The organism is Parabacteroides sp. AM08-6 (genome assembly GCF_003473295.1).
Lineage (GTDB): Bacteria > Bacteroidota > Bacteroidia > Bacteroidales > Tannerellaceae > Parabacteroides.
Map to the genome: position 1 here is coordinate 1 of NZ_QRMP01000004.1, position 57671 is coordinate 57671.

At 41.6% G+C, this 57671-nt stretch carries 40 protein-coding genes (1 of these 40 running past the window's edge); 31 read left to right on the plus strand and 9 right to left on the minus strand.

Features of this window, described 5'->3' with window-relative positions:
• Positions 1-251: 251 nt before the first annotated feature.
• Positions 252-1388 (minus strand): helix-turn-helix domain-containing protein, encoded by a 1137-nt coding sequence (locus tag DW103_RS04750; protein ID WP_122274527.1) that lies wholly within the window; start codon positions 1386-1388, stop codon positions 252-254.
• A gap of 321 nt (positions 1389-1709) precedes the next feature.
• Here DW103_RS04750 and DW103_RS04755 point away from each other — a divergent pair, with 321 nt between their 5' ends.
• The 3 genes from DW103_RS04755 (at position 1710) to DW103_RS18380 (ending at position 3681) form a co-directional block, all read left to right on the plus strand.
• Positions 1710-2525 (plus strand): fimbrillin family protein, encoded by an 816-nt coding sequence (locus tag DW103_RS04755; protein WP_233545608.1) that lies wholly within the window; start codon positions 1710-1712, stop codon positions 2523-2525.
• A gap of 137 nt (positions 2526-2662) precedes the next feature.
• The gene (locus DW103_RS18375) at positions 2663-3070 is read left to right on the plus strand and encodes a GH116 family glycosyl-hydrolase (protein ID WP_233545609.1); all 408 of its coding nucleotides are present in this window, start codon (positions 2663-2665) and stop codon (positions 3068-3070) included.
• 47 nt (positions 3071-3117) lie between these two features.
• Positions 3118-3681: a GH116 family glycosyl hydrolase gene (locus DW103_RS18380; RefSeq protein ID WP_233545610.1), complete on the plus strand. Its 564-nt coding sequence runs from the start codon at positions 3118-3120 to the stop codon at positions 3679-3681.
• A 105-nt stretch (positions 3682-3786) separates the two neighbouring features.
• Here the strand turns inward: DW103_RS18380 and gadC are convergent, their stop codons facing one another.
• Positions 3787-5352, minus strand: a complete 1566-nt coding sequence (gadC, locus tag DW103_RS04765; protein WP_122274529.1) for a putative glutamine/gamma-aminobutyrate antiporter GadC — start codon at positions 5350-5352, stop codon at positions 3787-3789.
• A 200-nt stretch (positions 5353-5552) separates the two neighbouring features.
• On the opposite strand from gadC, the gene DW103_RS04770 reads away from it, so the two are divergent.
• On the plus strand, positions 5553-6296 hold the full coding sequence (locus DW103_RS04770) for a potassium channel family protein (RefSeq protein ID WP_122274530.1): 744 nt from the start codon (positions 5553-5555) through the stop codon (positions 6294-6296).
• Positions 6297-6365: 69 nt separating this feature from the next.
• Here the strand turns inward: DW103_RS04770 and glsA are convergent, their stop codons facing one another.
• Positions 6366-7331: a glutaminase A gene (glsA, locus tag DW103_RS04775; RefSeq protein ID WP_122274531.1), complete on the minus strand. Its 966-nt coding sequence runs from the start codon at positions 7329-7331 to the stop codon at positions 6366-6368.
• 97 nt (positions 7332-7428) lie between these two features.
• Positions 7429-8865, minus strand: a complete 1437-nt coding sequence (locus DW103_RS04780; RefSeq protein WP_122274662.1) for a glutamate decarboxylase — start codon at positions 8863-8865, stop codon at positions 7429-7431.
• 289 nt (positions 8866-9154) lie between these two features.
• On the opposite strand from DW103_RS04780, the gene DW103_RS04785 reads away from it, so the two are divergent.
• From DW103_RS04785 to DW103_RS04820, 8 genes are all read left to right on the plus strand, one after another.
• The gene (locus tag DW103_RS04785) at positions 9155-10393 is read left to right on the plus strand and encodes an MFS transporter (protein ID WP_122274532.1); all 1239 of its coding nucleotides are present in this window, start codon (positions 9155-9157) and stop codon (positions 10391-10393) included.
• 18 nt (positions 10394-10411) lie between these two features.
• Positions 10412-11314, plus strand: a complete 903-nt coding sequence (locus DW103_RS04790; RefSeq protein WP_122274533.1) for a DMT family transporter — start codon at positions 10412-10414, stop codon at positions 11312-11314.
• A 119-nt stretch (positions 11315-11433) separates the two neighbouring features.
• Positions 11434-11883, plus strand: a complete 450-nt coding sequence (locus tag DW103_RS04795) for a DUF4252 domain-containing protein (protein WP_122274534.1) — start codon at positions 11434-11436, stop codon at positions 11881-11883.
• Complete coding sequence (locus tag DW103_RS04800; protein WP_122274535.1) at positions 11873-12391, plus strand: RNA polymerase sigma factor; 519 nt, start codon at positions 11873-11875, stop codon at positions 12389-12391. The genes DW103_RS04795 and DW103_RS04800 overlap by 11 nt, the downstream gene beginning before the upstream one ends.
• The gene (locus tag DW103_RS04805; protein ID WP_122274536.1) at positions 12381-12782 is read left to right on the plus strand and encodes a hypothetical protein; all 402 of its coding nucleotides are present in this window, start codon (positions 12381-12383) and stop codon (positions 12780-12782) included. Before DW103_RS04800 ends, DW103_RS04805 begins: the two co-directional genes overlap by 11 nt.
• Before the next feature lie 4 nt (positions 12783-12786).
• Positions 12787-13257, plus strand: a complete 471-nt coding sequence (locus DW103_RS04810; protein ID WP_122274663.1) for a DUF4252 domain-containing protein — start codon at positions 12787-12789, stop codon at positions 13255-13257.
• Positions 13258-13352: 95 nt separating this feature from the next.
• On the plus strand, positions 13353-16466 hold the full coding sequence (locus DW103_RS04815; protein WP_122274537.1) for a glycosyl hydrolase: 3114 nt from the start codon (positions 13353-13355) through the stop codon (positions 16464-16466).
• Positions 16467-16578: 112 nt separating this feature from the next.
• Positions 16579-19371, plus strand: a complete 2793-nt coding sequence (locus DW103_RS04820; RefSeq protein ID WP_122274538.1) for a family 78 glycoside hydrolase catalytic domain — start codon at positions 16579-16581, stop codon at positions 19369-19371.
• 117 nt (positions 19372-19488) lie between these two features.
• On the opposite strand, the gene mutS is transcribed toward DW103_RS04820, so the two are convergent.
• Positions 19489-22125: a DNA mismatch repair protein MutS gene (mutS, locus tag DW103_RS04825; protein ID WP_122274539.1), complete on the minus strand. Its 2637-nt coding sequence runs from the start codon at positions 22123-22125 to the stop codon at positions 19489-19491.
• Between the two features lie 60 nt (positions 22126-22185).
• A complete protein-coding gene (locus DW103_RS04830; protein WP_122274540.1) occupies positions 22186-23697 on the minus strand; it encodes a right-handed parallel beta-helix repeat-containing protein in 1512 nt (503 codons plus the stop codon).
• Positions 23698-23783: 86 nt separating this feature from the next.
• On the opposite strand from DW103_RS04830, the gene DW103_RS04835 reads away from it, so the two are divergent.
• From DW103_RS04835 to DW103_RS04855, 5 genes are all read left to right on the plus strand, one after another.
• Positions 23784-25226, plus strand: coding sequence for an arylsulfatase (locus tag DW103_RS04835; protein ID WP_122274541.1), 1443 nt, complete (start codon positions 23784-23786; stop codon positions 25224-25226).
• Between the two features lie 181 nt (positions 25227-25407).
• Entirely contained in the window at positions 25408-28245 is a 2838-nt protein-coding gene (leuS, locus tag DW103_RS04840; protein WP_122274542.1) for a leucine--tRNA ligase, read from the plus strand.
• Between the two features lie 7 nt (positions 28246-28252).
• The gene (locus DW103_RS04845) at positions 28253-29131 is read left to right on the plus strand and encodes a YitT family protein (protein ID WP_122274543.1); all 879 of its coding nucleotides are present in this window, start codon (positions 28253-28255) and stop codon (positions 29129-29131) included.
• 83 nt (positions 29132-29214) lie between these two features.
• Positions 29215-29796, plus strand: coding sequence for a non-canonical purine NTP diphosphatase (locus DW103_RS04850; protein WP_122274544.1), 582 nt, complete (start codon positions 29215-29217; stop codon positions 29794-29796).
• A gap of 3 nt (positions 29797-29799) precedes the next feature.
• The gene (locus DW103_RS04855) at positions 29800-32157 is read left to right on the plus strand and encodes a hypothetical protein (protein WP_122274545.1); all 2358 of its coding nucleotides are present in this window, start codon (positions 29800-29802) and stop codon (positions 32155-32157) included.
• 85 nt (positions 32158-32242) lie between these two features.
• Here DW103_RS04855 and nadA read toward each other — a convergent pair whose 3' ends face one another.
• Complete coding sequence (gene nadA, locus DW103_RS04860) at positions 32243-33229, minus strand: quinolinate synthase NadA (protein ID WP_122274546.1); 987 nt, start codon at positions 33227-33229, stop codon at positions 32243-32245.
• Between the two features lie 736 nt (positions 33230-33965).
• On the opposite strand from nadA, the gene DW103_RS04865 reads away from it, so the two are divergent.
• Positions 33966-34496, plus strand: a complete 531-nt coding sequence (locus DW103_RS04865; protein WP_122274547.1) for an RNA methyltransferase — start codon at positions 33966-33968, stop codon at positions 34494-34496.
• Here the strand turns inward: DW103_RS04865 and DW103_RS04870 are convergent.
• Positions 34488-35093 carry a DUF4294 domain-containing protein gene (locus tag DW103_RS04870; protein ID WP_122274548.1) on the minus strand — a complete coding sequence of 202 codons (606 nt, stop codon included), beginning with the start codon at positions 35091-35093 and terminating at the stop codon, positions 34488-34490. The two genes, DW103_RS04865 and DW103_RS04870, sit on opposite strands and share 9 nt — an antisense overlap.
• Before the next feature lie 184 nt (positions 35094-35277).
• Here DW103_RS04870 and DW103_RS04875 point away from each other — a divergent pair, with 184 nt between their 5' ends.
• The 4 genes from DW103_RS04875 to DW103_RS04890 all read left to right on the plus strand — a co-directional run bounded on the left by DW103_RS04875 (position 35278) and on the right by DW103_RS04890 (position 41177).
• Positions 35278-36096: a hypothetical protein gene (locus DW103_RS04875; protein WP_122274549.1), complete on the plus strand. Its 819-nt coding sequence runs from the start codon at positions 35278-35280 to the stop codon at positions 36094-36096.
• A gap of 12 nt (positions 36097-36108) precedes the next feature.
• Positions 36109-38169, plus strand: coding sequence for a helix-hairpin-helix domain-containing protein (locus tag DW103_RS04880; protein WP_122274550.1), 2061 nt, complete (start codon positions 36109-36111; stop codon positions 38167-38169).
• 73 nt (positions 38170-38242) lie between these two features.
• Positions 38243-39022, plus strand: a complete 780-nt coding sequence (locus DW103_RS04885) for a radical SAM protein (RefSeq protein WP_122274551.1) — start codon at positions 38243-38245, stop codon at positions 39020-39022.
• A 100-nt stretch (positions 39023-39122) separates the two neighbouring features.
• On the plus strand, positions 39123-41177 hold the full coding sequence (locus tag DW103_RS04890) for a family 20 glycosylhydrolase (RefSeq protein WP_122274552.1): 2055 nt from the start codon (positions 39123-39125) through the stop codon (positions 41175-41177).
• 272 nt (positions 41178-41449) lie between these two features.
• Here the strand turns inward: DW103_RS04890 and DW103_RS04895 are convergent, their stop codons facing one another.
• Positions 41450-43126, minus strand: coding sequence for a SulP family inorganic anion transporter (locus DW103_RS04895; protein WP_122274553.1), 1677 nt, complete (start codon positions 43124-43126; stop codon positions 41450-41452).
• Between the two features lie 435 nt (positions 43127-43561).
• On the opposite strand from DW103_RS04895, the gene DW103_RS04900 reads away from it, so the two are divergent.
• From DW103_RS04900 to DW103_RS18385, 9 genes are all read left to right on the plus strand, one after another.
• Positions 43562-44704, plus strand: a complete 1143-nt coding sequence (locus tag DW103_RS04900; protein WP_147381178.1) for a 6-bladed beta-propeller — start codon at positions 43562-43564, stop codon at positions 44702-44704.
• 67 nt (positions 44705-44771) lie between these two features.
• A complete protein-coding gene (locus tag DW103_RS04905; RefSeq protein ID WP_122274555.1) occupies positions 44772-45914 on the plus strand; it encodes a 6-bladed beta-propeller in 1143 nt (380 codons plus the stop codon).
• 159 nt (positions 45915-46073) lie between these two features.
• On the plus strand, positions 46074-46652 hold the full coding sequence (gene rbr / locus DW103_RS04910; RefSeq protein WP_122274556.1) for a rubrerythrin: 579 nt from the start codon (positions 46074-46076) through the stop codon (positions 46650-46652).
• A gap of 120 nt (positions 46653-46772) precedes the next feature.
• Complete coding sequence (locus DW103_RS04915) at positions 46773-47666, plus strand: ABC transporter ATP-binding protein (RefSeq protein ID WP_122274557.1); 894 nt, start codon at positions 46773-46775, stop codon at positions 47664-47666.
• A 15-nt stretch (positions 47667-47681) separates the two neighbouring features.
• Entirely contained in the window at positions 47682-50990 is a 3309-nt protein-coding gene (locus DW103_RS04920) for a xanthan lyase (RefSeq protein ID WP_122274558.1), read from the plus strand.
• 19 nt (positions 50991-51009) lie between these two features.
• Positions 51010-52509, plus strand: a complete 1500-nt coding sequence (locus tag DW103_RS04925; protein WP_122274559.1) for a TolC family protein — start codon at positions 51010-51012, stop codon at positions 52507-52509.
• A gap of 6 nt (positions 52510-52515) precedes the next feature.
• On the plus strand, positions 52516-53577 hold the full coding sequence (locus DW103_RS04930) for an efflux RND transporter periplasmic adaptor subunit (RefSeq protein ID WP_122274560.1): 1062 nt from the start codon (positions 52516-52518) through the stop codon (positions 53575-53577).
• Positions 53578-53583: 6 nt separating this feature from the next.
• A complete protein-coding gene (locus tag DW103_RS04935; RefSeq protein ID WP_122274561.1) occupies positions 53584-56691 on the plus strand; it encodes an efflux RND transporter permease subunit in 3108 nt (1035 codons plus the stop codon).
• Positions 56688-57671, plus strand: the 5' portion of a protein-coding gene (locus DW103_RS18385) for an efflux RND transporter permease subunit (RefSeq protein WP_233545611.1). The gene runs 4428 nt beyond the window's last position; 984 of the gene's 5412 nt are visible here — the first part of the coding sequence; the start codon lies at positions 56688-56690; its stop codon lies off the right edge, out of view. Before DW103_RS04935 ends, DW103_RS18385 begins: the two co-directional genes overlap by 4 nt.

Sequence of the window (57671 nt, forward strand, 5' to 3'; positions counted from 1 at the left end):
AAGGGGCTTTTGATTTTTATTCCTAATGCGTTTGCCCTGTTTCTCCCTACAATTTTTACTTTCAATATATGTTGAATATAAAAAGCACATATATGTATCTTTCATTCAACATATATTGAATGAAAGATATACATTACTTGAATAAACTTTTGCTTAGGACGAATCCGAAAAAAGGTAGAGACAACAAAATAAAACCATCCATGCAAATTGACAAAATCTCCGTGTCGTTTTAACATCATTTACATTCGCCGTCAATTTCGTTTGTACTCCGAAGGAATAGTACCAGTATATTTCTGAAAGGCACGACGAAAAGTACTGATAGAATGAAAGCCGGAACGTTCGGCGACCTCCTGTATGCTAGCTTGCGGTTCCGCATCCATCAGCCGTTTGCTTTCCTCTATGCGGAACTGATTGACGTAATCAGAAAACGACATCCCCAGTTCACGGTTGAAAAGCTGGGAAAGATAAGAACGGCTCATCGGGAAGATACGCTGCAAATCGGTCAAACGCAAATCGTCACGCAAATAGGGTTTTTCCTTCTCAAACCATTGATTAACCTCTTCCGCATAGCGTTTGCTAAGAAGGCCTCGCTGTTCTTCATCACCGTCATAATCATCACTTTCATCGTCTCCCTGATACGGGAGATTCCAACTGTTTTTAAAAGAATGCTCCAATATGATAGGCTTAAGAAATAAAGCTTTATAAAAGAAATAAAACCAAGTGAGCAGAAGTACCGCCTTGTTGACAACATAAAGTATGAGAATATCCGTAAGCAACAAAATCAAATAAAATCCATACAGGACCATCAAAACAATCATCGTCTTTTTCAGCCAGTCTAAATCATAATCATCAGGGTTCGAGACATTTTCAGAAAGAAAAGCTTTATAATCCCCACTGTAGCGAAGAATTAGATAAACAGGCAACAGCATATAAAACAACGTAAGCAAGAAAAATAATCCACGCATAAATACATCAAAATTGAAGTATTCCAAAAGCTCTTTTAGCGAATAATAAACATGTATCTCCCCTCCAGACAAACGATAGGCCAAATACATCAGGGATGTCAGAAAAATGGGTGAAATAAAAACAGCAAAACGCTTTAATGTCAAATAGCCGGGCCGCAAAACTTCGATGACATAACAAGCCAATATAGCTGTAACAAAACAACCGATAATTAATACATCCGGATGAAAAGCTTCTTTCCCTTCATGCAAATAAAAATTGACGGAAACACGAACGATTGCCATGACGGCCCACAAATACATTGCAAAGCCTAAAATTTTCTTTGCCCGCCTCTCTCTAGAACGAAGCAGCAAGATTGTTCCGCCAAAAATACAGAACCCTATTATTTGCAAACTCAATAAAAATTGTATTATATCCCACTTCATATATCTATCTCCTTTTTACTAAACAATATAAACCCATAAATAGTTGATTTGCACTTTCAGCAGACAATTTGACGCCTCTAAATAATTTGCACCCTATACTTTTATATGATTTCATCGCGGTTTTAGACCAGATGCCCCTTTCCTTCCGCCAAACCTCCTGATATTTGCAACAGTAAACTTTCTACAAAAATAATATAAAATATGGACAATTTATTCTTATATATAATACTTGTAACAAGCATTCTGAGTTGCACAAATGAAAATGATATAGGAATACTGGAAAATTTCAGCTTAGAAGAAAAACCTTTAATAATAGAAACGATGGTTTTAACTACAAAATCCCCTAATTTCATACAAGAATTTAAAGACGGTTCGGTCATCGGCCTGCATATTATTTCTGAAAATACGGAAAGCTTATACGATAGCATTACAGCGTATAGAAATGTAAGAGCTGAAGCTTTTCTTAATGACGACAAACTAAAATGGGAACAAAGCCCGAAAGTCATGTTAAATTCAGAACCGGCAACGGTTTATGCTTATTATCCATATCAACAACAATGCAATTTTAATCCGGAAAATATTCCTGTTAAAATCTCGGCAGACGCATCCCTCACAACCGATTATATGTATGGGATGCAAACTTGCGGACAAAAAGCAATAAATAAAATTTCACCGATAGCCTTACTTAGCATGAACCATGCTTTGGCACTCCTGAATTTTAAGCTCCGCGTAGCACCGGACATTTCTACCTGTTACCTGCTTAACGCCATTCAAATAGGCAACAAAGCAGGAGGAACCGCTTTATGCTTCAGAGAAACAATGAATATCAAAACCGGAGAAATCAGCGGATGCGCCGGAACAAATGCTTCTACCCGGTTGGAACTGAACTCTCCCCGAATGTTGCAGGCAATTCCCGGTGAAGCCCAGCAATTAATGGTCATTCCGACAAATCGGATATTTAAAGACGGAGATGTAGAAATTCTATTTGTCATCAACGAAAAAACATTCAAATTCAAAATTCCTGCCGGAACAAAGTGGGAAAAAGGATATAAATATATTTACAACTTAACTTTCGACGGACAAAACATTTCGTTGGACCATGTAAGCTTCGATGAATGGATTCCGGTCGAAAGTTAGTTAGGATATTAAAAACAGCTCCGCCACTATCTCCCTTCAACTTATCGCCACAACACCTCTATTCAATTATTACCCCTAGGCGGAGCTGTTTTTTATTTTTTCCGTACATTTGTACAAATCCTTAAATACCTCCGGATATGAATAAAACATTACTATTTCTGGCAACAATAATATTGCCGGTCCTTGCTTCGGCAAGAGAATGGAAACCACAAGAATGGCCTGTCTTAAAACAGTACGATAGCGAACATCTTTATCAAATGGCATTGCCCATCGGCGGCATCGGTACAGGAACCGTTTCACTTGGCGGGCGGGGAGAACTGCGAGATTGGGAAATCATAAACATCCCGGCAAAAAAATACAGTACAGTCACAACCGGAAACAATGCGCCGTTTTTTGCTATTTATACAAAACCTCAAGACGGGAAAGCCTTGACTACTCTTTTGTCCGGTCCGCTTTATTCCCAGGAATATTTACATTACGAAGGACGCCCGGTCAATCATCACGGATTTCCACGCTTTTCAGAAGCTTCATTCGATGCGGCTTAGGTTATTTGGGAAACAAGGAGCATATCCGAACTACGCTGAAAAGTATCATGAAATATAATTATGTCAAAGATTTCAGTCGTCATTTCAACAATATGCGTTCGTACGTTATGGGAAATGAGTCCGGTCTACTAATGGCTTCTTGGCCAAACGGTCGTTTGGAAGTTCCTTTCCCCTATTTTGCAGAAGTAATGACGGGATTTGAATATTGTGCGGCTACCGGCATGATATACGAAGGAATGGAGAAAGAGGCTTTAACTTGCATACAAGCTGTCCGTGACCGCCACGACGGTGCAAAACGCAATCCTTTCAGTGAACCGGAATGCGGACATCATTATGCCCGTTCGATGGCAAGTTGGAGTGCTATTCTCGCTCTAAGCGGTTTTCAGTATTCGGGAGTAGAACAATCCATGTATATAACAGAACAACCGGGACGTTATTTCTGGAGTAACGGGTATGCGTGGGGAATTTGTACGGTTTCTCCTTCCGATGTTGTCATTGAAGTTCTGAAAGGTTCCTTAAATCTGAAAAAATTAAAAGCCGGCAATAAAAAAGAGATTTCTTTGAAGAATATAACTATCGGGGAAGGGAATAGGCAAACTATTCAGTTATAAAACAAAAGAGAGCGTTACAAAAGTACTTTATTCCTGTACTTGGCAGAGGAATTAGGTACTTTTGCAACATGCTCTTTAATCAAAAGTATATGTCAGAGTACGAATTTACACTTTACCGGAAGTCGGGGAAGAAGTACTTGTCGTACTACTTGTAGTCCCGCTTGTTGCAGATGCGGAAGAACCGGCAGTTGTTCCGGTGGTATCTGCCTGGACAGTTTGGGCTTCTTCCCAGTGGAACGGTTCGAACTGCGTATTCGGATCTACCCATGTCGGTTTCTTGGATGCGTAAATGATAAACGGGGCAGCAACTACAATAATAGCACCGATAATCAATACGGCAAACCATACGGTATTATTTCCTGTCGAAATCTGGCTGGGCGGAATAAAGCTCAGAACAAATGCCAACAATGAACCACAGAAACCCAAACCGCCGATAAACCACATCAGGCCGTTTCCACTCTTACCGATACGGAACGGACGACCGGCTTTTTTCATGCGATAACGCAAAGCGATAGCACCGGAAAACATCAGCATGTACATAATCAGATAAAGAATAACTGTCAGCTGCGACAAAATTTGATAGAAACTCTGAACGGAAGGCATTACCACGAACAATAAGCTCAGCAAAGTAACGGCCAGACCCTGTATCAAAAGAATGTTCTTCTGAACACCCAGCTTATTTGTTTTCTGGAAGAACGGAGGTAAATAACCGGCTTTACCTACGGCAAAAATACCTTTGGACGGACCGGCAACCCAAGTCAATACACCGGCCAATACACCGAATGCCAAAGCCACCGCAATAATCGGCGACAACCAGGAAGCATGAATAAACTTAAAATAATTGTCGAAACCGACCAATAGGCTCTGTGTCAAGTTGATGTCTTTTTCCGGAATGATAACACCCAATGCGAATGTACCCAAAACAAAGATAATAACTGTAATAAGCGCACCGATAAATACGGCTTTCGGATAGTTTTTAGTAGGATTTTCCACATCTTTCACGTGAATACCGCCCATTTCCATACCGGCATAAAAAAGGAAGATGCTGGACGCCAGAACCAAATTATCGAACTTTGTAAAATCCGGGAAGAACTTACCATGGAAATCCATATTCGAATGTCCACCCATAGAGAGATAGACAATCCCCAGAATAATCAGCAAAGCTGCTGGAACAATGGTTCCGACAATACCACCGACTTTTGCCACTTTACCGACCCAACTCAAGCCTTTCAAGGAAATAAAAGTGGCCAACCAGTAAATAATCAACACCACAACCAACGTGTACATCTTGTTTGAAGCCAATACCATATCATGTGCATCGTTCATTCCGATAAATGCAATTGATACGGCACCAAAGGTCAATACGGTAGGATACCAGATTGTACTTTCAATCCATTGTACCCAAATGGCCAGAAAGCCCCATTTCTTACCGTAGGCCTCGCCTACCCACCGGAAGACTCCACCCTGTTTGTCCTGGAACATAGCGGCCAATTCCGCCGCAACCAGTGAAGTAGGAATCAGGAATACAACCGCTGCAAACAAGTAATAAAAAGCCGAACTAAGCCCATATACGGCTTCGGCAGGCAGTCCGCGGAGTGAAACGACTGCCGTAACATTCATAATCGCAAGAGTAAAGACTCCAAGTTTTACTGCTTTTCCAATATTTGCCATGAATTTTACTATTAAAAAGTGAATTTTGTTTAGTTTAGTTTCGCTTCGATATGTCAGTATAACAACTGCTTATTGTGTTAGTTTGTCAACAAGATGTCAAACTTGGTTAATTAACAGATAGGTGTTAAAAACAAAATGTGTCACTTTGTTGTTTTTCAGCCTAAATAAAAATATGTCTAAACACCTAAATTTTAGAGATAATGAAAACTGCATTCAGTGATTTCTTCTACGAGAAAAAAGGTATTTACGGAGTCTTACACATCATGATACTATTGCTTTCCCTTTTTCTCATTGTTGATATTTCTATTGACACTTTCAATAACATTCCATTTATTACGCAACCCTCTTACCTGAAAACGCAATTTTGGATTTGTATGTTCTTTATTACTGATTTCGTACTGGAGTTTTTCTTATCAAAACATAAAATACATTATTTACAAACACACTTAATCTTCCTGCTCGTTTCAATACCCTATCTTAATATTATCAATTATTACGGCTTCACTTTTTCACCGGAAGTAACCTATTTCCTCCGCTTTATTCCGTTGGTACGAAGCGGGTACGCACTGGCTATCGTGGTAGGTTGGCTAACATCCAATAAAGCTTCCGGTCTGTTCGTATCCTATCTGACAATGCTATTGGCTACTGTCTATTTTTCCAGCTTGATATTTTTCGTACTCGAACATAAAGTAAACCCGGAAGTACAAGGTTACAACGATGCCCTTTGGTGGGCCTTTATGGATGTGACAACCGTTGGTTCCAACGTATATGCCGTAACACCGACAGGGCGGATATTATCGGTTCTATTGGCAGCTTTGGGTATGATGATGTTCCCTATTTTTACAGTCTATGTCACCAGCTTGGTACAAAATGCCAATAAAAAGAAAGAAGCTTTTTACGAACAGCAACAAAACACCATTACAAGAACACCAGAACAACCTTAAAGCAAACGTGCCTCCCTACACTTTGTTGTACAAAGCCGGGAGACACGCCAACTAAAAGAATAAACCGTTTTATTCGGTGATCGTAAACCGGTCACTTCCAAAAATGGACAGACCCAGTTTATTCATTATATACTTAATTGCCAACTGAGCTTTTACCGAATTACCGGCACTATCGATAGGAGGAGCAAAGGCTGAAATACCGAACAAGCCTGGCATAATCCCCATGACACCACCGCCGACACCGGTCTTTGCAGGGATACCTGATGTGTACAACCAGTCACCTGTATGTTCATAGAAACCGACAGTAGCTACCAAAGAAGTGATTTTCGGAGATAATTCCGCATCAAACACTTGCTTTTTAGTCAACGGATTCATTCCTTTATTAGCAACTGTAGCAGCCGCAACAGACAGTTGTTGGGCAGTAATGCCTAATGAACATTGACGAGTATACAGGTCGAGCGACATATCCGGGTCATCATAAATACGATTATAATTTTTCAATAACCAAGCAATAGAGCGGTTGTTGAAATTTGTAGCCGATTCGGATTTGTACAATTCGTCTATCAGTTGAGGGGCACTGCCACACAACTCAGTAATATTCTGCACGATAGCATCCCATTTCTTATCCGCATCTCCTATTGGTTGTACCATACTACAAGCAGTAATAGCACCGGCATTTACCAACGGAGTAGACGGATGGTCCTTTTCCAACAGGATAGCCATAATCGAGTTGAAAGGCAGACCGGTAGCATCAGCTCCAATCATCTCAAGCAACTTTTGTGCACCATACTGGCGAAGGGCCAAAATAGCAGTATGCACCTTTGAAACGGATTCGATACCGAAACGGTAATCATAATCACCCAGTGTAATAGTCTTACCATCCAATAAGCAAATACTTATACCGAACAGATTTTTATCGATATTAGCCAAATAAGGAATATAATCCGCATTTTTCCCATCTGTATTCGTTTTGAATGTCTCGTAAGCTTCCTGGGCTATTTCTTTTATTTGTGAAACGGAAATCGTTTTATTCATAAATTATATTATTAATGCTTTTTATGACTCTGAATAAAAGAGTCCTCAGCCCACCAGGTGCTGAGGATACTCTTGAGTATATATATAGCCAACAGAATTACTTTTTGCAAGACACACCTGTATGAGTAAACACAGAACCTTTTACTTCCAGATTCTTGTCTTGTGCAATACGTGTAGGAGTAGGATATTCCAATTTTTCCAGTTCTGTTATAGCAGCATTGATATCGTTCAGTAGCATATCGGCCATATCACGGCTAAATCCCTGACGGGCAACAATACGCATAACTACATAACTTTCAAGATTGTTAGGCAAGGTGTAAGCCGGAACCATCCAACCGCTTTGTTTCAATTTATCTTGCAAATCGTACAAAGTCCATTTTGCCTGCTTTGCATAATCCGGTTTCAGATACCAGATAAACAGAGGGTTCACTACTTCATTGCTGTAATTTACAAACGGAGCCATTTTGCCGATTTCATCATGCAAATATTGAGTAATCTCCATACTGTTTTGCTGAATAGCCTTGTATCCTTCAAAGCCAAGACGGATAAACTGGTAATACTGTCCGAGAATTTGTGCGGCAGGACGAGAGAAATTCAAGCCAACCTGCGTAATATTAGCACCCAGATAATTTACACTGAAAGACATAGAGTCGGGCAAATAAGATTTATCTTTCCATACTACCCAGCCTAATCCCGGGTAAACCAAACCGAACTTATGTCCGGAAGTACTGATGGAAAGTACCCATTTCAGACGGAAATCCCACTTCAATTCCGGTTTCAGGAACGGAAGAATAAAACCGCCGGAAGCAGCATCCACGTGAATAGGAATGTCATATCCGGTTTTTGCATTATAAGCATCAAGAGCTTTATCCAATGCTTCAACATCATCATTCAGCCCTGTCCATGTAACCCCTTGGATAGGAACGATACAAATCGTATTTTCATCACACATTTTCAATGCTTCTTCCGGGTCAAGAGTAGTCTTGTCCAAGGTCAGAGAAACCTGACGCATCTCAATCTGCCAAAGCTGGGCAAACTTTTCCCATACAACCTGGAAACCGGTAGAGATAATGAAATTAGGTTTATCTACAGGCTTACCGGCGGCCAATCTCTTTTTACGCCAACGCAGCCATGCTGCAACACCACCCAGCATACATGCTTCGGACGAACCGATAGCTAACGCACCGGCTTTCCATTTTGCCTGCTCGGGGGTATTCCACAAATTAGCCACAATGTTAATACATTTAGCATTCATAACGGCAATACGCGGATACTCTGTTTCATCAATGTAGTTGATACTAATTGCCTCATTCATCAGCTTAGTTGCATAATCATCCATGTAAGTGGTCACAAATGTTGCCAGGTTCAGACGGGGCTGAGTCTGTGCATACGTTTCATCTTTTACCATCTGATAAGCAATTTCCGGAGTTGTAGGTCCATCAGGAATTTTGTCTACCGGAGAGGCTTGCAACATCTTTTCCGAGCCAAAAATCGCTGTTTTGGCATCACCTTTTCTAAAATTAGAATCTTCCATGTCTTTTTTGTTTTTAATTATTAATGGCGTTATCGACATATTTCGGTCGATTGTATGGCAAAAACAGCTACTATTCGCAATTGTTCTGCGAATTTGGTTAAACATGCAATATTTGGGGTTTATTAAAATAATGTTATAAAAGAGTGCCAAAAACTACGCGTATTTTAACCTAAAAGCCAAATGTTAATACATTTTAGAAGTATATAAGACGAAAAAGTGAACATTTGTTATTCAGTATTGTTTCAGTACAATAAATCGCTCATTAGCGCATTCACAAAACTAAACGATTATGCGAATACAGACCGGACAGGGGACAATTCCCCTTATTACATTAATAGGTATATGGTCAATATCAGCTCTGAATGCATTGCCTGGTCTGGCCGTCTCTCCCATTCTGGGAAAATTATCCCTGATTTTCCCAACTTCGACGGAACTGGACATACAGATGCTTTCCTCTCTTCCTTCACTGCTGATTATCCCTTTTATCATCTTATCCGGTAAACTGACGGAGAAGATTAATAATATATATCTGTTACAAATCGGACTGGTCATATTCTCACTCAGTGGTATTTTATATTTACTTTCCACAAAGATGTGGCAACTGATTGTCGTCAGCGCCTTATTGGGTATTGGTTCCGGACTGATTGTTCCCTTATCGACAGGGCTTATCTCACGATTTTTCACCGGTTCATACCGTACCAAACAATTCGGCTTCAGTTCTGCAATTACAAATGTTACGTTAGTACTGGCAACCATATTGACCGGTTATCTGGCTGAAATAAACTGGCATCTCCCCTTTCTTGTTTATTTATTCCCATTAATATCAATCGTTCTTTCCTTCTATTTGAAAAAGAATATTTCTCCTTACCCGGCCGGAGCCGAACTTAAAAACAATAAAGCCGGAAATGCTCAGACTGCCCACAGTAGCTCTTTTGGAAAATTCGGTATCCAAATCAAACATTTAATGCAGATAATGGCTTTTTACGGACTTGCTACTTATCTGGTTATTATTGTCAGTTTCAACCTGCCTTTCCTTATGAAGGAGTATCATTTTACCAGCGGTAATTCCGGTATCATGATTTCTTTGTTCTTCTTGGCAATTATGGCTCCCGGATTTATTCTAAACCAGATTGTAACTTATTTCGGCAGCAAAACCAAGTTTTACAGCCTCCTTTCCATAGCTGCCGGCATGGCACTGATACTGGTTTCCCGCACCGAATGGTTAATCGGGCTGGGATGTATCTTTGCCGGTTTCGGCTACGGCATCATTCAGCCCATTGCTTACGATAAAACAACCCGGACGGCTATTCCGGAAAAAATAACATTGGCATTGGCTTTTGTCATGTCCATGAATTATCTGGCAATCTTATTATGTCCTTTCATTATCAATGTATTCAAGGACTTGTTTCATATCGAAACACAACAATTCGCTTTCATATTCAATATGATTATTGCTCTGATTGCAGCGGCTTGGGCCTATCTGAAACAAGAATCTTTCCTGTTTAACGACAGCTTTAAATCCACATAATATAAAAAACAATGAAGTATGAAGAATAAAATTACAGAAGCCAACATCTGCATGATTATCTCCAAAACCCTGAGCGGTCTGAACATGAATGCACTCAAGTATCTGTTGCCCGTATGGATAACTCCACTTTCAGGTGCCACATTACGATGTGTTTTCGCCGCAATCGCATTCTGGATTATCGGGATATTCACCAAACCGGAAACATCCACCGCAAAAGAAAAAGTATATCTTTTCCTATTGGGGGCACTCGGCATCTATGGTTTTATGTTCTTTTACTTGATTGGATTAAGTAAGACGACGCCTGTATCCAGTTCCATCTTCAGCAGTCTCGAACCCATTTGGGTATTCATTCTGGCCGTAGTATTCTTCAAAGAAAAAATTACCGGCATGAAAATTACCGGTATCCTGATAGGTTTGGGAGGCGCTTTGCTTTGTATTCTTACACAAAAAAGCGATGACTTGGCGGCAGATGCCTTTACAGGAAACGTGCTTTGTTTGATGAGTTCGTTTGCCTATGCCATTTATCTGGTTATCAGCAACCGCATATTAAGTAAAGTCGGAATAATGACTATGTTGAAATATACATTCACCGGGGCCGCCTTTTCGGCCCTCATCGTGTCGGCCTTTACAGGATTTGATGCTCGTGTATTTACGCTACCGTTACATTGGACACCTTTCCTTATCCTGATGTTCGTTTTGATTTTCCCTACGGTCATCAGTTATCTGCTGGTACCTATCGGATTGAAATATTTAAGCACTACGCTGGTTGCCATCTATGGATACCTTATTTTGATTGTCGCCACCATCGTATCCTTATCCATCGGTCAGGATCGCTTTAGCTGGACACAACTATTCGCTATCCTATTGATATGTTCCAGTGTCTACTTTGTTGAAATAGCTGAAAGTAAAGAGAAAATATAAATTTTTTCTTTTTCTTTGTAACAACTTTGTTTTCGTTTCCGTCTACTTTATGAACGCCTTTCAAAAGCGCGCAGAAAGGCAGATATAAACGGAATCAATAACGATTAATACATTTGGGAATGAAAAAATACATTGCAATTTTGGTTTTAATTTTAACCTGTCAGGCTATATACAGCCAGAACATAGACAAACTATTCAACGAGTTTGCCAAAAAAGAAAATGTCACACGCGTCAGCATCGGTCCGATAATCATGAAACTGAGTAGTATATTCACCGAAACAATGGGTGTTAACGGCATTGAAGTTTTAGATTTCGATGATTGCAGCAAGGACGTGAAAGAAAACCTTCGGACAGCCATCCGCAAACTTAAAGACGACCGGTTCGAAACCATGATTACTTCCAATGAAGACAATAATCATGTAAAAGTTATGGTCCGCATCGACAAAAAAATGATTCGGGAATTGGTTATTTTTTGTACCGGTGAAGATAATGCGCTTATCCGTATCAAAGGTAAAATCAAACCTTCGGATTTGGAACAAGTGGTAAAGGAACATAAAAATGGACATTAATAGCTTCAAACGGCTATTTCTTCCGCTCCATCCCAAACTCTTCAGGATTGCCTGGGCTTTGGTTGAAAACAAAGCCGATGCCGAAGATATACTTCAGGATGCTTATTATAAATTATGGAGCCGGAGGGAAGAACTGATAGACGTTCAAAATCCGGAAGCTTTCTGCGTCACATTAGTCAAAAACCTTTGTCTCGACTATCTTCGCTCTGCACATGCCAATAGGCACGAAGAAGAAATAACGGAAGTCGTAACACTCGCCGCAGACAGTTCACCGGAAAAGGAGCTGGAGGCAACCGATAAATTACAGCTGATATGCCGCCTCATCAACCGACTACCGGATAATCAGCGGCAAGTGATGAAGTTACGAGGCATAAATGACTGTTCAATCGAAGAAATAGAAGAGATAACCGGTCTCAGCGCCGTAAACATACGGGTGCTTCTCTCCCGGGCACGAAAAATAATACGGGAACAAGTTAATAAACTTTATATATACGAACATGAACGATAAAGAAATTGATGATTTAATAAACAAAGCCCTCCGAGAAGAGCAGGCTTTGCCAAAAGGACTCTCCGAACGGCTGGAACGGCAAATAGACAGTTGGGCGGCAGAAGAAGAAAAGAAGACTCGTTCATTCAACCTGAAACGCTCCCTGTACTGGGTAAGCGGAATAGCCGCAGCTATCCTTTTATGTGTCGGCATATTCCAATACAGTACTCCCCTACAACCTCATGAACAAATGGCAGACACCTATACAAACCCGAAAGAGGCTGCGGCCACTGCTCAGAAAGCATTGCTTTTGATGTCGCAAAACCTAAATAAAGGTTTCAACCAGATGGACAATGCCCAACAAGAGATAAATAAAGTAAACAACATATTGAACAAACATTTAAATGATTAAAAAGATGAAAGCTAAAAATATATTCCTCCTCCTTTTCCTTTGCTGCACAACTCTTTGTATGGCCCAAGACAAACTGTTCGAAAAATATGCGGACATGGATAATGTCACCTCCGTATTCATCTCCAAAGCCATGTTCCAGATGATGCCGAGCATCGAAAGCGGCGGACTCAACCTGATGAACCTGAAAGGAAAAATAGATAACCTGCAAATCCTCACTTCCGAGAACCAGGAAACAAAGGAAATGATGCGTAAAGACTTTACTTCCCACATCGGAAAATCTCATGAACTCTTAATGCGCGTCAAGGATAAAGATACCAAGGCAACCTTCTATATCGAACAAGAAGGCAATCGCGTCAGCGAAATGATTATGCTTGCCGATGCCGACTCCAGCTATGTCGTTATCCGGATTACCGGCAACTTTACGTTGCAAGATATACGCGATGTGGCAAACAGCATTTCGATACAAAAAGAATAAAATGACTTTTACAGTTCCGAATTCCGGAGATTTATAGCCAGATTATAAAAAAGACTTTTACTTTTGCAGTAAAGGTCTTTTTTATTAATATCACCATGACAACACAACAGATTATCAAAAACATGACGTATGCCGTAGCAGGAATATTCCTGTCCTTTGCAATGACCGGGTGTTATGGCAAAAAAGCGGAGACAACCGACAGCTTTGTTACCTTGGAAGCACAATTTTCCAATCCTCCATCCGAGTTCCGTACTGCCCCTTTCATGGTATGGAACGGGAAAGTTACGGAAACTGAAATAGACCGAATGCTGAAAGAATTCAAAGATGCCGGATGTGGAGGGACTTTTATTCATCCCCGACCCGGTATGATAACGGAATACATGTCCGACGAGTGGTACTCCCTCTACCGCCATGCTGTGAATAAAGGAAAGGAGATGGGAATGAATATATGGATTTACGATGAGAACTCTTATCCCAGCGGATTTGCAGGAGGACACGTTCCGGAAGAAATGCCCGAATCGTATAATCAGGGACAAGGACTGGCTCTCACCAAAACAGAACTCTTACCCGACAAAACGGACGAGTACTTCATCATCCTCAAAAAAGAAGGCGATAAATGGACGGATATTTCCCAAAATCCGGACAAATACAAAAGCAACAAAGGAGAATATTACCTGTATAAAAAGACTTATTTAGGCAAGTCGGACTGGTATGGCGGATACTCGTATGTCGACTTGTTGGTACCCGGTGTTACGGATAAGTTTCTTGAAACAACCATGAAAGGGTATGAAAAGACTATCAAGAACGAATTCGGAACAGCCGTTCTCGGTATTTTTACCGACGAACCCAACATTAGTTCTCCCGGCGGTCTGCGCTGGACTCCGGACTTGTTTGAAGTATTTCAAAAACGATGGGGCTACGACCTCAAACCGCTTATTCCACTCCTAAACGAAGAAACAGGCAACTATAAACAAGTCCGCCATAATTATATGGAAACTTTACTGCAACTGTTTATAGACCGCTGGTCCAAGCCCTATCATAACTATTGCGAAGCAAACAACCTGGAATGGACCGGCCACTACTGGGAACACGGCTGGCCTCAAATGAACGACGGACCGGATAATATGGCAATGTACGCCTGGCATCAAGTTCCGGCTATCGACATGCTGTTCAACCAATTTGACGAAACCAACCCGCAAGCTCAGTTCGGCAACATTCGTTCCGTCAAAGAACTCCGAAGCGCAGCCAACCAAACCGGCTGTAGCCGTACTCTCAGTGAAACTTACGGAGGAGGAGGCTGGGACGAAACATTTAAGGACTTCAAACGACTCGGTGATTGGGAATACGTATTGGGAGTCAACTTCATGAACCAACATCTGGCACACATGACTCTGACCGGAGCTCGCAAATATGATTATCCTCCCGTCTTTACCTACCATTCACCCTGGTGGCCGAACTACCGCGAACTAAACGATTATTTCGGACGTCTTTCTTTAGTATTGAGCAAAGGTATCCAGAAAAATGATATTCTGATACTCGAACCCAACTCGACGCTCTGGAGTTATTATGCCCATACCGGCAGTTCTCCGAAATTAATGGAAATAGGAACCGCTTTCCAGACTTTCATAACAAAACTGGAAAAGAACCAGGTAGAATATGACCTCGGCTCAGAAAACATTATCAAAGACCTCGGAAAAGCAGAAAAAGGCCGTTTCATCGTGGGTAAAACCTCCTACTCCACAGTTGTACTACCCCCGATGATGGAAACACTCAACAAGCCAACTTTCGATTTGCTACGGCAATTTGTACGACAAGGAGGCCGAATCATTACTTTTTCCGCACCGACATTAATAGATGGGGCAGAAAGTTCAGAACTGTCGGAATTCTTGTTGAACACCTCCATTATACCCGTTCCGGAATTGAACAAAGAGGTAATCGACAAATACTTTACCAATAGTGATTTCCGGATAAATACCAACGGTGGAAGCCTGTATCACCAGCGTCGCCGGTTTGCAGACGGCGAATTACTGTTTTTAGTAAACGCATCAATGGATGAAACCGCCAACGGAACTCTTTCCATCCCGGCAAAAACTATCCTCGAAATGAATGCGATGAATGGAGAAATCTATACTTATCCTTCTCAAAAAGAGGGAAACAAACAAAATCTTTCTTTCCGAATCGAACCGGCAGGAAGTCTATTGCTCTATTGCACAAGGGGAAGCCAGAAGGATTATCCGGTACCTCCTGCAAAAATAGGTGACACTCCTGTTGCATCAACCAACCAGACTACCGTCAGCCGACTGAAGGACAATGCTTTGACAATCGACTTCTGCGACGTGACAGTCAAAGGTGAAACTCATAAGAAAGTTCATTTCTCCCAAGCAGCCGACATCGCTTTTAAAGCACATGGATTTGCAAACGGTAATCCCTGGAACACCTCTGTTCAATACAAACGGAACATCCTGGACCGCGATAACTTCAAAGATGGTGGCTTCAAAGCTTCCTATCATTTTACGATTAACGATGCTTTCGATTATTCCGGTATGAAATTAGTATCCGAACGCCCCGAACTGTTCACAGTCAAAATAAACGGTACAGAAGTAAAAGCATTGCCGGACGAATGGTGGCTGGACCGCTCTTTCGGCGTTTACCAGATAGGAAAAGAGATAAAAAAAGGGAATAATACAATCGAATTGAGCATCAACCCGATGAGTATTTTTGCTGAAATCGAACCGGTTTACATCATAGGAAACTTCTCTGTCGTCCCCGAAAAGGAAGGGTGGAGTATCAGCGCACCGGTGGAAACTCTTACATTGGGCAGTTGGAAAAAGCAGAAACAACCGTTCTATTCCTGGGATATGCGCTACAGCAAAGAGTATAAAGTGGACAAAATAACCGGCCGATATGCTGTAAAACTGAATAAATGGAACGGTACAGTATCAGAGGTTTACGTCAACGGAAAGAAGGCTGGCATTATCGCTTTCAACCCTTGGAAACTGGACATAACGCCATTGCTGAAAGAAGGTAGCAACCAAATAGACGTTCATGTCATCGGTAGCCTTAAAAATCTGTTAGGCCCACATTATAGAAATCCGGCTCCCGGACTTGCTTCTCCGTGGCACTGGAAAAATGTGGACAAACCCATTCCCGGAAACGATTACCAGATGATTGACTACGGATTGATGGAAGACTTTGAATTAGTTCATTAACATACATAAAAAAGCCTAACGGCTTTTCCGGAAAAGTCTTACGGTTTTTAAATAAAAGACGTACGGTTTTTCTCGGAAAGCCCGGCTATTTTTCAAATAAAAAAGTATTCTTATGAATAACAGATTAATCAGTATTTGCTTCTTATTGGTGCTTCTTCCCTTCCTATTACAAGCGGAAAGCAAGCATACCGTGTACAATCTCTTATGCGAACAGGAAGAAAACCCATTGGGTATTGAAACAAAAGAACCCCGTTTCAGCTGGCAAATCCAAGCGCAAACGCGAAACTTCGAACAATCAGCTTGGCAAATTCTGGTGGCCGACTCACCGGAAAAACTGCAGGCAGAGAACGGAAATATATGGGATAGTGGAAAAAATCTTTCTTCCACTTCCATCCTTGTCCCTTTCAAAGGTAAAGAATTGAAAGCTGGACAAGTCTATTACTGGAAAGTTAAAACTTGGGATAAAGAGGGAAATCCTTCTCCCTGGAGCATGATTAACCGGTTCGGTATGGGGCTTCTCTCGGAAAAAGATTGGAATAATGCTAAGTGGATTGCACTGGAAAAGGATAAGAAAGACGAAATTATAACGACCGGATTACACGGCCTGGCAAACGTAGACCGGGAATTAAAAGGCAAAAAAATTGGTCTGTATCATATGCCTCAATTCCGGAAAGAATTTACGGTTCAAAAACCGATAAAGCGGGCTATAGCTTATGTTTCCGGCCTTGGACATTTCGATATGTTCCTGAACGGAGATAAAATTGGCAATCATTTTCTTGATCCTGGATGGACGAAATACGATAAATGCGCCCTGTATATATCCTTCGATATTTCCGACCAATTGAAACAGGGACAGAACGTCATAGGGGTTATGCTGGGAAACGGTTTTTTCAATATCCCGCGCGAACGATATTTCAAACTCCTCGCCTCTTACGGTGCTCCCCGTCTGCTTATGAAACTACAAATTGACTATACGGACGGCAGTACGCAAAATATAGTAACCGATACGGACTGGAAAGCAACCGAAAGTCCGGTTACTTACAGCAGTATCTACGGAGGTGAAGACTACGATGCCAACAAAGAACAGGATGGTTGGATGGAACCCGGATTCGATACTCGTTCCTGGAATAAAGCCCTAAATACCGGTTGGAAGACACGACTCATCTCCCAACGTTCCGCACCATTGATTGTACGCGACCCTATTCCGACTGTCCGTCTTTTTAAGACTCGTCAAGGACAATGGGTGTATGATTTGGGACAAAACTTCTCAGGTATCGTACGCCTCTCCCTGAACGCTAAGGATAAACAGCCTGTCAAACTTTATCCGGCCGAATTATTGAACCCGGACAGTACAGTGAACCAGAGCGCATCCGGTGCTCCTTATTGGTTCAGTTACACTCCGAAAGGTAAAGGAACAGAAAGCTGGCAACCACAATTTACTTATTACGGTTTCCGTTACGTACAAGTGGAAGGAGCTGTTCCTGCCGGACAACCCAATCCGGACGGATTACCAGAAATTACAGAAATCACAGGCCTCCACACCTGCAATTCAGCAGAAAACGTAGGACGTTTTCATTGCTCAAAACCACTATTCAATCAAACGTATGAATTAATAGATTGGGCTATTCGCAGCAATATGGCAAGCGTCCTGACCGATTGTCCGCACCGCGAAAAGTTAGGCTGGTTGGAGCAGACGCATCTCATGCAATATTCCGTGCAATACCGCTACAATCTGGCCCGTATGTATGAAAAGATATTCAATGATATTCGTTCTACACAAGCTGCAAATGGCATGGTTCCGGCCATTGCCCCGGAACTGGTCGAATTTGAAGGTGGTTTCAAAGATACACCGGAATGGGGAAGCACCTTTATCATCAGTCCTTGGTATATTTACCAATGGTATGGCGATACCCGTCTGATTGAAACTTATTATCCTGATATGCAGCGTTATATCGACTACTTATCTTCAAAAGCCAACAACCATATTATAGCTTACGGATTGGGAGACTGGTTCGATATCGGTCCGAATAGTCCGGGAGAGGCGCAATTGACTTCAAATGGTGTGACAGCCACTGCCATTTATTACTATGATGTTACGCTAATGGAAAAAATGGCGAATCTTTTAGGCAAACAGGAGGATGCCCGTAAATACGGCGAACTGGCCACAAAGATAAAAGAGGCTTTCAATCAAACTTTCTGGGAGCCGTCTACCCAAAAATATGAACGAAACAGCCAGGCGGCAAATGCTGTAGCCCTTTATATGGGACTGACAACTCCGGAAAATAAACAAAAAGTATTCGACAACTTGGTTGCCGACATTCGCGGACGAAACAATGCACTTACAGCAGGCGACGTTGGCTATCGTTACGTATTGCGTGCACTCGAAGCAGGGGGCGCCTCAGATGTTATTTATGATATGAACTGCAAATATGATACTCCGGGATACGGTTGGCAGTTGGCACATGGAGCAACCGCTCTTACCGAATCCTGGCAAGCATACGGCTTTATATCCAACAATCATTTTATGTTGGGTCATCTGATGGAATGGTTGTTCAGCGGACTGGGGGGTATCCGCCAACAGGATGATTCGTTCGGATTTAAACACATTGTCATCAAACCTGAACCGGTAGGTGATGTCCGTGAAGCAGAAGCCTCTTATCAATCGCCGTACGGATTAATTGTCTCCGACTGGAAAGACAACGAAAAAGAGTTCATCGTCCGGGTGGAAGTACCGGCAAACAGCCGAGCATCCGTATATTTACCAGCTAAAAATACAGAACAGATAACAGAAAGCGGCATACCATTGAAAGATGTTTCCGGAATAAGCTATAAGAAAGAAACTGACAAATACACCGTTGCCACTATCGGTTCCGGCACTTATCTTTTCAAAGTCTCAAAAGAATAATAATTATATCTTTCCACGAAAAAGGACTGCGTTATAGAGTAAAAGCACAGTCCTTTTTATATTTCATCCCAAGCAAATTTATATTCAAGTCAGCCGAAAAGTATAAAAGACAAGACTTTATTTTCCTGTAATGATACGCCTTATTTCACTTAACTTGTTCAATGCTTCCAAAGGGGTCAAATTATTCACATCCAAATTCTTTATTTCATCGCGAACTTGGCTGAGGATAGGGTCGTCCAACTGGAAGAAGCTCAACTGATATCCATCCGCCGATGAAGCAATGTCTTTGACAGGTTTACTTTTGATACCTTTCGTTTCTTTAGTGCTGATACCCTCTTGGCGATTTTCCGTTTCCAGTTGTTTCAATATTTCGTTGGAACGTTTCACAATACTTTTCGGCATACCCGCCATCTTGGCTACATGGATACCAAAACTATGTTCGCTGCCGCCCGGAACCAACTTACGCAAGAATATGACTTTATTGTTTACCTCTTTGACAGACACATTATAGTTTTTAATACGCTTGAAAGAAGCTTCCATTTCATTCAATTCGTGGTAATGCGTGGCAAAAAGCGTTTTAGCACGAGCATTAGGATGTTCGTGAATATATTCCACAATTGCCCAGGCTATAGAGATACCGTCGTATGTGCTGGTTCCGCGGCCCAACTCGTCGAAAAGGACAAGGCTGCGGGAAGACATGTTATTAAGGATATCCGAAGCCTCATTCATTTCCACCATAAAGGTAGACTCGCCCAACGATATATTATCCGAAGCTCCCACACGCGTGAATATTTTATCTACAATTCCGATATGGGCACATTCGGCCGGGACAAAACAACCTATCTGCGACATCAAGGTAATCAGCGCCGTCTGACGGAGCAGAGCAGACTTTCCTGCCATATTCGGCCCGGTAATGATAATAATCTGCTGCTTTTCATCATCCAGATAGACATCGTTGGCGATGTAAGGTTCGCCAGGAGGCAACTGCTTTTCGATTACCGGATGGCGGCCGGCTTTAATATCGATTACCTGCGAGTCATTTACATCCGGACGTATATAGCGGTTGCTTTCAGCTACTTTGGCAAACGAAAGCAGGCAATCTAGACGTCCAATCAGGTTGGCATTTATCTGGATAGGCGGTATGTACTCGGAAAGACAAAGCACCAGTTCATTGAAAAGACGGGATTCCAACGAAAGTATTTTCTCCTCCGCACCCAATATCTTTTCTTCGTATTCTTTCAATTCTTCAGTGATATAACGTTCGGCATTGACCAAAGTCTGCTTGCGTATCCATTCGGCAGGAACTTTGTCTTTATAAGCGTTACGCACTTCAATATAATATCCGAAAACATTATTGAAACCTATTTTAAGGCTTGATATTCCTGTCAATTCTATTTCGCGTTGCTGTACTTTCAGCAGATAATCTTTGCCGGAATAAGCGACTGCACGCAAATCATCCAATTCTGCATTTACTCCTTGCGCAATAACACCGCCACGGTTCAATAGCGAAGGAGGGTCGTTATTGATTTCTTTTTCTATCCGGTCGCGTATCAGGCTGCAAGCATTCAGTTGTTCGCCTATACGGCAGAGGCTCGGCTCGTCGCTTGCCGTACAAGCCTCTTTGATGGGTTCAATGGCTCGAAGAGCTACTTTCAGCTGTACTACTTCCCGTGGTGACACACGGCCAACGGCTACTTTGGAGATAATACGTTCCAAGTCGCCAATCTGTTCCAGCTTCTCTTCCAATAATTCTTTTATTTCTGGATGGCGAAAGAAATATTCCACTACATCCTGCCGTTCGTGAATAGGCTTGACATCCTTAAGAGGAAAAAGTATCCAACGACGCAGCATACGTGAACCCATCGGCGAAACAGTCTTATCGAGTACGTCCAGCAAACTGCTCCCTTCTTCATTCATCGTACTGACCAGTTCCAAGCTGCGTACCGTAAATTTATCCAAACGGACATAACGGTCTTCCTCAATCCGGGAAAGAGCGGTGATATGAGATATATGCGTATGTTGTGTCTGATCCAGATAATAGAGGATGGCACCGGAAGCAACGATACCCAATTTCAGGTGTTGCACACCGAAACCTTTCAGGTTTTTTGTTTCAAAATGTTTCAGTAGGCGGTCGTTGGCCGCTTCCGATGTAAATATCCAGTCATCCAGTTCAAAGACAAAAAAACGGGGTCCGAAAACCTCTTCAAAACGTTTACGACTTCCCCGCTCAACCAACACCTCTTTCGGAGAGAAATTATTCAGCAGTTTATCCACATAATCCGTTGTTCCTTCAGCCGTCAGAAATTCACCGGTGGAGATGTCCAAAAAAGCAATACCGCAAACATCTTTACCGAAATGAATAGCTGCAAGAAAATTGTTCTCTTTATGATTCAGGATATTATCGTTGATAGAAACACCGGGAGTTACCAATTCGGTAATACCTCGCTTCACCAATTTTTTCGTTAATTTCGGGTCTTCCAACTGGTCACAGATAGCCACACGCTTACCGGCACGTACCAATTTGGGCAGATAACTGTCGAGGGCATGATGCGGGAAACCGGCCATTTCGACTGTCTGTCCCGGTCCATTGGCTTTTTTTGTTTGTACAATTCCGAGTATTTCAGCTCCGATTACAGCATCTTCACCATACATTTCGTAAAAGTCGCCCACACGGAATAGCAGGATTGCGTCGGGATGTTTCGCCTTTATATCGAAATATTGCTTCATTAAGGGAGTTTCCACTATCTTCGCCACGGTAATAATATTTTTATCTGTTGAACTCTACAAAGGTACAAAAAGAGTTCGTATCTGATTTCATCTTTTATCCATATCAAAAAACAACCAGTCTATATTAAAAAGTTTATGGATAGCCTTTCTATTGACAAATGTACCTTGGGTGCCGCCTATTTCAACCGTTTCCAATAATTTCGACAGACGTTCGTACTCTCTGTCCAGCATCTCTTTCCCTTTTGGCTCGACCGGTATATTGGTAAACTCTCCTTGATAATAATTTCCTTCAAAAAAGTTGTTTGTAGACTTAGTGAAGTTAAATGTACTAACCTCTGGTGCATTAAAAATATTCCTGGTAACGAACGTACTGTCGGGATACCCGCCCCACGAATCAAAAGTCATCATACTGCGGTCCGCCTCTTTTGTTGATTTCCAACCGGCCATAATAATATTATTACGGATAGTCGTACGTTTCACCGGACCAGCCAAATGAATAATCGGAGAGAACATGCCGACACGCGTAGGCCGTTTACGGAGTCCGTCGTTGACACTGATGTTATAATGAACAACCGTTCCTATATTACCTACATTAAAAGAAGCGGGAGAATCTCCCGAATTACAAATCAAAACCATTCCTCCGTCATTATCATGGCTATAGTTATACTGGATAAGAGTATTACAACAATTCCAATCCGAATCAAAACCTTGCGCATCCCAAGGAGCCTTATGGCCGCTTACCTCGTTAAACTGAATAACCGTATTGTCGCAGCTCCACGGCCAAATGCCGGCAGCAGCTTCCGAGTCGGGAAGAATATCCGGACAATTACGCATGATATTATATTCAATCAGTGTACTATCACACCCTATCGGAACGATGCCGTCTCCCGGTACTTCTTCTATCAGATTTCTGCGAACCACCGTATGTTTGCTGGGATGCCAGTTTTCCCGGCTACTATAAGCAGCCCAAATTATGCCATTACGCGAACAGCGCCGGATACAGCAATTCTGAATAGTCAAACTATCAAATACGGAAATAACATCTTTTCCTCCATTCACAATCAAGATACCACTGCCACCTCCTTTTTCTTTTACCAGCGAACCGTTTACATCACGCACGTCTACACTGTCCACTACTATATTCCTAGAAACGCCGTAATCCTTACATTCTATTTTTAAACCGGTACGGAAAGGTTTACGCTCTTTTCCGGTATTCACGATTTCTATGTTTTGAAGCGTTAAATAGTCCGAATTGAAAATATGCACGGCATAAAGAGAGGTGTCATTCCCTACAATACAAGGTTTGCTACCTTCTCCGTAAGCCTCAACGTAAATCCGGTTATCTGATGTTCCTTGTCCTGATATTTCCAGTTCACCGGTGAAAACAGTTCCTCTTTTCAGCAATATTTTATCTCCCGGTTCCAACTGAAGTCCCCGGACTTTTTCCAAACTTTTCCAAGCTTTAGCTTTCGAAAGTCCACTCCGGTTATCGTTCCCGTTTACTGCATCCAAATAATAACTCTTGTTTTTACTGTTTGAGCAGCCTGTACATATGACCAATGCAAGGCAAAAAGAAAACAAGTAAAGAATATTTTTCATGGTACACATTTATATTTTGTGTTCAAAGATAACTATTCTTTATAAAAAACATAACTTTGTAAACGTTTAAACAAAAGCATCATACCATGAAACAATCTATTTTAGTCACAACAAGTATCTTATTTGCAGTTCCATTCGTTCACGCAGAAAAAATTAAAGAGAAAAAACCGAATATAGTCTTTATTCTTGCCGATGATTTGGGATATGGCGACCTCAGCTGTTATGGCCAGGAAAAGTTTGAGACACCCAACATAGACAAGCTGGCACAGAATGGAATGCGTTTTACACAATGCTATTCGGGGACTACCGTCAGTGCCCCTTCCCGCTCCTGCTTGTTGACAGGTACTCACAGCGGACATACACCTGTCCGCGGAAACCGGGAACTGAAACCGGAAGGACAATTCCCATTGCCGGCTGATGCCCGCTCTATCTTTCAGGTAATGAAAGACGCAGGCTATAAAACTTCTGCTTTCGGTAAATGGGGATTAGGTTATATCGGAAGTACAGGCGACCCGAAAAACCAAGGTTGCGACACTTTCTACGGATATAATTGCCAATTACTGGCACATAGTTATTATCCCGACCATCTCTGGGATAACGACAAACGTGTGGAACTGACCGATAACAACCTGAACGTACAATATGGAAAAGGAACCTATTCGCAAGACCTTATTCATGGAAAAGCTTTGGAATACCTGGATAATATAAATCCGGACGAACCATTCTTCATGTGGTATCCTACTATCATCCCACATGCCGAACTGATTGTACCGGAAGACAGTATCATTAAAAAGTTTCGCGGCTTATATCCTGAAAAACCTTATAAAGGAACCGAACCGGGCAATCCGGCTTTCCGTAAAGGAGGCTATTGTTCGCAATTTTACCCACATGCTACTTTTGCCGCAATGATTTACCGGCTGGATGTATATGTCGGACAAATTGTTCAGAAACTGAAAGACAAAGGTTTGTATGACAATACCATCATAATTTTTTCCAGTGATAATGGTCCGCACAAGGAAGGAGGAGCTGACCCTGACTTCTTTAACAGTAATGGCATTTACCGTGGTTATAAACGCGATTTGTACGAAGGTGGCATTCGCGTACCAATGATTATCTCTTGGCCGGGACATGTTCAGCCGGGCACGGAAACCGATTTCATGTGTTCTTTCTGGGATGTATTGCCTACATTCGAAGAAATCATTCATCCGAAAGCCAAACAAAAAGAGATGGACGGTGTCAGCATGCTTTCGCTGCTGGAAAATCGTAAAGGACAGAAAGAACATGAGTTCCTTTATTTCGAATTTCAGGAAATGAACGGTCGTCAGGCTGTACGAAAAGGCCCATGGAAATTGGTTCACATGAACATTCGCGGTGACAAGCCTTACTACGAACTATACAATCTGGCATCCGACCCGTCGGAAAATCATAATATTCTGGACCAATATCCGGACAAAGTAGCTGAACTGAAAGATATTATGGTTCGCGAACATAGACCGGACCCCAATTGGCCGCTATTAAGAAATGAATAAGAGGTAAATGTTTCCGGTAATCCATTGGATTTCGATTTGGCGGAACTCGCCAATAAGAATAAAGAAAGGGAAAATAGGCACAGAAACAGAATTGGATATATAAAAGACTAAATCGTTATGACAAAATTCACTAACTTTGTGGCTTTAAATAGAAAACGATAAAAATAAACGATAAACAATCATGGAGTACAATTTCAGAGAAATTGAGAAGAAGTGGCACGAATACTGGATTGCCAACAAGGTTTATAAAGTTGAAAAGAATGAAGACAAACCCAAATATTATGTCTTGGACATGTTTCCCTATCCTTCGGGAGCAGGACTACATGTAGGCCACCCGCTCGGTTATATTGCTTCTGATATTTATTCCCGTTACAAACGTTTACAGGGCTTCAACGTATTGCATCCCATGGGATACGATGCGTATGGTTTGCCTGCCGAACAATATGCCATCCAAACCGGTCAACACCCTGAAGTAACGACAAAGAAAAACATTGCCCGTTATCGGGAACAGATGGATAAAATAGGTTTCAGTTATGATTGGAGCCGTGAAATCCGTACTTGCGACCCCGAATATTATAAATGGACACAATGGGCTTTCATCCAAATGTTCAACAGTTACTACTGCAACGATGAAAAGCAGGCACGTCCCATCAGCGAACTGGTTGCCGCCTTCGAACAGGTAGGAACAGAAGGACTGAACGTTGCCTGTGGCGAAGAATTGAGCTTTACTGCTGATGAATGGAAAGCCAAAAGTGAAAAAGAAAAACAAGAAATCCTGCTAAACTATCGTATTGCTTACCGGGGTGAAACAATGGTAAACTGGTGTGCCGCATTGGGTACAGTATTAGCCAACGATGAAGTAGTAAACGGTGTTTCCGAACGAGGCGGTTATCCGGTAGAACAAAAAATCATGCGCCAATGGTGTTTACGCGTATCCGCTTACGCACAACGTTTGTTGGACGGACTGGATACGATTGATTGGACCGATTCTCTGAAAGAAACGCAACGCAACTGGATTGGCCGCAGTGAAGGTGCTGAAATCCAGTTTAAAGTAAAAGACAGTGATTTGGAATTTACTATCTTCACCACTCGCGCCGATACAATGTTCGGAGTCACATTCATGGTGTTGGCTCCTGAAAGCGAATTGGTTGCACAAGTCACGACTCCCGGGCAAAAGCAGGAAGTAGACGCTTATCTGGACCGAACTAAAAAACGTACGGAACGTGAACGTATCGCCGACCGTTCCGTAACCGGTGTATTCAGTGGTTCTTATGCCATCAATCCATTTACAGGTGACGCGGTGCCCATCTGGATTAGCGATTATGTATTAGCCGGTTATGGAACAGGTGCTATCATGGCAGTTCCGGCACACGATAGTCGCGACTATGCTTTCGCCAAACACTTCAACTTGCCGATTGTCCCGCTGATTGAAGGATGCGACGTAAGTGAAGAAAGTTTTGATGCCAAAGAAGGTATCGTCTGCAATTCACCCAGACCGGATGTAACTCCCTATTGTGAATTGTCATTGAACGGCCTGACTGTAAAAGAAGCGATTGCCGCCACCAAGAAGTTCGTGGAAGAGCATAAACTGGGACGTGTAAAAGTAAACTTCCGTCTGCGCGACGCTATTTTCAGCCGTCAGCGTTATTGGGGCGAACCATTCCCGGTCTATTACGATGCAGACGGCATGCCTCAAATGTTGCCCGTGGATAAATTACCGTTAAAACTTCCGGAAGTAGATAAATTCCTGCCTACCGAAACAGGCGAACCTCCTCTGGGACACGCTGTGAAATGGGCTTGGGACAGTATAAAGCAAGAAGTAACGGAAGTATCCAAAATAGACAATAAAACAATCTTTCCGTTGGAACTTTGTACAATGCCTGGATTCGCCGGTTCATCCGCTTATTATCTGCGTTACATGGACCCGCATAACGAACAAGCTTTGGTTGCTAAAGATGTAGATGAATACTGGCGTAACGTAGACCTGTATATCGGTGGGACCGAACATGCTACCGGTCATTTAATATACAGCCGCTTCTGGAACAAGTTCTTATTCGACTTGGGCGTTGTCTGTGAAGAAGAACCGTTTAAAAAGTTGATTAACCAGGGAATGATACAGGGACGTTCCAACTTTGTTTACCGTATCAACGGAACAAACAAATTTGTTTCCTTGAACCTGAAAGATAAGTATGAAGTCACTCCTATTCACGTAGATGTAAACATCGTATCAAACGATATTCTGGACATCGAAGCCTTCAAAAACTGGCGCCCGGAATATAAGGATGCCGAATTCATATTGGAAGACGGCAAATACATCTGCGGATGGGCAGTCGAAAAGATGTCCAAATCCATGTTTAATGTGGTAAATCCGGATATGATTGTCGAAAAATACGGAGCCGACACACTTCGACTGTACGAAATGTTCTTAGGTCCGTTGGAACAATCCAAACCTTGGGATACAAACGGTATCGACGGTGTACACCGCTTCTTGAAAAAGCTTTGGGGACTTTTCTTCGGCAATACGGAAACCCTACAAACGACAGATGCTGAACCGACTGCCGACGAACTGAAATCATTACACAAACTGATAAAGAAAGTAACGTATGATATCGAACATTTCTCATACAATACTTCCATCAGTGCCTTCATGATTTGTGTAAACGAGCTGAGCAGCCTGAAATGTAATAAACGGGCTATTTTGGAACCATTAACAGTTTTGCTTGCTCCGTTCGCTCCGCATATTGCCGAAGAGTTATGGCACATTTGTGGTCACGACACAACTGTATGTGATGCTAAATGGCCTGAATGCATAGAAGAATACCTGAAAGAAAACCTGCTTACTTATGCTATTTCCTTCAACGGTAAAGCTCGTTTCAGTATACAATTACCGGCAGACATGCCCCGTGAGGAAATTGAAAAAGCAGCTCTTACTCATGAGTATTCCGCCAAGTGGATGGAAGGTAAAACACCTAAAAAGATTATCGTTGTTCCCGGAAAGATAGTAAACATCGTAATCTGATAATTATATGAAGCTTATAAACAACAAAGTCTACTTTGCCGTACAAGATTACCTGATGATTATATTAGGTACGCTCTTATACGGCTTTGGCTTCAACGCTTTCATTCTTTCGAATGAAATCATTACCGGTGGAGTCAGCGGTATTTGTGCTTTAATCTTCTTTGCCAGTAACGGAATAATACCTGTATCCGTATCCTATTTCGTGATAAATGTCGTTTTGCTCCTTGCCGCATTGAAAATTTTAGGGTTCAAATTTCTGATAAAGACTATATTCGGAGTATTTTCCCTTTCAGCTTCTTTGTCATTATTCGAATGGTTATTGAAAGGACATTCTATCCTGCACGACCAACCTTTTATGTCCATTATTATCGGAGCCTTCCTTTGTGGAGCCGGTTTGGGACTTGTATTTTCGGCAAATGGCAGCACGGGAGGAACAGATATTATCGGAGCTGTTGTAAATAAGTATAAAAATATATCCATCGGCCGGGCATTATTATTTTGCGATTTTTTCATCATCGGTTCTTCATTTTTCCTGTTCCATGACATTGAAAAGATTGTGTTCGGCTTTGTAGAAATGTTTATAAGCAATTATGTGCTCGATATGGTATTGAATGGTAACCGCCAATCGGTTCAGTTCTTTATCTTCTCCCAAAAGTATGACGAAATAGCTGAACGAATCATTCATGACCTGGACCGTGGATGTACCATTCTCGACGGTGTAGGCGGATATTCCCGGAAACCTGTCAAAGTAGTGGTATTATTAGCCAAGAAGTCTGAGTCCGTTTCCATCTTTCGTCTGGTAAAACAGATAGACCATCAGGCATTTATTTCACAAAGTATTGTCAGAGGTGTGTATGGAGAAGGATTTGACCAGATAAAGACATAAAACAATCATTTAAACAATTTAAAGCATTTCCATACGTTATATACATCGTATAGAAGTGCTTTTTTTATTTATACAAAACGAAAATGAAACTTGTATTTGCAACAAATAACCAGCATAAACTGGACGAAGTCCGGAAAATAACAACCGGATGTACCGAAATTGTGAGTCTTTCAGACATCAACTGCCATGACGATATTCCGGAAACAGCGGATACATTGGAAGGTAACGCCTTGCAAAAAGCCCGTTATATCAAAGAAAACTTTGGTTACGACTGTTTTTCAGACGATACGGGATTGGAAGTAGAAGCACTCGACAATGCCCCCGGTGTCTATTCGGCCCGTTATGCCGGTCCGGAACATGACTCCGAAGCTAACATGAACAAACTTCTCTACGAGATGGAAAGAAAAGAGAACAGGAAAGCCCGTTTTCGGACTGTTATCGCCCTCATTTTGGATGGAAAAGAATATCTTTTCGAAGGAATCATCAATGGAACCATCATCAAAGATAAACGGGGAGGAACCGGTTTCGGCTACGACCCCATTTTTGTTCCTGATACCCATACACAAACTTTCGCAGAAATGGGAAATGATATCAAGAACAATATCAGCCATCGTGCCTTAGCCGTCAATAAATTAGTTTCTTTCTTATCTAAAATAGCTGAATAAATAATGAAACGTATCGTTTACATCTTACTTTTTCTTTCTGTCGTATCCCAGTTGGTTTATTCACAGGCTATTGGAGAATGGGAAGCTCTTCTCTCCTATTATAATACCATACAAGTGGCCGAAACAAACAATTATGTTTTTGCCGTAGCCAGAGGAGCCAATCCAAAATCGAACACACTGGAGGAAGGAGGTTCGTTATTTAGCTACGGGAAAGAGGACAACAGTATCAAATTTTACTCCCGTCAAGATGGAATAAGCGACCAGAAAATAACACTGATAAGTTATAATCCGAACGTAAATACACTTCTTATCATATACGAAAACGGCAATATAGATTTATTTAATGAAAAAGGATTTTACAATATCCCTTATTTATTAAATTCATCTTCCATCAATATTAAAACAATTCATGATATTTTTTTCTATAACGAATATGCTTATTTGCCGGCCGAATTCGGCATCATGGTAATCAACATGAAGAAAAGAGAGATTACAGATACTTACAAATTGAACCAATCCGTCTCTTCCGTATGTATAAAAGACAACTATTTGTATGCTGTAACCAATAACAACACCATCTTGAAAGGTTCCCTGAACAGTAATCTGTTAGATATAAACAATTGGCAAAACCATCCTGTATCCTTTGTTAGTCCTGTTCAGCAAATAGCCTTGTTTCAAAATGTCCTTTGTTTCAAAATCAAGGACAGGGGAGTTTATTACCAGCGGAACGACGGAAATATTTATCCTGTCATAGAAGATAATACCATCCAAAAAATGAAACTTCAAAACGATAAACTTATTGCTTTTACTACCAATAAGGCTTATATATTCTCTTCATTAACGACAAAAGATGTAGTGAATACCGGAACAATCCAGGATATTTCGTCTTTGAAAGACAAAAATACTTTCTGGCTGGCTGCCGGTAACGAAAGTTTGAAAGGTATTAAAAAAAACGTATCTTCCAATCAGTATGAAACATTCTTCACCGATACTCTTACAGCAAACAGCGGACCTAAACGTAATTTATGTGCATTCATGACAACACATGCCGGGAAGTTGTACGTTGTCGGAGGCGACCGATGGGCGGACCGTTCCAATATTTACGGTACTTTTATGATTTATGATAACTCGAAATGGTTCAATTATGATGAAAATCTGGTAGCTAAACAAGCAGCAGCCAGTAAGTATATGGACGTAACTTCTGTTGCCGTCGACCCGAAAGATGCAAATCATTATTATACTTCGACATGGGGAGAAGGAATATTTGAGTTTAAAGACGGAGAATGTATTAAACTTTATAACAACAGAAACTCGGCATTGGAATCGACTACCGGTGACAATGTAAACTATGTCCGTGTAGAAGGTCTCTGTTTCGACAAATATAATAATTTATGGATGACCAATTCGGAAGTTTCAAACGGAGGTATTAAGGTACTAAAAGCTGATGGAACCTGGAAGTCTTTACAATATGCCCCCTTGAATAAAGTCAATCTTATCGACAAAATTCTTATTACTTCCAAAGGATACAAATGGATAAATGTTCTCCGCATATCACAAGGTAGAGAAATAGGAATCTTCGTTTTAAATGATAATAATACGATAGACGACACTTCCGATGATACGTATAATTATTATACCACCTTCGTTAATATAGCAGACAAAAAAAGCATTCCGAGCAACGGTTTCTACTGCATGGCGGAAGATAAATCAAACTCTATTTTTATCGGAACCGGCAACGGTCTGATTATTTGTCCCCCTTCCAGCAACAATCCACAGAATGAAGTAATCTATGCCAGCCGTGTCGTACGGATTGACGAGGACGGTATTCCTACTTACTTCCTCGATGGTGAGAAAATAACAGCCATTGCCGTCGATGGAGGAAACCGGAAATGGATAGGTACGGAAAGCTCCGGAGTTTTCCTGGTAAATGAAGATGCATCGGAAACAATCTATAACTTTACGACAGATAATTCCCCTCTTCTTTCCAACAATATCAAAAGTATAGCAATCGATAATATGAGTGGTAAAGTCTATTTCGGAACCGATAAGGGGATTATCTCCTACACGGGAGACGCTACGAAGGGAAGCGAAAGTTATTCGGACGTATATGCTTATCCTAATCCCGTACGACCAGAATACAGCGACCGGGTGACTATTGCCGGATTAATGGAAAACTCTAATGTAAAAATAACGGATTTAAACGGTAATATCATTTACCAAGGTAAATCAGCCGGTGGACAGTTGACATGGAACTGTCGTAACCGTTCCGGAAATCGTGTGGCGACAGGCGTTTATCTGGTATTTGCCGCTACACCCGACTCAAAGGAAAGTGTTGTTACAAAGATTATGGTGGTTAAATAAAAATACTTACATATTTTCGAAAAAAGCCGTACGTTTTTCCGGAAAGAAACGTACGGCTTTTTTTATAACCTTATCAACAGATAAACTACAACCCTAACTTTTCAGATATTTCCAACATCTTCTTTATAGGTTTGATAGCTTTCTTCTGTACTTCCTCGTCCACGAAAATCTCCGGAAGTTCAAACTTCAGACAATTGTATAACTTTTCTATTGTATTCAAACGCATGAAATTACATTCGTTACAAGCGCATGTGCTATCGTTGGGAGGAGCCGGGATAAATTCCTTATCCGGACTCTTTTTACGCATCTCGTGAATGACGCCACTCTCGGTCGCTACAATGAATTGTTTTTTATCGGACGTAATAGTGTGCTTCAAAAGGGCAGCAGTCGAACCTACGAAACCGGACACCTGTATAATAGGTTGTTTACATTCGGGATGGGTTATCACTTCGGCATCCGGATATTGCTTTTTCAAATTTAATATCTTTTCCAATGAAAATTGTTCATGTACATGGCAAGCACCATCCCAAAGAAGCATGTTACGTCCGGTAATGCTATTGATATAATTACCTAAATTGCGGTCGGGACCGAAAATTATCTTTGTATCTTCCGGAAAACTTTCCACAATCTGACGGGCATTGGTGGAAGTAACTACTACATCCGTCATCGCCTTTACTGCAGCAGTTGTATTCACATACGAAATAACTACATGGTCCGGGTGCTGTTTCACAAACTTGGCAAAGTCGCGGGCCGGACAACTATCGGCCAGAGAACAACCGGCATTCAAATCCGGAACCAGCACTTTTTTATCCGGACATAATATTTTGGCTGTTTCTCCCATGAAATGAACTCCACAAAGAATAATGATATCCGCTTTCGTCTTGGCAGCCCATTGAGCCAAAGCCAAGCTATCTCCTACATAATCAGCTATATCCTGTATATCTCCAGTCTGATAATAATGGGCAAGGATGACTGCGTTCTTTGCTTTGCGTAACATATCGACAGCTACTTTCAAATCTAGATCTTTTGGCACCGGAGCATCTATATATCCGATTGATTGGTTTCTTTGCATCGCTTTTCTCTCCTATTCAAATCTTTGTATTTACAGTATATCAACAAAGTTATCATCTGTTTTTATCATTGATACTCTTTGTTTTAGTCTATTTATCAACAAATGGTTGATAATTTGCAAAGGTAAAAACTTTATTCAATCATACATACGAAAAGAGCTTAAAACAATTACATTTGAATATGTGTACTCTATCTCCCCTAAAGGATACACTCTATTTTGAAGATATGTATCTCCTTTCGAAAAAATACTGCTTCCTCTTTCCTCTTCTTAGTTATCCACAGTTATATATTATATTCTTATTTATCTTTAATTTTAAATTTAAAATATGATGAATATGATATACTGTTGAAATAGTTAATACATTTCTGTTTCAATATTTGTCAGGTTAGTTATTAAGGTATGCCGACCTGTTATGAAAAGGATACTAACAACTATATTTACTCTTTATATGCTGTTTTTCTTTTACTTACGGACTTTCTTAGTATTTTGTTGATAACAGGGTGTGTGTAAAAGTTTATAGCAGTGGATAGCTGTTTATACGTGTATAACCCATGTTGATACGTCGTAGTAAATAAAATGTTACTTTTATTGCATAATAAAAAGAGGGGGGTGTATAGACGATAAATTGAATAAAGCAAGAACTTTTTTTCATTTTGTGTTCACTACTTATCAATAGTTTTTCAACTGTGTATTCACTTAATTCACTACTTTTGCATCCGAAGTAAAAAAAGCGATTATGCGTAAACTGAAGATAACAGAATTAAACCGCCTTACACCGGAGGCATTCAAAGATAGTAAAAAAATACCTCTTATTGTTGTACTCGACCACGTAAGGAGCTTAAACAATGTTGGTTCTGTGTTTCGTACCTCGGATGCTTTTCGGGTGAAAGCTATTTATTTGTGCGGAATAACTGCTTGTCCGCCTCATGCGGAAATACATAAGACTGCTTTGGGAGCTGAGGAAACAGTGGAATGGCATTACTTTCAGGATACATTGGAGGCTGTTGACAAACTAAAGAAAGATGGGTATGTTGTTTGTGCGGTGGAACAGGCGGAAGGTAGTACAATGCTGGATAAACTCTTGTTGGACAAGACGAAAAAGTATGCTGTCATTATGGGAAACGAAGTGAAAGGTGTTCAGCAGTGTGTTGTTGATAACTGTGATATGTGTATAGAAATACCACAGTATGGGACGAAGCATTCTTTGAATGTATCAGTTACGACCGGTATTATTATCTGGGATTTCTTTAAACAGTTGTCAGATTAGTCCGTGTTCTACCATTATGACGACACGTTCCGTTATGGCATCTTTTCCTTTCGGATCATACTCTGATTTCAGGCTGGCGCCGAACATACCGGCAAAGATATTCCAAAACCCGGCACGGAAAGTTCCCAGATAAGCTTTCAACAAGTTATAACTGGACTGGTTACATTCCCGGTCGATAAGCTTGATAAGCAATTTACCTTGCGAGAAGGTAAGTTTCTTTAGTTCAGGTTTGTATTCCTTGAATAAATCTTTTTCCATCTTTTTAAGATGTTGTTGCTTTGCTTTTTCGTTGGGAAGTGTTTCCATGTATTCGTAGGTTTCTATCAATGTTTGATAAACCATTTTGGCATAAGGCAATGTACGTTTGACATCACGAACAAGTTTATTGTAGTTGTTTTGTTCTTTTTTATCTTTAAAACGCATTTTCGGAAAAACGTACACTTCCGGGAGATGAACAATAGCTATTGTATCCTTTCCGTCTATATAAGCTCTGTGTAGACCTTCCGGAAGGGTATTGATTTTTAGTTTTTGTGCATTTATATTTGCCGCACAAAACATGAACAGGATCAATATTTTAAACCATTTGCTTCTATACATCGATACAAATGTAGTTGATTTAAGAATAGTGTATACAGCTTTTACAGAATTTGACTAATTGACTTTCCAACTTTACTTTTTTTTGTTGACAGAAGAATATCTTGCAAATAACTTGTTAATAAGTTGTCAACTCCATATAAATCATTACATTTGCAATTGTACAAATAACTAAAGCCGATAGACTATGAAATCTATACGTTATTCAGTAAATATACTGATTATATCGTTATTATCCATTCATATTCATGCTGTTGACAATTTGCGGATAGCTAATATCCGTAGTATTGGAATGGGAGGAAACGGGGTTACGCAATCCGGATTGGTAAATCCAGCACTACTCACTTCGAATAAACAGAAAACTATTCATTTAGATTACTTTAATCGTTACTCGATGAAAGAATTGGGGACGGTTCATGTAGGTTTTTATTATCCTAACAATTTATTATCTGCCGGTGTCGATATCTTTTCATTCGGATATGACGGATATAGGGAAAGTATGTTTCGTTTGTCTGTAGGGAAACAATTGAATGAAAAGTGGAGGATAGGAGTAAGTGTTCAATATGCTTGCTTGCAGACTCAATTGTTTGAAGAAGTGCCCGGACAATTATCGACTGATATCGGCGCTCTTTTTTCTCCCGTTGATAAATTGTTGATTGGATTGTTGATAATGAATTTTCCTTCTGTTTCTTTCGGATATGAAGATACAAAAATACAGGAACTTACAGGCTATTCCATACAAATAGGTTTTCAATGGGAAATAATAAACAACCTGTTGATAGCAGGAACAGCCGAAAGTAATAAAGAAACGACACTTACCGGAAATATAGGATTTGAATATACTCCTTTCGATAACTTTCATATTCGTGCAGGAATGCAACTTTCTCCCCTTTTGCCCTCTTTGGGTGTCGGATATGCTTTTTCCGGATTTACCATCGATGCGGCAACTGTCTACCATCCTGTATTAGGTGTTAGTACAGGACTTGGAATGAAATATACCTTTTAATTGTACCGGACTATGAAACGAATGTTTATAACCCTGTTGGTATTCCTGTTAATAAACAGTTATCAACTTAAAAGCCAGATAATCTCTTCTGTTGATAAATGGATGAACTATCTGGAAGAAATGGCTACCGAGACAGAAAATGAGGAACAGATAGAAACACTTTACGCTGACCTTTCCTACCTTTCCGAACATCCGTTCGATTTGAATACAGTGACAGAAGAACAGTTGAAAAAACTTCCTTTCCTTTCCGATTTGCAAATAGAGAAGTTGTTGGAATACCGGTTGCGTTATGGTAAAATGATTACTCTCTATGAACTTAAGAATGTTGAGGCCTTCGATTTCCAAACGATATCTTTGTTGATTTCTTTTGTTTATATTGACAATAAAATTGTTGATAAGCATCCGGTTAAAGTTAAGAATTTGTTGAAATATGGTTCTAATGAACTGCAAATCAGATATGATAGATGTTTTCAACAGAAGAAAGGATATTGTTCATATCCGGATAGTATTATGGAACAATATCCGAACAGAAAATATACAGGCGAACCGTTTTATCACTCTTTGCGGTATGGATATACTTTCGACGATAAGATACAGTTTGGAGTAGTAGCGGAAAAAGATGCGGGAGAACCTTTTTGGAACGAATATCATAAGGGCTATGATTATTACTCTGCCCATGTTTTTCTAAAGGGTATGAATAAGGTGTTGAAAAGTCTGGCAATAGGGGATTATAAAGTCTCTTTCGGACAGGGATTGGTGATAAGCCATGATTTTACTCCCGGCCGTAGCGCTTTGGTCGTGCAGGCTGAAAGACGAAGTAATGGTTTTCGGCGTCACTTTTCAACCAATGAGCATGATTTTCTTCGGGGAACTGCATTGACGATTTCGATAAAGAAATTCGATATAAATATGTTTTATTCCTATAGAAAATTGGATGCGGGTGTAGATAGCAACCGGATAAGTTCATTCAAAACGGATGGTTTGCATCGATTGATAAGGGACAGGGAAAAGATGCGTACGCTTGCCATGCAAGCGTATGGAGGAAATATCCGGTATGCGACTCCGGATATTTGCGTAGGAGTAACAGCTCTTTCCTATTCTTTCGGGAATAAAGAGGTACAGCCGGATTTGGAGCCTTACAATCTTTATTATTTCCGGGGTAAACGAAATGTGAATATAAGTATGGATTATCTGTTGAAAAACCGGTGGATTAAGTTTTACGGTGAAACGGCTTTATCGGCTAATGGAGCGGTTGCCACATTGAATGCTTTGCAACTTACGCCGGCTTCTTACTTTTCTTTTCTGTTGCTGCACCGGTATTACGACCGGAAGTATCAGGCTTTTTTCGGTAATGCTTTTGCACAGGGGTCTGCTGTTCAAAATGAACAAGGGCTATATATGGGACTGCAATGGGTGCCTGTGGCTCACTGGAAATTGTCAGCTTACGCGGATATGTTTCGTTTTCCTTGGTTGAAATATGGAATAGATGCGGCTTCAACAGGAAAAGAATATATGTTGCAGGCAGATTATAATTTGAGTAAGGATATTTCTTTATACCTGCGTTATAAGTATAAACAGAAAGATAAAAACCAAACAATTGAGAACGAAACTTCACTTTTTATACTCCCTTATGTACAGCAAAGGTTCAGGCTACAACTTTTGTATGCTGTTTCTCCTGTCATCTTATTGCGGACTTCAATGGATGGTATTTTATACAAGGAAACGCAAAAACAAAGTACCGGGTGGATGATAGCACAGAGTATGGGCTGGAAACCAGGCAGACTTCCTTTCCAGGCGGATTTGTATGCGGCTTTCTTTTTTACGGATGATTATCAAAGTCGGATAAGTTCGTATGAAAAGAATATCCTGTACGCCTTCAATATGCCTTCCTTCTACGGAAAAGGGTTTCGTTGTTCGTTTTCTTTCAAATGGGAGATATTGGAATATCTTTCTCTTTCTGCTAAATGGGCCTGTACTTATTATCCGGACAAGGAAGTGATAGGTACAAACCAGGAAGAGATAAACGGGCCTGTAAAAATGGATTTGTATGCTTTGTTGCGTTGGAAATTTTAATAGCTTTGCGATAATATTCGTTAGAATTGCATAATCCTGCCGGATTTGTCGAACTTGAAAAATAATTAAGATTATGTCTACAATCCTTTTTGATAAAATAGTTTTCGGACCCATACGCAGTCGTCGGTTAGGTGTTTCTTTAGGAATGAATTTGTTGCCTACGGATGGGAAGCTTTGCTCGTTCAATTGTATTTATTGCGAATGCGGGCTGAATGAAGAACGCCGTACTCACAGTAAACTGCCGACCCGGCAGGAAGTGAAAGAAGCGTTGATACAAAAACTTACCGCTATGCAAGCCGAAGGTGTCGCCCCTGATGTCATTACTTTTGCAGGTAACGGAGAACCGACCATGCATCCTGAATTCGGAGGTATTATTGACGATACGCTTGCTACCCGCGACCGGTTTTTCCCGAAAGCGAAAATAGCCGTTCTCTCCAATTCCACCATGCTTCACAAAGAAGATGTGTTCCAAGCATTGAATAAGATTGAAGATAATATCATGAAATTAGATTCTGTATCGGATGACCGTATCCGGCAGTTGAACGTTCCGAATGCTCCTTCTTTTACATTTGATAAGTTGTTGAAACAACTTTGCCGCTTTGACGGAAATGTAATCATACAAACCATGTTCCTGAAAGGCGAATTGAATGGTGAAAGTGTGGATAATACCACCGAACCGGAAATAGCCGGATGGTTGGAAGCCCTGAAAAAAATAAAACCGAAAAAAGTAATGATTTATACTGTCGACCGGGAAACACCTGTAAAAGCTCTTCGAAAGGTAACAAAGGAAGAATTGGAAATTATAGCCTGTCGCGCCCGGAAAGAAGGTTTTGAAGTTTCGGTTTCTGCTTGATAGTATCCTGAAATTGAACCTTTTATAGCATATTGGTAGGCTGAAATGAAATAATAAGGTATCTTTGTTGCAACTTAATCTATTTAATCTAAAATATATAATGAAAAAGATGATTTTTAGCCTCTGCTTGTTGCTTGCGAGCGGATTGTTGTATGCACGAAAAGCCAATGATGCTTTTCAGTTATTGCCTAAGCCCCAGTCGGTCGTGCTTCTTTCGGATAAAGGACTTGATTATCGTGAACTTTCTTATGTAATTGCGGATGGGGATACGGAATTTCCCGTCATGCCTTCTTTGATAGATGGACTTCCCCGTTATAAAAGGGCAGGGAAGGGGATTGTATTGAAATTGTCCGACCGGAATGTTCCGGATTCTCCTGAAGGATATGTTATGGAAATAACAGCTAAAGGGGTGCAGATAACGTCGCGCGACAAAGCCGGCCTGTTTTACGGTTGTCAGACTTTGGAGCAGTTGATGGAAGATAGCCGCGATTTTGCTCTGATGATACCTGGCATGCGAATTACTGATTTTCCTACTCTTTCTTATCGGGCGGTTCATCTGGATACCAAGCATCACCTTGACAGGATGGAATATTATTACCGGATGATAGACAAATTGGCCCGGTATAAAGTAAATGCCGTTATCTGGGAACTGGAAGATAAACTCCGTTTTACCCGCCGGCCGGAAATAGCTTCGCCGAATGCTATCAGCAAACAGGAAATGAAAGCCCTTTGCCGTTATGCCAAAGAACGGAATATCGATGTCAGTCCCCTTATCCAAGGTCTGGGACATGCCGGCTTCATATTGAAAAGGCATTGGGAACTACGGGAAAATCCGGCCAGCGACTGGGAATTTTGCCCTTCCGACCCACGTACATACGAATTACAATTTGATTTGTATCTGGATGCGCTCGAAGCCATGCCATACGGTAAATACTTGCATGTGGGCGGAGATGAAATCACAGCAATCGGTATAGACGACCGTTGTAAAGCGACCGGAAAAACTCCTTTCGAATTGCAAATGTATTGGTTGGAAAAAGTTTGCCGGTTTGCAGTGGAACATGACCGCCAGCCTATCTTCTGGGACGATATGCCGTTGAAGTATGCAGGAATTTGGACTCCTATGCTGAGTAATATCACTGAAGAGGAAGTAAATAAAACCATGAATATGGATAAACTCGATGCTGCCGTCGAACTTTTTCCGAAAGAGTGTATATATATGCGCTGGAATTATGGAGATTCAAATACGCCGGCTCACAGGCGTGTGTTGAAATGGTATAGTGATAAAGGATTGAAGGTGATGGGAGCAACAGCTGCATCTGCCGGTGATTCGCCTTTTATTCCCCGTGAAGATACAAAGGCCAAATATATTAAAGACTTCAGCCAATTGGTTGCCGACAATCATCTGGAAGGTATTCTGGCTACAGCTTGGGATGATGGTTCCCCGCATCTTGAAACAGTCTGGCGCGGTTATATCGCTCAGGGCGAATATGGATGGAACCCTTCGGGACGTGATGTGCCTGCCTTCAAAGCTGCCCATGCACAACGGGAGTTCGGTTTCCGTCCGGAAGAAAACCGGATGGTATTCTTGGATGAACTGGAAAAGGCTGTCTTCTTTTTTGATGGGGCACTCGTTACTTCCGGTCATCGGAATCCTGCATACGGGGTAACTGGTTTTAATTTAATCGATTTGCCGGACAAGGCTAATCCCGGCGTATGGAGTGATACCTATAAGGAAAAGATAGAAAAAGCCCGTCAGGAAGCCGAACGATACAAGAAGATAGCCGGAGGAATAGAAGAAGCCGAACAACATGCTTTACGCAATCGCTATACCTTGGAAGTTTATGAACAGACTAACAACTTACAGAATTTTCCTACCCGGATTATCTTGGCCCTGGCTGCTTATGACGCGGCAAAGGATGATGCCGCCCGTGATGAGGCAATAAAAGAAATAACTGCCGTATGCGATTATTTCCCGGTTATGCGTTCTAAGTTCGAAGCGGTTTATTCACAAACCCGTTTTATGGAAAATCCCGATGGCTACATTGCGGATTTGAACCACCATAACCATCTGTCTGCCCGTACGCAAAGCAGCGATTGGTGGTTTCTATACGAACAGCCAATGGTTGAAAAAGTGAAAGAGTGGCTGAATAAGTAAGCTGTAGGAAATCTTTGAACAGGTAGTAATGAATATTTCTTTTCTTTACTCCCTTTCTTCTGTTTGCTCCGTATAAAATTTACTTTCCACAATTATGGAAAGTAAATTTTATAATTGTCTTTCTTTGTTTCAACAATTATTGAATTGAATTTATATGTAACTGGAAAGTATAATTATTCAAGGCATTTCCGGTAATGGAGATGTCCGGAGAGTATAGGCAAAAGTAATTCATCCTATGTTTTTATCCTAATAAAAGGACTAGGAAATTGAATTTATTTCACGCTACTCCAAGCCTTTGATACAGCTTCGTTTATATTACTGCAAATATTGTCGGCACCAATCTTTTTGTCGAAATCGGATTTGATAAGGACACGACGTACTTGTTCGTTTACACCCGACAAAATCAGTTGAATATTCTCAGCAGCAGATAAGCGATACAAGTTTTCCAAGTTATGCAATCCTGTGGAGTCCATGAACGGAACTTTACGCATGCGGATGATACGGATTTTAGGTTTGTCACCTATATTGTGCATGATATCATCGAATTTGCTTGCCACTCCGAAGAAGAACGGCCCATCTATTTCATACACTTCTACCCCTTTGGGCAAGGAGAGTACTTCTTCATCATGGTGAATTTCGCTTTCATCCGAAAGGTCGATTTCATCTTTGACAACCGATACGTGAGTCGTTTCGGCTACACGTTTCATAAACAGGAACATGGCTATTAGCAAACCGACTTCGATAGCAATCGTCAAGTCGAAAATAACGGTCAAAAAGAATGTTACCAGCAAAACGGATACATCGCTTTTCGGATTTTTCATCAGCGAACGGAAGGTGCGCCATTCGCTCATATTGTAGGAGACGATAATCAATACACCCGCCAGGCAAGCCATCGGAATATGCTTGGTCAACGGGCCGAGAAACAACAAGATAAGCAGTAAAACTACGGCATGAATAATACCGGCTACCGGGGTACGTCCGCCATTGTTAATGTTGGTCATTGTACGTGCAATGGCGCCGGTTACAGGGATACCCCCGAAAATAGGAACGATAATATTGGCAGCTCCCTGGGCAATCAGTTCCGTATTCGAATTATGCTTATCACCCGTCACCCCGTCGGCTACCGTCGCTGAAAGGAGGGATTCGATAGCTCCCAGCATGGCGATTGTAAAAGCGGAAGGAAGCAATAGATTGATTGTCTCCATATTAAAGTCAATAGGAGAGGGAGCAGGCAGGGAAGCATTGATACTGAAGCGGTCTCCAATCGTCTCAATCCCTGTAATTCCCAAATGATAACGCATGACATAAACTAGGATTGTCATCATTATAATTGCAATCAGTGAACCGGGTATCTTTTTTGAAAATTTAGGGGTGATGGCAATAATCAGGATACTGGCGATGCCGATTACCAGCGACCAGATATTAATGGTATGGCAATGTTGGAAATAAGCCATCCATTTGGAAATGAAATCAGCCGGAACTTTATCCATTGTCAGGCCGAAAAGGTCCTTCATTTGCGTAGTGAAGATAGTAAGTGCAATACCGCTGGTAAATCCTACTACAATAGGGTAGGGAATGAATTTGATAACCGTTCCCAACTTCAAGGCCCCCATAATAACCAGAATAATACCGGCTATAATAGTCGCGATAGCCAATCCTTCAATACCGAAAGTCTGTATAATTCCGTAAACGATTACAATAAAAGCTCCTGTCGGTCCTCCGATTTGTACGTTGCTTCCCCCCAGCAGGGATACGATAAAGCCTCCGATAATAGCTGTAATCAATCCTTTTTCAGGACTCACTCCTGAAGCGATGCCAAAAGCAATGGCAAGCGGGAGAGCTACGATACCAACAATGATGCCGGCCATCAAATCGGCCGTGAATTTCTCTTTTGAATAGTTTTTCAGCGCTGTTAATAATTTGGGCTGAAAATCAAACTTGTTTTTCATCTATCTGCCTATTTATTAAAAAAACGCTGCAAAGGTACAAAAAAACACTCTATTAGATAATAGTCCTTCTATTTGTTATCCGGCTGAGTAGGATTAGCGGCCTCCTTGCAATTTCGGCTCTACCGTCTCTTTACCGGTTGACAGAATGTTCTTCATTTTACTGTTTTGCAATCGGATTGATATGTGAAAAAGGGTTACATGTGCGGGTAATTCATTTTACTCGCCATATAAATCCCATTTACCCGCTATAGTAGTGACATTTTGATACTCGTGAATCTACATGAATCCTGTGTTGCTAAAAAAATATTATTTATTTGTATTCGAATATTTGTTTTAGTGAAAAACTTTTTGTTGTTTTGCTTTTATCTTTTGAAAATCAATCAGAATGTGAAATATGGAAGTATTTGTCATGCTGATAATATTAATTTGTATAATATGAAATCCTTATTTTTAATATTGAGTATTTTTCTTTTGTTTTCATGTGGTAGTAATCAATTATCAAAAAGTAATGAAGGAGAACGATTGGATTTTAAAAATACAATTAGTGAATCTATGAAATTATCTTTAATAGTAGATAGTGTAGAGTTGGTTCCACTTGAGACAAAAGATGATTTTTTAATATCCGGAATTACCAAGATGAGATATGCGGATGGGAAATTTTTTATATTAGATAAAAATCAAAAATCTATATTTGTGTTTGATAAAAAAGGAAAACCTGTTTTTAAAATAAATAATTATGGAAAAGGGCCTAATGAATATTTGAATATAAGAGGATTTGATGTAAATGAAAAAACAAAACAATTGGTTTTTAAAACATTTCCAAATAGATTATATTATTATGACTTTGATGGAAAATTGGTAAAAGAAGAGAATATAGATATTGATGCTTTTGACATAGCAATAAGTGATGATGCTTTAATTTTTGATACAGGATATATGACAAATGTATTTGAAAATGAAAGGTTAAAATATTGGTTTCTTGTAAAATCAATTTCAGATAACCAATATAAAGGTTATAAACCTTTTATTTTTGAAGAGATGGGAGATGTTAGACATACGTACCAGCAATGTAGATATTTAATACATAATGGGGATGAGGTTTTGTTTTTTGAACCGTTTTCAAATATAGTATATTCAATAGTAGGAGATAAAGTAAGCGTAAAATATTTTTTTGATTTTGGTGATAAAAATATACCAGATGATTTTTTTAGTCAGTATAATGATTTTGAAAAATCTCTTGCTAGATTAGATGATGGTTGTTATAATTATGCTTTTAATAGTTTATGGGAAAATAATGACTATTTAAGTTTTAATTATGAGTATGCTTCTAATTATTATGCTGTGTGTTATGATAAGAATAAGAAAATATGCTATAATAAAGGATGGATGGATGATATTACCTATTGTTGGCCATATATATCAGAGGCTACAGATAATTATTTAATAGGTTATAGGCCTGCAAATGAATTAATGAATGAAATTTCTTCTAAAAAATATGTATCAGCACAGAAAGAATATTTATCTTCTATAATTGATGCAGAAAGCAATCCTGTTTTATTTTTATATTATTTCAAATAGTAGTTGAATACAAATCTATCTATTAGTGATTTAAAACGAGTATATTAAACCATAAATAATCATCAACATGAAATTTATTGCCTGTATTACATGTTTATTCTTTTTCCTCACATGCAATGGCCAAGAATCGAAAAAGAGCGGGGAAGGGATACGATTGGATTTTACGAAAGCAGCGGATGAGGCAATCAAAATGTCCTCGGTTATCGATAATGTAAGAGCGATACCGCTTGAAACGAAAGATGATTTTTTAGTTTCTTCTATTTCTAAAATGCGATATGTAGATGAGAAGTTTTTTATATTTGATAGTCGGCAAAAAGCCATATTAGTGTTTGATAAGGACGGGAAAGCTCTTTTTAAGATAAATAATAGTGGAGGAGGACCGGATGAGTACGTGGAAATAAGAGGTTTTGATGTGAATGAGAAGTTGAAACAGATTGTTTTGAATGTTTCTCTTCAAAAACTATTTTTTTATGACTTCGAAGGACATTTGATTAAGAAGGAAAATTTAAAAATAACTTCAACGGATATCGCTTGGGGGAATGATGCCATGATTTTTGATACGGGACATATGAAAAATGACTATGAAGATACTGAAGGAGGATATTGCTTTGTTGTGAAACCTGCTTCCGAAGATAAATATAAGGGATACATGCCGTTTAGTTTTGAAGAGATGGGACATCATGTGTATCGTTTCCAGCAACCCCGGTCTTTTGTTCATGTAGCTGATGAGATTCTGTTTTTCGAACCGTTTTCGAATATGATTTATTCGGTTGTCGGAGATAAAGCCAATGTAAAGTATTTGCTGGATTTCGGAAATAAGAATATACCTTCCGGTTTCTTTTCCAGGTATAACGATATGGATAAGGCGGTGGATGAATTGGAAGATGGAAGCTATGCCTATGCTTTTAACAGTGTGTGGGAAAATGATAAATATTTGGGAATAGATTGTACTTATGATGCCGATCATCATACTCTTGTCTATGATAAGCGGCAAAAGAAACTTTTTACTAAAGGATTGAAGGACGATATTCTTATCTGTTGGCCCGAAGTTGCGGAAGCTACGAATCAATATTTGGTAGGCTATCGTTTTGCAGATGACTTGCTTTATCAATTTGATGAGAAAGCTGAGATGCCTGACCTGAAAAGGCAATTATTGACATCAATCAACGAAGAAAGCAACCCGGTCGTGTTTTTATACTATTTCAAGTAATTCCTTGAGAGAAGGAGTGAAACATCGATTTCTTCTATGGAGAGATTGATATATTTTATGTGGATTGATTTGTTTTTCAGTAAAACAATTTCATACCTTTGGATGTTATTTTCTTAGGGCGATAGACAAACTCATTTTATATATACATATATTAGCATTATGGAAAAAAGTATTAAAGGTACACGTACAGAGCAGAATCTGCTGAAATCATTTGCCGGAGAATCTCAGGCAAGAAGTCGTTATACATTCTTCGCAAGCAAAGCTAAGAAAGAAGGGTATGAACAAATTGCAGGTGTTTTTGCTGAAACAGCCGAACAGGAAAAAGAACATGCAGAACGTTTCTTTAAGTTTTTGGAAGGCGGCATGGTAGAAATCACAGCTGCTTATCCGGCCGGCGTTATCGGTACAACGATGGAAAACCTGGCTGCCGCTGCTGCCGGTGAAAATGAAGAGTGGGCTGAACTATATCCGGCTTTTGCTGATATAGCAGAAGAAGAAGGCTTCAAAATGATTGCCGTTGCTTTCAGAATGATTGCGAAAGTGGAAGCTGAACACGAAAAACGTTACCGTAAGCTGTTGGCTAACATGGAAGCCGGCCAGGTATTCGAAAAGCCTGAGGCTATTTGGTGGCAGTGTCGTAACTGCGGTTTTGTTATCGAAGGAAAGAAAGCTCCGCAGAAATGCCCGGCATGTGAACATCCGCAAGCTTATTTTGAACCGATGAAACAGAACTATTAATCGGTCGATTTAAAAAAAATTACACGTTCCCTATCATTTTTTTGCTGATAGGGAACGTTTATATTTAATATAACCTTATCTTTAGGCCCAAATTCACATGAAAAACGAATTTATCGGCGAATGGGCATATCTATAAAAAACCTCAATAAAGTGTATCCGAATGGAAACCACGCGTTGAAAGACATCAATCTGGAAATACCGACAGGTATGTTCGGGCTGCTAGGTCCGAATGGTGCTGGAAAGTCAACTTTAATGCGTATTCTTGTTGCTTTGATGGAACCTTCTTCCGGAAAGGTGGATATCTGTGGGTACGATTTGATGAAACAGCGGAAAGAGATACGGGCTATACTGGGATATCTTCCGCAAGACTTCCGTTTCTTTGCTAAATATAAAACGTACGAGTTTTTGGACTACGCTGCGCGGCTTTCCGGAATAACCCGTAAGTCTGTTCGCAAACAAGCGGTAGACGAAATGTTGGAGAATGTGGGACTGTTTGATGTACGCGACCGCTATGCCAATAAGTTATCCGGTGGTATGAAACGCCGTTTAGGTATTGCACAGGCACTTATTCATCATCCGAAAGTAATTATTGTGGACGAACCGACTACGGGATTGGACCCGGAAGAACGTATCCGTTTCCGTAACCTGCTCTCCGAAGCCAGCGAGAATGATGTGACGATTATCCTCTCCACCCATATCGTAGGCGATATTTCCAGTACTTGTAATTGTATGGCGTTGATGAATAAAGGAGAAGTCTCTTTTTACGGTGCTCCCCAGGATATGTTGAAACAGGCGGAAGGAAAAGTCTGGCGTATCCGGGTAAGTGGTGATGAACTGCATAAGGTTGATAAGCTCTACCCCGTTATTTCCACCATTCCTTTGGGTACCGGCTGGGAAGTACAGGTAGTAGCCGATGAGGTAAAAGGATATGATGCCGAAAGCTATCCTCCCAATCTGGAGCATGCTTACGTGTATTATATGGAGAATAAGTTGAACCGATGGACCAATGATTAATAAGTTGTGTGATTTATGTCTTTTATAAACAATATACAATCTGTAGCAAAATACGAAAGTAAGATACTGGTTCGAAGCTGGTTCTTTAAGATATTTACGATACTGGCTCTCGGAGTATTGGGTTTTCTTAATTTCATCTTGCTGCTTGTCGATAATGGAGGTTCGTTCTGGATGGCGAAGGCTATCACCTCGAATATACCTTATATAAACCTGTTGGTGCTGAATACGGGACAGGCGGTGATTGCGGTCTTTCTCTCCTCCGAGTTCCTGAAACGGGATAAGAAGTTGGATACATCCGAAGTATTCTACGTCCGTCCTCTCAGCAATGCCGAATATGTGATAGGAAAGATATGGGGAAACCTGCGGGTATTCCTTATTCTGAACCTGATTGTGATGGCGCTGGCGCTGGTATTTAATTTTATAGGGGCGGGAGCTTCGGTGGATTGGTTGGCTTATCTACTCTATTTCCTGTTGATAAGTATCCCTACTCTGGTGTTCATCATCGGACTTTCCATCTTCCTGATGCTGGTATTTAAAAATCAGGCGCTGACTTTTATTATTTTGCTGGGGTATATCGGACTGACACTTTTCTATATACAGGACAAGTTTTACTACCTGTTCGATTATATGGCATACAGCTTGCCGTTGTTTAAATCGTCGATTGTAGGGTTTAGCAATTGGGAGGCACTTCTCAACCACAGAGGTATTTATTTCTTCCTCGGACTGGGATTTATCTTTTTCACGATTTTCCTTTTCAGAAGGTTGCCTAACTCTTCCCGCAGCCATTATCCTTGGTTGTTTTTGTCTTTTTGTATGCTGTTGATTGGGGGAGCGGGTGGTTACAATCATATACGTTCCATCCTCCGGGAAGCAGAAATGCGCGAACTTTATACAACAGTCAATAATAAATATGTCCATACCCCGAAGATGATTATCGACCAGTACGATATTCAGGTGGAGCAACATCCGCAAACATTCAGTTCGGAGGTAAAAATGAAAGGGGTGGCGTTGGAAACTTCGGCTGTTTTTACTTTCTCTCTGAACCCCGGTTTGCAAGTACAGGAAGTGAAGGAAGGAGAGAAATCTTTGCAGTTTAAGCGGGACAACCAGATTGTATTGGTGGATTTCGGTAGACAGATAACAAAAGGGGATACAATTGCTTTATCCCTTTCTTATAGCGGACGGCTGAATGAAAATTTCTGCTATCTGGATATTCCGGCGGAAATCTTGCAACAGCAGTACAAGAAAGATATGGTCAACATAGACAAGAAATATGTATTCCAGACAAAAGACTTTCTTCTCTTTACACCGGAAACATTCTGGTATCCGCGTCCCGGTACAAGCTACAGCGACGAGAGTCCGGACTGGCAGCAAACTTATTTCAGCCGGTTCAATCTGCAGGTAAAGCCTTTGCCGGGTCTTATACCTTTATCGCAGGGAGAAGGGAAAGAGGAGGAGGAAGGAACTTTTGTGTTCCGTCCGGACTATCCTTTCCAGTCTATTTCGTTGACTATCGGCAAATATAAGCAAAAGAGCCTGGAGGTAGACAGTACCTTATATAATATATGGTATATAGACGGGCACGATTATTTTACGGCACCATTCGATTCCATTCAGGACACTATTCCGTCGATGCTACGGGAGGTACGGGGTAATCTGGAACGAAATTATAAACTCAGCTATCCGTTCAACCGCTTCTCGGTAGTAGAAGTGCCGGCCCAGTTCTTCAGCTATGTCCGGGCGTGGTCGAATGCTCAGGAGATGGTACAGCCGGAGATGGTATTTTTCCCGGAGAAGGGATGTACGTTCTATCAGATGGATTTGGCAAAACAGAAAAAGAACCAGTTCCAATGGGCGAAATGGAGCGGACGTGAAATATCGGAGCAAGAGGCGCAGATGCGTACTTTGTATAGTTTCCTGTATATTTTCCTTCAAACGGAAGGCAACTATAACTTCTCGTCCGGCGGACGAGGACAGTACAATATTTCTTCGCAGGCGAACCCTTATTTCCTGTTCCCGCAATTGTATAATTTCCGTTATAACATCTTTTCACCTGAGTGGCCGATAACCAACCGAGTGATAGAACTTTATCTCCAGAGGAAATCGGACAACAACGGATGGGAAAGGGAGATAAACGGTATCAGTAACAACGAAAAGTCGAATTTGCTGATGGAAAAACAATCTTTCAAGGATTTGCTGGCAGATGTCGAACATCGTGACTTGCTGGATAATATTATCAGCTTGAAAGCTTTTACTCTTTTTGCTCCGGCAGAAGTGAATGTTGGGGTCAATCTTTTCCGTGATTCCCTTTATTCGATATTGGAACAGAATACTTTCGGCAATATCCAGTTCGAAAGCCTGTTGGATCGGTTGGGAGAGATTAGCGATACGGATATTAAATTGCAGATAAAGGATTGGGACAAACCTGTGCCGCTGCCGTTCTATACTATCGGTAAACCGGAAGTGACGAAGATAACAAATAAGGGACAGGAATCATATATCATGAAACTTTTAGTGGCGAATAATTCCGATTATGACGGAATGCTTCAGGTAGATATCAATGTGAACAGAAGAGGCCCTGTTGCTGATCCGCGTACGAGCCGGAAAGTACCGTTGGATGCTCATCAAAGTAAGATGCTGGTGTCGGTTTGGGATGATCCCCCCTGGCAGGTATATATAAATACGTTGATATCCGGTAATCTGCCCAGTGCGCTGCGTCAATCTGTCAATGTCCGGGAAGAACGCGAATGGACGTTGGTGTCGGATAGTGATTTTGTCGTTCCGATAACTTCCGGGATTGCAGAAGGTGAAGTGATTGTGGATAATGAAGACTCATTGTTGTTCTCTCTTTCCGAGCCGGCTATTGTAGGACTTTTACCTAAATGGCTCGATAAAGTGGAAGATACCTCCTTCAAATATGCAGGCGTTTCCCCGTGGCGTGCTCCTTTGCAATGGACGGCTACGACGAATGCAAATTATTATGGACAGTACATCCGGTCCGCTTATGTCATCAAGAGTGGTGACGGAAGTCAAACGGCAACTTGGAAAGTTCCGGTTCCCTCTCCCGGACAGTACGAAGTGTATTATTATGTATCGAAGGATAATGAATTAAGATATAACAACCGGGCAGAAGGTGAATATCATTTCAAGGTGAAGTATGATGAGGAGAATGAAGATGCCTATATCAATATGAAAAGGGCTAACGAAGGCTGGGAACAGTTGGGTGTTTATTACTTCAGTTCCGATACCATACATGTTACGTTGACTAACGAGTGCAAACTCCGCAGTGTGGCAGCCGATGCCGTAAGAATAGTAAAACGATAATCATTTAATTAAAATAACCATGCAAAGAGAGTTATTATCCATAAAGAAAACTGTCCTGGCCGCTGTGGCTTGTCTGGGGCTTTCGGTCGTCCCTGCGTACGGACAGCTCTCGCTGACTATAGAGAAGGCGATGGATATAGCGGAGGAGAATAGTCCGACTCTACGCCGCTCACACATGAATCTGGACCGTTATCAGGAGAATTTGATCGCGCAGCGGGCTTCGCTCAAATCGAAGTTCTCGCTCAACCTCAATCCGGTGGATTATAATAAGAACCGTAGGTTCGATAACCGTTTGTCGCAATGGTATACCAATGAGACATTCAGTTCCAGCGGAACTTTCCAGGTAGACCAACCAATCTTGTGGACAGACGGTGTCCTTTCTTTGATAAACCGCTTTGGGTGGCAGGATAATAAATCGGATATCGACGGGGTTAAAAACAACAATAAAGCTTTTAGCAACGACTTGTATCTTCAATTGAGCCAGCCGGTTTTCACGTACAACAAACGGAAAATGGAACTGAAGCAAATTGAATATGATTACGAAAATGCCAATATCAGTTATGCTTTGCAACGGCTGAACACGGAGAAGAATATCACCCAACAGTTCTATGCCGTTTATATGGCTCAAAGCCAGCTGGCAATCCGCAAGGACGAATTGACCAATGCCCAGCAAAGTTATGATATCATCAAGAATAAGGTGGAGGCCGACTTGGCTGCCAGAGACGAATTGTTTCAGGCTGAAGTGAACTTGGCAACCGCCCGTTCGTCGGTGGAAGAACAATTGGTTTCCCTCGAAAATGCGAAAGACCAGCTCAAACAAACTCTGGGAATGCCCTTGAGCGATGACATTATGGTCTTTGCCGAAATACATATCGAAGCAGTTGATGTGAATTTGGAAAAAGCGATACAACATGGTTTGGAGTCGCGACTCGAGCTTCGTCAACGGGAGATTGAGAGTAAGGAACTGGCGTTCGAGATGATTAGGACCAAGGCCCTGAATGAATTTAAGGGGGATGTTGCCCTCTCGTTCGGTTTGATAGGGGATAACCATCGTTTGGGAGATATCTATCAGACTCCGACACAGAACCCCCGTGTTGCTATCAGCTTTACCGTACCTATCTTCGACTGGGGAGAAAAGAAAGCCCGTATTAAGGCACAGAAAGTAGCCCAGAAGATTAACGAACTGGATTTCCAGGAGGATAAAGTCAGTATCGAATTGAATATCCGCCAGACTTGGCGTAACCTGGAGAATCTGCTTACACAAATCAAGATAGCTGAACAGAATGTGGAGAACGCCCAGCGTACCTACGACCTGAACCTGACGCGCTATCGTGAGGGAGATATTACCGGTATGGATATGAACCAGTTCCAGACACAGCTCTCAAGCAAGAAGATTTCCTATACACAGACATTAATTAACTATAAGATAGAATTGTTGAACCTCAAAATACTTTCCCTCTACGACTTTGAGCGTGATGTAGCCATTGTTCCGATGGAAGATTTAGTAAATAAAAAATAAGCAGACATGAAATACTACAGTACAACTTTCGTATCCCTTTTCCTGCTTGCTCTGGTGGCTACTTCTTGTAACAATCAGCCGCAGAATACGCAGAATGATATCGCTACTCCGGTATCTGTCGTGGAACTGAAGAAAGGTTCCATCAGTAAGTTAATTAACACTACCGGTACAGCCATGCCTACTTATGGCGTGGACCTGACTTCCGGTATGGCTGGTCTTTACAAGCTCCAAACCAACCCGCGTACGGGAAAACCGTTTAAGCTGGGTGATAAAGTCAGTAAAGGACAGCTTATCGTCCGTCTGGAGGATAAAGAATATGAAAATGGTATCGCTCTCGATGCCAAGGAGCTAAGTTTCGAAATTGCCGAACAGGAGCAAAGCAAGCAGAAAGCTCTTTATGAAAAAGGAGGAGTGACGCTCAGCGAAATGCGTAATACGGAGGTGAAGGTAACGAATGCCCGTTACGATGTAGAGAATGGAAAGCTCAATCTGGAGAAGATGAACGTAACCGCTCCCTTCGACGGAGTAATCGTCGACCTGCCTCACTATACACCCGATGTACGGGTGGAACAGGGAAAGGCTATCGTCAGCCTGATGGATTATTCCCGGATGTATATGGATATCAACCTGCCCGAAAGTGCTATCAGCTATGTGGATGCGGGACAGCCTGTTTACATTACTCACTATACACTGCCGGAAGATACGGTAAGTGGAAATATCAGCGAACTTTCTCCGGCCATCAGTACCGAGACTCGTACGTTTAAAGGTAAGATACAAATACAGAACGATGCCCTCAAGCTTCGTCCGGGTATGTTTGTCAAAGCCGATATCGTAGTGGATAAGGCCGAAAGCGCCATTATCATCCCGAAAGAGGTTATCCAAACCAACCGTCGCCGTAAGTATGTCTATATCGTAGAAAAGAATACGGCTATCCTGCGTGAAATCGTAACCGGTCTGGAAGACGAACGGAACGTCCAGGTAGTACAGGGGCTTAACGAAAACGATAATCTGGTAGTGAGAGGTTTCGAAACCCTGAAGGAAAACAGTAAGGTGAAAGTACAGAAGTAAGAGAATATGAAGAACATTATTAAATTCGCGGTAAGCAATCCCGTCACCATCTGCATGGTGGTACTGGCTATCCTGCTTCTGGGCAAGATATCCTACGACCAGCTGAGCGTAGACTTGCTTCCCGACCTCAATAATCCTCGTCTCTTTATCGAGCTGAAGGCCGGCGAACGTCCGCCGGAGGAGATAGAGAAACAGTTCGTCAAGAACATAGAGTCTCTGGCTATCCGCCAAAGCGATGTTACGCAGGTTTCTTCCGTTATCAAGGCTGGTTCTGCCCGTATCACGGTAGAATATAGCTGGACGAAAGATATGGACGAAGCTTTCCTTGACTTGCAAAAGGCTATGAGTCCGCTCTCTCAGAATAATGATATTACCGAGTTGAAGATTACGCAGCACGACCCCAACCAATCGCCGGTTGTACTGGTAGGTCTTTCACACATGAACATAACCGATATGGCCGAACTGCGGAAGGTGGCCGAAAGCTATATCCGCAACGAACTGATACGCCTTGAAGGGGTGGCGGACGTGACCCTTTCGGGTGATGAAGTCAGTACCCTGACCATTCGTACCGACCCTTATAAGCTGGAAGCTTTCAAACTGACGATAAATGATATATCATCGAGAGTGGAAGCAAACAACCAAAGTATTTCCGGCGGTCGTGTCAGTGAACTGGGTCTACAATATCTGGTAAAAAGTTCCAGCCTGTTTTCTTCGGAACGCGACTTTGAGAATTTGATAGTCGGCTATAAAGCCATTGAAGCTCAAAATACTTCAGCCTCGTCCGGTTCTACGGCTACAGGCACTGTTTCCGATGGAAATAAAGCACCCATCTTCCTGAAAGAAGTTGCAAGTGTGCAGTTTGAGAACGCCCGTCCCGAGAACATTGTCCGTATCAACGGCGAACGCAGCATCGGGCTGTCCGTTTATAAAGAAATGCGTTTCAACACGGTGAAGGTAGTCGATGCCGTCACCCGCCAGTTGGGAATTATAGAACAAGCGCTTCCGGGTTATCGCTTCCAAGTGATTACCAACCAGGGAACATTCATTAAGAACGCGATAGGAGAGGTGAAGGACAGTGCCGTACTCGGTATCATCCTGGCCGTTATCATCCTTTTCGTTTTCCTGCGGCGCTTCGGAACAACGTTGATTGTGAGTATGGCGATACCTATTTCTATCGTGGCTACTTTCAACTTGATGTTCTTCAATCATCTGACATTGAATATTATGACACTGGGAGGGCTGGCCTTGGGAGCCGGTATGCTGGTGGATAATGCCATTGTGGTAATCGAGAGTATTTTCCGTAATCAGGAAAAAGGAATGTCCGTCAAGGAGGCGGCTATCACGGGAACTTCCGAAGTTGCCGGGGCTGTTATCGCCTCTACATTGACTACCGTTGTGGTATTCCTGCCTATCGTTTACCTGCATGGAGCTTCGGGCGAATTATTTAAGGACCAGGCATGGACGGTTACCTTCTCATTGGTTTCCTCTTTGTTTGTTGCCATATTGGTTATCCCGATGTTGTACGACCGGATTGCCGGACGTAAGAAAGAAGCTCTCCAGGAGGTGAAATCTATCCAGATGAAAGGTTATAGCAAGCTGCTTCGCAAACTTCTGGAATACCGTTGGGGAGTCATTAGCGCAGCTGTCTTATTGATAGTGGTGGCCGGTCTGCTCACTCCTTTCATCGGAACTGAATTTATGCCGAAGGCGGAGAGTAAAACATTCTCGGCCGTTGTTCGCTTGCCGGAAGGTACACGTTTGGAACGTACCGCCTCGGCTATCGATGGGTTGGAAAGTCTGTTACGGACGATATCCGGCGATTCGCTTTGTACGGTCTACAGCCATGTAGGTCCCGGAAGCGGTTCGGAAAACGATATATTCGAAGGTGAAAATACGGCTGTTATGAAAGTCATCCTTTCTCCTTCCTGTCCGATTTCTCCGGACGAAGTGATGGCCCGTTTCGTACAGGCTACCGAAGAAACCGAAGGGCTGGATATTACCCTGAAACAAGACGAAAATTCCCTGAGCAGCTTGTTGGGTAGCGAAGGTGCTCCCATCGTTGTCGAGGTGAAGGGAGAGGAACTGGATGAGATTGCCGTGCTGACCGAAGAGGTGAAAGGACGTATGATGACTGTCAACGGACTTTACAACGTTCGTTCCTCCATTGAAGATGGTGCTCCCGAAGTCACGATTTCCCTCAACCGTACTGTAGCCGGTATTAATAATCTGAGTGTACAGACCGTTATCGACCAGCTCAAGCAACAATTGAGCGGACTCGAAACCGGTAAGATGGATTACCGCGGGGAGATGCGCGATATTCTGATAAAAGTACCCGATATCACCCTGAAAGACCTTGGTATGCTGGTTATCAAGAACGGCGACCAGGAATTCCGTCTGCAGGAAGTGGCCGATATTATCCCCTCACAAGCGCCGAAAGAAATCTTCCGCCGCGGGCAAAACCGTATCAGTAAAGTTATGGCGGATATGGACGATAACCAGTCGCTGGACAAAATGGCGGCACAGATACGTTCCGCCGTCTCGGATATAGACCTGCCGAACAACTATTCCATTACCGTCACCGGTGAAGAAGAGAAGCGTCAGGAGTCGATGAACAGCCTGCTGTTCGCACTGGCTCTTTCGGTTATCCTGGTTTATATGGTGCTGGCTTCGCAGTTTGAATCACTGCTGCATCCTTTCACTATCCTGCTGACGATACCGCTGGCGGTGGTAGGGGCTGTCCTCCTGTTCTTCCTTACCGGGACAACCATCAATATGATGGGAGTAATCGGTATTGTGATGTTGGTCGGTATTGCGGTGAACAACTCGATTATCCTGGTAGACCGTATTAACCAGTTGAAAACCGGTATGCCGTTGACCGATGCCATTGTGGAAGCCGGCCAGCAACGTATCCGTCCTATCTTGATGACAACGCTGACAACTATCCTTGCCCTTCTCCCCATGACTATTAGTTTCGGTGAAGGCGCGTCGCTTCGTTCGCCGATGGCAATTGCCGTGATAGGCGGGCTGTTGACCTCCACGTTAATGTCGCTTATGGTTATTCCATGCGTCTATTATGTATTGGAAAGGATAAAAACGAGGAAGAAAAGAATATGAACTTTTTGCTACATAGAAAGATTGCGATTTGCATGCTGTTTGCAGCCCTTACCGGGTTGGGATACGTCTCCTACAAACAGTTACCGGTGGAACTGTTACCTAACGCAGAGCTACCGATGCTCTTCGTACAGGTAAGTTCCACGCAGGACATGGACCCGGCTTATGTGGAGACGGAAGTCGTTATCCCGCTCGAAGGTGCTATCAGTACCATCGGTGGGGTAGAGAAGATACAATCCACTATCGACAGCCGTCAGTCCAATATACAGATTAACTTCAAGAGTACTGTCAACTTCAAGATAACCGCCCTGAAACTACAGGAGAAGATTAACGAGACGGCCCAGAGCCTGCCCGATAATTTTAGGGTGTCGGTACAGAAAGTCGATGTCTCCGCACTGGGTGGCGGTTTCATGTCGCTGCAAGTACGCGGCTCCGGAGGAACCGACCGTGTACGTCAGTTGGTGGAGAAGGAGATACGTGCCGACTTGGAGAATATCGATGGAATAGCTTCCGTCAACGTGTACGGCGGACGGGAAAAAGCCATCGAGGTACGTCTCAATACGGATGCTTGCGCTGCGCTGAACCTGACTCCTTCGAAGATAAGCAGCCTGCTTAACCAGAATACACAGGAGAAAGCCTTTGTGGGATATGCCGTCGAACCTGACGGACAACATTTCGTGCATGTCAATTCCTCCTATACCCAAGTCTCCGACCTGGAAAATATAGTAGTTGCTCCCGGTCCCATCCTGCTGAAAGATGTGGCCACTGTGTTCTTCGACCGTAAGGAAGAAACAAGCTATAGTCGTGTGAATGGCAAAGACGCCGTTTCGGTTGCCTTGCAAGCTGATTCACAATCCAACCTGATAGACTTGTCGCATCGTACGCTTGCCGCTGTCGACCGTTTGAACGAACGTCTCGAACCGCTCGACCTGGCCATTGTAGTGGAGAATAACCAAGCGGAAACGATGGAAGATAATATCGAC

Excerpts from the sequence above, each read along its gene's own strand:
- DW103_RS04750 (WP_122274527.1), bottom strand. The coding sequence starts at position 1,388 with ATGAAGTGGGATATAATACAATTTTTATTGAGTTTGCAAATAATAGGG.
- DW103_RS04755 (WP_233545608.1), top strand. The coding sequence starts at position 1,710 with ATGGTTTTAACTACAAAATCCCCTAATTTCATACAAGAATTTAAAGAC.
- DW103_RS18375 (WP_233545609.1), top strand. The coding sequence starts at position 2,663 with ATGAATAAAACATTACTATTTCTGGCAACAATAATATTGCCGGTCCTT.
- DW103_RS18380 (WP_233545610.1), top strand. The coding sequence starts at position 3,118 with ATGAAATATAATTATGTCAAAGATTTCAGTCGTCATTTCAACAATATG.
- gadC (WP_122274529.1), bottom strand. The coding sequence starts at position 5,352 with ATGGCAAATATTGGAAAAGCAGTAAAACTTGGAGTCTTTACTCTTGCG.
- DW103_RS04770 (WP_122274530.1), top strand. The coding sequence starts at position 5,553 with ATGAAAACTGCATTCAGTGATTTCTTCTACGAGAAAAAAGGTATTTAC.
- glsA (WP_122274531.1), bottom strand. The coding sequence starts at position 7,331 with ATGAATAAAACGATTTCCGTTTCACAAATAAAAGAAATAGCCCAGGAA.
- DW103_RS04780 (WP_122274662.1), bottom strand. The coding sequence starts at position 8,865 with ATGGAAGATTCTAATTTTAGAAAAGGTGATGCCAAAACAGCGATTTTT.
- DW103_RS04785 (WP_122274532.1), top strand. The coding sequence starts at position 9,155 with ATGCGAATACAGACCGGACAGGGGACAATTCCCCTTATTACATTAATA.
- DW103_RS04790 (WP_122274533.1), top strand. The coding sequence starts at position 10,412 with ATGAAGAATAAAATTACAGAAGCCAACATCTGCATGATTATCTCCAAA.
- DW103_RS04795 (WP_122274534.1), top strand. The coding sequence starts at position 11,434 with ATGAAAAAATACATTGCAATTTTGGTTTTAATTTTAACCTGTCAGGCT.
- DW103_RS04800 (WP_122274535.1), top strand. The coding sequence starts at position 11,873 with ATGGACATTAATAGCTTCAAACGGCTATTTCTTCCGCTCCATCCCAAA.
- DW103_RS04805 (WP_122274536.1), top strand. The coding sequence starts at position 12,381 with ATGAACGATAAAGAAATTGATGATTTAATAAACAAAGCCCTCCGAGAA.
- DW103_RS04810 (WP_122274663.1), top strand. The coding sequence starts at position 12,787 with ATGAAAGCTAAAAATATATTCCTCCTCCTTTTCCTTTGCTGCACAACT.
- DW103_RS04815 (WP_122274537.1), top strand. The coding sequence starts at position 13,353 with ATGACAACACAACAGATTATCAAAAACATGACGTATGCCGTAGCAGGA.
- DW103_RS04820 (WP_122274538.1), top strand. The coding sequence starts at position 16,579 with ATGAATAACAGATTAATCAGTATTTGCTTCTTATTGGTGCTTCTTCCC.
- DW103_RS04830 (WP_122274540.1), bottom strand. The coding sequence starts at position 23,697 with ATGAAAAATATTCTTTACTTGTTTTCTTTTTGCCTTGCATTGGTCATA.
- DW103_RS04835 (WP_122274541.1), top strand. The coding sequence starts at position 23,784 with ATGAAACAATCTATTTTAGTCACAACAAGTATCTTATTTGCAGTTCCA.
- leuS (WP_122274542.1), top strand. The coding sequence starts at position 25,408 with ATGGAGTACAATTTCAGAGAAATTGAGAAGAAGTGGCACGAATACTGG.
- DW103_RS04845 (WP_122274543.1), top strand. The coding sequence starts at position 28,253 with ATGAAGCTTATAAACAACAAAGTCTACTTTGCCGTACAAGATTACCTG.
- DW103_RS04850 (WP_122274544.1), top strand. The coding sequence starts at position 29,215 with ATGAAACTTGTATTTGCAACAAATAACCAGCATAAACTGGACGAAGTC.
- DW103_RS04855 (WP_122274545.1), top strand. The coding sequence starts at position 29,800 with ATGAAACGTATCGTTTACATCTTACTTTTTCTTTCTGTCGTATCCCAG.
- nadA (WP_122274546.1), bottom strand. The coding sequence starts at position 33,229 with ATGCAAAGAAACCAATCAATCGGATATATAGATGCTCCGGTGCCAAAA.
- DW103_RS04865 (WP_122274547.1), top strand. The coding sequence starts at position 33,966 with ATGCGTAAACTGAAGATAACAGAATTAAACCGCCTTACACCGGAGGCA.
- DW103_RS04870 (WP_122274548.1), bottom strand. The coding sequence starts at position 35,093 with ATGTATAGAAGCAAATGGTTTAAAATATTGATCCTGTTCATGTTTTGT.
- DW103_RS04875 (WP_122274549.1), top strand. The coding sequence starts at position 35,278 with ATGAAATCTATACGTTATTCAGTAAATATACTGATTATATCGTTATTA.
- DW103_RS04880 (WP_122274550.1), top strand. The coding sequence starts at position 36,109 with ATGAAACGAATGTTTATAACCCTGTTGGTATTCCTGTTAATAAACAGT.
- DW103_RS04885 (WP_122274551.1), top strand. The coding sequence starts at position 38,243 with ATGTCTACAATCCTTTTTGATAAAATAGTTTTCGGACCCATACGCAGT.
- DW103_RS04890 (WP_122274552.1), top strand. The coding sequence starts at position 39,123 with ATGAAAAAGATGATTTTTAGCCTCTGCTTGTTGCTTGCGAGCGGATTG.
- DW103_RS04895 (WP_122274553.1), bottom strand. The coding sequence starts at position 43,126 with ATGAAAAACAAGTTTGATTTTCAGCCCAAATTATTAACAGCGCTGAAA.
- DW103_RS04900 (WP_147381178.1), top strand. The coding sequence starts at position 43,562 with ATGAAATCCTTATTTTTAATATTGAGTATTTTTCTTTTGTTTTCATGT.
- DW103_RS04905 (WP_122274555.1), top strand. The coding sequence starts at position 44,772 with ATGAAATTTATTGCCTGTATTACATGTTTATTCTTTTTCCTCACATGC.
- rbr (WP_122274556.1), top strand. The coding sequence starts at position 46,074 with ATGGAAAAAAGTATTAAAGGTACACGTACAGAGCAGAATCTGCTGAAA.
- DW103_RS04915 (WP_122274557.1), top strand. The coding sequence starts at position 46,773 with ATGGGCATATCTATAAAAAACCTCAATAAAGTGTATCCGAATGGAAAC.
- DW103_RS04920 (WP_122274558.1), top strand. The coding sequence starts at position 47,682 with ATGTCTTTTATAAACAATATACAATCTGTAGCAAAATACGAAAGTAAG.
- DW103_RS04925 (WP_122274559.1), top strand. The coding sequence starts at position 51,010 with ATGCAAAGAGAGTTATTATCCATAAAGAAAACTGTCCTGGCCGCTGTG.
- DW103_RS04930 (WP_122274560.1), top strand. The coding sequence starts at position 52,516 with ATGAAATACTACAGTACAACTTTCGTATCCCTTTTCCTGCTTGCTCTG.
- DW103_RS04935 (WP_122274561.1), top strand. The coding sequence starts at position 53,584 with ATGAAGAACATTATTAAATTCGCGGTAAGCAATCCCGTCACCATCTGC.